This window comes from Povalibacter sp., from assembly GCF_036520495.1.
In the GTDB taxonomy this organism is placed as follows: domain Bacteria; phylum Pseudomonadota; class Gammaproteobacteria; order Steroidobacterales; family Steroidobacteraceae; genus Steroidobacter.
Genome location: NZ_DATDJO010000008.1, coordinates 1 through 51189 on the forward strand (window position 1 = coordinate 1; position 51189 = coordinate 51189).

The 51189-nt window shown below is 63.5% G+C and carries 48 protein-coding genes and 1 pseudogene; 44 read left to right on the top strand and 5 right to left on the bottom strand.

Features of this window, described 5'->3' with window-relative positions:
- From VIZ63_RS02580 to VIZ63_RS25335, 28 genes are all read left to right on the top strand, one after another.
- On the top strand, positions 1-394 hold a 394-nt coding region (locus VIZ63_RS02580; protein WP_331607929.1), incomplete at its 5' end, for a helix-turn-helix domain-containing protein.
- Positions 395-476: 82 nt separating this feature from the next.
- A complete protein-coding gene (gene fliE, locus VIZ63_RS02585; RefSeq protein ID WP_331607930.1) occupies positions 477-833 on the top strand; it encodes a flagellar hook-basal body complex protein FliE in 357 nt (118 codons plus the stop codon).
- Positions 834-1064: 231 nt separating this feature from the next.
- Complete coding sequence (gene fliF, locus VIZ63_RS02590) at positions 1065-2693, top strand: flagellar basal-body MS-ring/collar protein FliF (RefSeq protein WP_331607931.1); 1629 nt, start codon at positions 1065-1067, stop codon at positions 2691-2693.
- 30 nt (positions 2694-2723) lie between these two features.
- On the top strand, positions 2724-3740 hold the full coding sequence (gene fliG, locus VIZ63_RS02595) for a flagellar motor switch protein FliG (protein WP_331607932.1): 1017 nt from the start codon (positions 2724-2726) through the stop codon (positions 3738-3740).
- Positions 3741-3771: 31 nt separating this feature from the next.
- Entirely contained in the window at positions 3772-4428 is a 657-nt protein-coding gene (locus VIZ63_RS02600; RefSeq protein ID WP_331607933.1) for a flagellar assembly protein FliH, read from the top strand.
- An 87-nt stretch (positions 4429-4515) separates the two neighbouring features.
- Positions 4516-5874: a flagellar protein export ATPase FliI gene (fliI, locus tag VIZ63_RS02605; protein WP_331607934.1), complete on the top strand. Its 1359-nt coding sequence runs from the start codon at positions 4516-4518 to the stop codon at positions 5872-5874.
- A gap of 170 nt (positions 5875-6044) precedes the next feature.
- A complete protein-coding gene (gene fliJ / locus VIZ63_RS02610; protein ID WP_331607935.1) occupies positions 6045-6482 on the top strand; it encodes a flagellar export protein FliJ in 438 nt (145 codons plus the stop codon).
- A complete protein-coding gene (locus tag VIZ63_RS02615; RefSeq protein WP_331607936.1) occupies positions 6479-7369 on the top strand; it encodes a flagellar hook-length control protein FliK in 891 nt (296 codons plus the stop codon). The genes fliJ and VIZ63_RS02615 overlap by 4 nt, the downstream gene beginning before the upstream one ends.
- A gap of 662 nt (positions 7370-8031) precedes the next feature.
- A complete protein-coding gene (locus VIZ63_RS02620) occupies positions 8032-8526 on the top strand; it encodes a flagellar basal body-associated FliL family protein (protein ID WP_331607937.1) in 495 nt (164 codons plus the stop codon).
- Positions 8527-8637: 111 nt separating this feature from the next.
- Positions 8638-9645 (top strand): flagellar motor switch protein FliM, encoded by a 1008-nt coding sequence (fliM, locus tag VIZ63_RS02625; RefSeq protein WP_331607938.1) that lies wholly within the window; start codon positions 8638-8640, stop codon positions 9643-9645.
- Positions 9646-9675: 30 nt separating this feature from the next.
- Complete coding sequence (fliN, locus tag VIZ63_RS02630; protein ID WP_331607939.1) at positions 9676-10017, top strand: flagellar motor switch protein FliN; 342 nt, start codon at positions 9676-9678, stop codon at positions 10015-10017.
- Positions 10017-10529 carry a flagellar biosynthetic protein FliO gene (gene fliO, locus VIZ63_RS02635; RefSeq protein ID WP_331607940.1) on the top strand — a complete coding sequence of 171 codons (513 nt, stop codon included), beginning with the start codon at positions 10017-10019 and terminating at the stop codon, positions 10527-10529. The genes fliN and fliO overlap by 1 nt, the downstream gene beginning before the upstream one ends.
- Positions 10526-11275 (top strand): flagellar type III secretion system pore protein FliP, encoded by a 750-nt coding sequence (fliP, locus tag VIZ63_RS02640; protein ID WP_331607941.1) that lies wholly within the window; start codon positions 10526-10528, stop codon positions 11273-11275. The genes fliO and fliP overlap by 4 nt, the downstream gene beginning before the upstream one ends.
- Before the next feature lie 132 nt (positions 11276-11407).
- On the top strand, positions 11408-11677 hold the full coding sequence (gene fliQ / locus VIZ63_RS02645) for a flagellar biosynthesis protein FliQ (protein WP_331607942.1): 270 nt from the start codon (positions 11408-11410) through the stop codon (positions 11675-11677).
- Positions 11678-11795: 118 nt separating this feature from the next.
- Complete coding sequence (gene fliR, locus VIZ63_RS02650) at positions 11796-12566, top strand: flagellar biosynthetic protein FliR (protein ID WP_331607943.1); 771 nt, start codon at positions 11796-11798, stop codon at positions 12564-12566.
- 116 nt (positions 12567-12682) lie between these two features.
- Positions 12683-13798 (top strand): flagellar biosynthesis protein FlhB, encoded by a 1116-nt coding sequence (flhB, locus tag VIZ63_RS02655; protein WP_331607944.1) that lies wholly within the window; start codon positions 12683-12685, stop codon positions 13796-13798.
- A 357-nt stretch (positions 13799-14155) separates the two neighbouring features.
- Positions 14156-16237, top strand: coding sequence for a flagellar biosynthesis protein FlhA (gene flhA, locus VIZ63_RS02660; protein ID WP_331607945.1), 2082 nt, complete (start codon positions 14156-14158; stop codon positions 16235-16237).
- Positions 16238-16400: 163 nt separating this feature from the next.
- On the top strand, positions 16401-17693 hold the full coding sequence (gene flhF / locus VIZ63_RS02665; RefSeq protein WP_331607946.1) for a flagellar biosynthesis protein FlhF: 1293 nt from the start codon (positions 16401-16403) through the stop codon (positions 17691-17693).
- A 50-nt stretch (positions 17694-17743) separates the two neighbouring features.
- A complete protein-coding gene (locus VIZ63_RS02670) occupies positions 17744-18616 on the top strand; it encodes a MinD/ParA family protein (protein ID WP_349261107.1) in 873 nt (290 codons plus the stop codon).
- The gene (locus VIZ63_RS02675; protein WP_331607947.1) at positions 18613-19347 is read left to right on the top strand and encodes an RNA polymerase sigma factor FliA; all 735 of its coding nucleotides are present in this window, start codon (positions 18613-18615) and stop codon (positions 19345-19347) included. Before VIZ63_RS02670 ends, VIZ63_RS02675 begins: the two co-directional genes overlap by 4 nt.
- Before the next feature lie 142 nt (positions 19348-19489).
- The gene (gene cheY, locus VIZ63_RS02680; protein WP_331607948.1) at positions 19490-19876 is read left to right on the top strand and encodes a chemotaxis response regulator CheY; all 387 of its coding nucleotides are present in this window, start codon (positions 19490-19492) and stop codon (positions 19874-19876) included.
- A 118-nt stretch (positions 19877-19994) separates the two neighbouring features.
- Positions 19995-20732, top strand: coding sequence for a protein phosphatase CheZ (locus VIZ63_RS02685; protein WP_331607949.1), 738 nt, complete (start codon positions 19995-19997; stop codon positions 20730-20732).
- A 113-nt stretch (positions 20733-20845) separates the two neighbouring features.
- Positions 20846-21586 (top strand): flagellar motor protein, encoded by a 741-nt coding sequence (locus tag VIZ63_RS02690; RefSeq protein ID WP_331607950.1) that lies wholly within the window; start codon positions 20846-20848, stop codon positions 21584-21586.
- A gap of 34 nt (positions 21587-21620) precedes the next feature.
- On the top strand, positions 21621-22589 hold the full coding sequence (gene motD / locus VIZ63_RS02695; RefSeq protein ID WP_331607951.1) for a flagellar motor protein MotD: 969 nt from the start codon (positions 21621-21623) through the stop codon (positions 22587-22589).
- Between the two features lie 161 nt (positions 22590-22750).
- Positions 22751-22957, top strand: a complete 207-nt coding sequence (locus VIZ63_RS02700) for a LysM peptidoglycan-binding domain-containing protein (protein ID WP_331607952.1) — start codon at positions 22751-22753, stop codon at positions 22955-22957.
- A gap of 12 nt (positions 22958-22969) precedes the next feature.
- On the top strand, positions 22970-23569 hold the full coding sequence (locus VIZ63_RS02705; protein WP_331607953.1) for a hypothetical protein: 600 nt from the start codon (positions 22970-22972) through the stop codon (positions 23567-23569).
- A 354-nt stretch (positions 23570-23923) separates the two neighbouring features.
- A complete protein-coding gene (locus VIZ63_RS02710) occupies positions 23924-24463 on the top strand; it encodes a DUF2802 domain-containing protein (protein WP_331607954.1) in 540 nt (179 codons plus the stop codon).
- A gap of 2047 nt (positions 24464-26510) precedes the next feature.
- Positions 26511-27626: a DUF11 domain-containing protein gene (locus tag VIZ63_RS25335; RefSeq protein ID WP_349261108.1), complete on the top strand. Its 1116-nt coding sequence runs from the start codon at positions 26511-26513 to the stop codon at positions 27624-27626.
- On the opposite strand, the pseudogene VIZ63_RS25340 reads toward VIZ63_RS25335, so the two are convergent.
- Both VIZ63_RS25340 and VIZ63_RS02720 read right to left on the bottom strand, forming a co-directional pair.
- Positions 27553-27729 (bottom strand): annotated as a pseudogene (locus VIZ63_RS25340) (EscU/YscU/HrcU family type III secretion system export apparatus switch protein); the annotation flags it as partial. The gene VIZ63_RS25335 and the pseudogene VIZ63_RS25340 sit on opposite strands and share 74 nt — an antisense overlap.
- Positions 27726-28919, bottom strand: a complete 1194-nt coding sequence (locus VIZ63_RS02720; protein WP_331607956.1) for a flagellar hook-length control protein FliK — start codon at positions 28917-28919, stop codon at positions 27726-27728. The pseudogene VIZ63_RS25340 and the gene VIZ63_RS02720, both read right to left, overlap by 4 nt.
- A gap of 290 nt (positions 28920-29209) precedes the next feature.
- Between VIZ63_RS02720 and VIZ63_RS02725 the strand changes: the two genes are divergently transcribed.
- The 16 genes from VIZ63_RS02725 (at position 29210) to VIZ63_RS02800 (ending at position 48555) form a co-directional block, all read left to right on the top strand.
- Positions 29210-29659 (top strand): STAS domain-containing protein, encoded by a 450-nt coding sequence (locus VIZ63_RS02725; RefSeq protein WP_331607957.1) that lies wholly within the window; start codon positions 29210-29212, stop codon positions 29657-29659.
- Between the two features lie 7 nt (positions 29660-29666).
- A complete protein-coding gene (locus tag VIZ63_RS02730; RefSeq protein WP_331607958.1) occupies positions 29667-31715 on the top strand; it encodes a chemotaxis protein CheA in 2049 nt (682 codons plus the stop codon).
- Positions 31716-31764: 49 nt separating this feature from the next.
- Positions 31765-33492: a methyl-accepting chemotaxis protein gene (locus VIZ63_RS02735; RefSeq protein WP_331607959.1), complete on the top strand. Its 1728-nt coding sequence runs from the start codon at positions 31765-31767 to the stop codon at positions 33490-33492.
- A 105-nt stretch (positions 33493-33597) separates the two neighbouring features.
- Positions 33598-34110, top strand: a complete 513-nt coding sequence (locus tag VIZ63_RS02740) for a chemotaxis protein CheW (RefSeq protein ID WP_331607960.1) — start codon at positions 33598-33600, stop codon at positions 34108-34110.
- Between the two features lie 132 nt (positions 34111-34242).
- Positions 34243-35142 (top strand): protein-glutamate O-methyltransferase CheR, encoded by a 900-nt coding sequence (locus VIZ63_RS02745; protein ID WP_331607961.1) that lies wholly within the window; start codon positions 34243-34245, stop codon positions 35140-35142.
- A 7-nt stretch (positions 35143-35149) separates the two neighbouring features.
- The gene (locus VIZ63_RS02750) at positions 35150-35782 is read left to right on the top strand and encodes a hypothetical protein (RefSeq protein WP_331607962.1); all 633 of its coding nucleotides are present in this window, start codon (positions 35150-35152) and stop codon (positions 35780-35782) included.
- A gap of 144 nt (positions 35783-35926) precedes the next feature.
- Positions 35927-37057, top strand: a complete 1131-nt coding sequence (locus VIZ63_RS02755; protein ID WP_331607963.1) for a chemotaxis response regulator protein-glutamate methylesterase — start codon at positions 35927-35929, stop codon at positions 37055-37057.
- Between the two features lie 220 nt (positions 37058-37277).
- Positions 37278-38171 (top strand): HDOD domain-containing protein, encoded by an 894-nt coding sequence (locus VIZ63_RS02760; protein WP_331607964.1) that lies wholly within the window; start codon positions 37278-37280, stop codon positions 38169-38171.
- 234 nt (positions 38172-38405) lie between these two features.
- A complete protein-coding gene (leuS, locus tag VIZ63_RS02765) occupies positions 38406-41000 on the top strand; it encodes a leucine--tRNA ligase (RefSeq protein ID WP_331607966.1) in 2595 nt (864 codons plus the stop codon).
- 230 nt (positions 41001-41230) lie between these two features.
- Positions 41231-42001 carry a class II aldolase/adducin family protein gene (locus tag VIZ63_RS02770; protein ID WP_331607967.1) on the top strand — a complete coding sequence of 257 codons (771 nt, stop codon included), beginning with the start codon at positions 41231-41233 and terminating at the stop codon, positions 41999-42001.
- Positions 42002-42169: 168 nt separating this feature from the next.
- A complete protein-coding gene (gene lptE, locus VIZ63_RS02775; RefSeq protein ID WP_331607968.1) occupies positions 42170-42655 on the top strand; it encodes an LPS assembly lipoprotein LptE in 486 nt (161 codons plus the stop codon).
- A 55-nt stretch (positions 42656-42710) separates the two neighbouring features.
- Positions 42711-43208 carry a hypothetical protein gene (locus tag VIZ63_RS02780; RefSeq protein ID WP_331607969.1) on the top strand — a complete coding sequence of 166 codons (498 nt, stop codon included), beginning with the start codon at positions 42711-42713 and terminating at the stop codon, positions 43206-43208.
- Between the two features lie 189 nt (positions 43209-43397).
- Positions 43398-45686 carry a PAS domain S-box protein gene (locus VIZ63_RS02785; protein WP_331607970.1) on the top strand — a complete coding sequence of 763 codons (2289 nt, stop codon included), beginning with the start codon at positions 43398-43400 and terminating at the stop codon, positions 45684-45686.
- Between the two features lie 6 nt (positions 45687-45692).
- Entirely contained in the window at positions 45693-46355 is a 663-nt protein-coding gene (locus VIZ63_RS02790) for a response regulator transcription factor (RefSeq protein ID WP_331607971.1), read from the top strand.
- Between the two features lie 366 nt (positions 46356-46721).
- On the top strand, positions 46722-47093 hold the full coding sequence (locus VIZ63_RS02795; protein WP_331607973.1) for a response regulator: 372 nt from the start codon (positions 46722-46724) through the stop codon (positions 47091-47093).
- Positions 47077-48555: a sensor histidine kinase gene (locus tag VIZ63_RS02800; RefSeq protein WP_331607974.1), complete on the top strand. Its 1479-nt coding sequence runs from the start codon at positions 47077-47079 to the stop codon at positions 48553-48555. Before VIZ63_RS02795 ends, VIZ63_RS02800 begins: the two co-directional genes overlap by 17 nt.
- A 121-nt stretch (positions 48556-48676) precedes the next feature.
- Here the strand turns inward: VIZ63_RS02800 and pip are convergent, their stop codons facing one another.
- The 3 genes from pip to pth2 form a co-directional block, all read right to left on the bottom strand.
- Positions 48677-49741 carry a prolyl aminopeptidase gene (gene pip / locus VIZ63_RS02805; RefSeq protein WP_331607975.1) on the bottom strand — a complete coding sequence of 355 codons (1065 nt, stop codon included), beginning with the start codon at positions 49739-49741 and terminating at the stop codon, positions 48677-48679.
- A 66-nt stretch (positions 49742-49807) separates the two neighbouring features.
- On the bottom strand, positions 49808-50185 hold the full coding sequence (locus VIZ63_RS02810) for a DUF1761 domain-containing protein (RefSeq protein ID WP_331607976.1): 378 nt from the start codon (positions 50183-50185) through the stop codon (positions 49808-49810).
- Between the two features lie 41 nt (positions 50186-50226).
- Positions 50227-50565: an aminoacyl-tRNA hydrolase gene (gene pth2 / locus VIZ63_RS02815; protein ID WP_331607977.1), complete on the bottom strand. Its 339-nt coding sequence runs from the start codon at positions 50563-50565 to the stop codon at positions 50227-50229.
- Between the last annotated feature and the right edge of the window lie 624 nt (positions 50566-51189).

Genomic DNA, 51189 nt, shown 5'->3' on the forward strand with positions numbered 1-51189 from the left:
GACCTACACCTGGCCAGGCAACGTCCGCGAACTGGACAACGTCATGCAGCGCGCGCTGATTCTCTGCACCGGCGCCGTGATCGAAGCGGAGCATGTGCAACTGGAGGCCACTGGCGACTGGTCACTGGTCGCTGGCCAGAATCCGGAACCCGCGCCGAACGGCGCGGAGTCCCGGTTCGCTCTGGCCAGAGCCCAGCACCCGGAACCCAGTGTCCTGGCCGACTCGCTGTCGGCCAGAGAACGCGACCTGATCCTCGACGCACTGCATCTCGACAACGGCAATCGCCAGGCCGTCGCCAGCCGCCTTGGCATCAGCGCGCGCACCTTGCGTTACAAGCTCGCCAAATTGCGTGATGCAGGAGTCGACGTCGCGGCCCTGGGCGCCAGGTCCTAGGCGCCAGCGAGACAATCATGGCCACCGAGACATTCCCAATTTCCGACCTAGAGCCTAGCGCCTGAGACCCAGAGGCTTACCGATGTCTTCCCTCCAGATCGACGCCGTGCTCTCGCAGATCCGCTCCATGCAATCGCAGGTGCGTGGTCTCAGCAGTCAGGCACAGGAAGCGCCGCAGGCGATCTCCGCTTACCGGCCGGATGCAGCTGCAGCGCCGGGTTCATTCGCCAACGTCCTGAAGCAGGGGCTCGATCAGGTCAACGCGGCACAGCAGAAGGCGTCGTCGCTCGCGACACAGTTCGAGCAGGGCGTGCCCGGCATCGAACTGCCACAGGTGATGCTCGAGATGCAGAAATCCAGCGTGTCGTTTCGCGCGCTGACGGAAGTGCGGAACAAGTTCGTGAGCGCGTATCAGGAAATCATGAATATGCCGATCTGAGTGCGCGCTTGCGCGCGCGGCCAACTGGGCGACTGGCGAACTGGCCGACTGGCCAGAGCAGGAATGAAGAGTCTGGCCAGTTGGGCAGCTTGCCAATGAAGAATCCGAAATTGCGAACAACATGACCATCAAAGTACGCACACCAACCGATCCCGCGCGCCCGGCGCAGCAGGCTCGTATCTGGCCAGCAGACCAGTTGGCCAGTTGGCCAGTTGGCCGGGCGGCAGCCCCATGAGCACCGAAGCGCTCTCATTGCCTCGTCCGACGCTGATTCCGCCGCAGCTCAAGCCGCTGCTGCTGTTGATCGGCATTGCGGCTGCGGTGGCCGCTGGCGTGGGGGTCGTGCTGTGGTCGAAAGACCCGACGTACAGCCTGCTGTACGGCAACCTCAGTCAGCAGGACTCCGCGGAGATCGCGCAGGCGCTGCAGAGCGGTGGCGTTCCCTACAAGCTCGACAACAACGGCCAGATCACCGTGCCCGCAGAGAAGGTGCACGATGCGCGGCTGAAGCTCGCGGCGCAGGGCCTGCCGGAAGGCGATGGTGGTTTCGCCGTCATGTCCAAGGATCCGGGGTTTGGCGTCAGCCAGTTCATGGAAGGTGCTCGCTACCAGCACGCACTGGAAACCGAGCTTGCCCGCACGATCACCAATCTGCAGCCGGTGGCAGCGGCTCGCGTGCACCTGGCGTTGCCGCGTCAGTCGGCGTTCGTGCGCGATCGCCGTCCGCCGTCCGCTTCCGTGATGCTGCAACTGAAGCCAGGTCGCAGGCTCGAACAGGAGCAGGTGACCGCCATCGTCAATCTGGTTGCCTCGAGCATTCCCGAACTGGAATCGCGGCAGGTCACCGTGGTCGATCAGCAGGGCCGTCTGCTGTCGTCGCCAGAAAAGGCCAACGGTGAGTTCGCCGTTCGCGACAAGCAGCTGGAGATCGCGCGCGACATGGAAGAGCGCTACACGCACCGCATCGAAGAACTGCTGGCGCCGCTGATCGGCGCAGGAAGAGTTCGCGCCCAGGTCGTGGCCGATGTGGAGATGAGCACGACGGAAGAAGCGCGCGAACAGTATCGACCCGACAGCCAGATCGTCCGCAGCGAACAGACGGCCGAAGAAACCAGCCGCACGGGTTCGGGCCCGCAGGGTGTGCCGGGAGCGCTGACCAATCAGCCGCCGACGCCGGGTGTGGCGTTGCCGCCGGGTGCGACTGCCAATGGCACGCAGATTGCTGCCGCGCCGACCGCGGAGGGACAGCCTTCGATCGTTGCGCCACCGGACAACACCTCGAAGCAGGCAACGCGTAACTACGAAATCGATCGCACCGTTGCCTACACGAAGCTGCCGGCCGGCCGGCTCAAGCGCATCACCGTGGCCGTGCTCATCGACAACCAGCGCGGTACCGATACCGAAGGCAAGGCGACGGAGACGGCATTGACGACCGAGCAGGTGGAGAACATCACGCGTCTCGTCAAGGACGCCGTGGGATTCAGCGAAGCACGCGGCGACAGCGTCAACGTGCTCAACGCCTCGTTCAAGGGCGAGGTCGTGCCAGAGGAACTGCAGCCGGAGACGATTCCGCTGTGGGAGCGTCCGCTGATTCGCGATATCGCGAAGCTCATCGCTGCGCTGATCGTGGTGCTGGCGCTGGTGTTCGTGGTGCTGCGTCCATTGGTGCGCGGCCTGTTGCCCGCGCCGGCGCGTCCGCCGTATGTGCCGCCGGCGCTGCCCGATGCGTCCGGGGCCGACGGGGTCGTGGCACCCAAGCTCGATTACGAAGGCCAGATTGCCCAGGCGCGCGGTATGGTCTCGCAGGATCCGGGCCGGGTGGCGCAGGTGGTGAAGACGTGGGTGAACACGGGTGAGTAGCAGCGTGGCGTGCCGGCAAGAGGGGTCGAGATGAGTGCTCAGGACAAGTCGTCGCAGCGCAGTGGCACGGAGCGTGCGGCCATCCTGTTGCTGTCGCTAGGCGAACAGGAAGCCGCTCAGGTGATGAAGCACATGGGCGCCAAGGACGTGCAGCGCATCGGCTCTGCGATGACGCAGCTGCAGAACATCTCGCGACGCGAAGTCTCGGAGGTGCTGAAGGACTTCACGACGATCGTGGAAAGCCAGACGTCGCTCGGCGTCGGCGTCGATGAATATCTGCGCAAGGTGCTGATCGGCGCGCTCGGCGAGGACAAGGCCGCGAGCGTCATCGATCGCATCCTGTTCGGCCGCTCGAGCAAGGGGCTCGAAGCGCTCAAGTGGATGGATGCGCGGGCCATTTCCGAACTCATTCGCCAGGAACATCCGCAGATCATCTCGATCGTCCTGGCCTACCTGGATCCCGATCAATCGGCGGAAGTGCTGTCGCAGTTTCCGGAATGGCTGCGCGCCGACGTCGTCATGCGCATCGCGACCCTGGACGGGATCCAGCCCAGCGCGTTGCATGAACTGGACGATGTCATCGAGAAGCAGTTCTCCGGCAAGAACGGCGTGCTCAAGACGTCGGTCATCGGCGGCGTCAAGACGGCTGCGGACATCATGAACTTCATGGACAGCAGCCAGGAAGGCGCGATCCTCGATCACATCCGCAAGATCGACGAACCGCTGGGCGGCAAGATCCAGGATCTGATGTTCGTGTTCGACGATCTGGAAGAGATCGACGATCGCGGCATGCAGGAAGTGTTGCGCGCCGTCCCCAGCGAGCGTCTGTTGCTCGCGTTGAAGGGCGCCGAGGATTCACTCAAGGACAAGATCTTCAAGAACATGTCGCAGCGGGCTGCGGAAATGCTCAGGGACGACCTGGAATCGCGCGGCCCCGTGCGCCTGTCGGAAGTGGAAGCTGCGCAGAAGGAAATCATCGCGCTGGTGCGCAAGATGGCGGAAGCCGGTACCGTGCAGTTTGGCGGCAAGGGCGAGCAGTTCGTATGAGAAAGGACATGGGACACGAGGTCGTGCCTGCATGAACGCTCGTACATCGCCTCCCGCTGCAGCGGTCACCCTCTGGGATCTGCCCATGGTCTCCGGCAATACGATTCAGAGCCGCCGGGCGGGACCGACCGTGGGCGAACTCGAGGCCATCGAGAGGCGCGCGTACGACGAGGCGTTTGCCGCAGGCCGCGAAGAGGGTCGCGAAGCCGGTCTGAAGCTGGCGCAGGCCGTGCAGGACAAGTTGCGCGCGCAGCTCGACGATATGGCGGCAGTCTTCGACAAGCTGGCTCGTCCGCTGGACGACCTCGATGCCGAGGTCGCAGATCAGCTCGGTCGCCTGGCCATGTCGATCGCCAGGCAGGTGATCCGTCGCGAACTGCGCGCCGATCCCACACAGATCATTGCAGTGATGCGCGAGACGGTCGCGCAACTGCCCGCAGCGGCGCGCCAGGTCCGCATTCATCTGCATCCAGACGACGCCGCAGTCGTGCGCGAGCACCTCGCAGCGCCCGGCGGCGATCGCGCCTGGAGCATCGCCGAAGACCCGATGCTGACTCGCGGCGGTTGCACGGTCGTGACCGACACATCACGGATCGACGCACGCATCGAATCGCGCATCGCCAGCATCGCCAGCGCGATGCTTGGCGAGCAGCGTGCGGAATCCAGAGAAGAGGAGGGAAGGGAGTAACCGCAAAGAACGCATAGAACGCAAAGCAAACCGATCGGAGTCTTTCTTTGCGATCTTTGCGTTCTATGCGGTTACTCCGTCTTAGTCATGAGTAATCCCGCAGTCACCAACCGCGCGCCGAACTGGCTGAAGCACCTCGACCAGCTGCAACGCAAGGTCGAACGCGTGCCGCCGCCGCCCGTGGAGGGTGTGCTGACGCGCATGATCGGGCTGATGCTCGAGGCGTCGGGCTGTCAGGCCGCGGTGGGCGATCGTTGCGATGTGATGGCAACCGATGGCACGTCGATCGAAGCCGAGGTCGTGGGCTTTGCGGGCGAACGGCTGTACCTCATGCCGACGGGCGATATTCACGGGCTCAAACCAAATGCGCGCGTGATTCCGCGCGTGGGGGCCGACTCGGTGGCGGTCGGTCCGGAACTGTTGGGCCGGATCATCGATGGAGCAGGGCAACCGCTCGACGGGCTCGGTCCGATCGAATGCGAAGGCCGGGTGCGCCTGACCGGTACGCAGATCAATCCGCTCGCACGCCAGCCGATCAGCGAGCCGCTCGATGTCGGCGTGCGCGCCATCAACTCGGTGCTCACCGTCGGGCGTGGCCAGCGCATTGGCTTGTTCGCGGGTAGCGGCGTCGGCAAGAGTGTGCTGCTCGGCATGATGGCGCGCTTCACCAGCGCCGACATCATCGTGGTCGGACTGATCGGTGAGCGTGGCCGCGAAGTGAAGGAATTCGTCGAACGCATTCTCGGACGCAAGGATCGCGATCGGGCCGTCGTGGTCGCGACGCCCGCGGACAATCCGCCGCTGATGCGTTTGCACGGCGCATGGCGCGCGACCGCCATCGCGGAGTACTTCCGCGATCAGGGCAAGAGCGTGCTGCTGATCATGGATTCGCTGACGCGCGTGGCGCAGGCACAGCGCGAGATCGGCCTGGCCATTGGCGAAGCGCCGGCCACGAAGGGCTATCCGCCTTCGGTGTTCGCGCGCATCCCGCAGATCGTCGAGCGCGCCGGCAACGGCGCGGAAGGCAGCGGCTCGATCACGGCGTTCTACACAGTGCTCACGGAAGGCGACGATCAGCAGGACCCCATCGCCGACTCCGCACGCGCGATTCTCGACGGACACATCGTGCTGTCACGGCGTATTGCCGAAGCAGGGCAGTATCCGGCCATCGATATCGAAGCCTCCATCAGTCGCGCCATGCATGAAATCGTGTCGCCGGAACACACCGCGATGGCGCGCCGCCTGCGCCAGTCGCTCTCGTCGTACCAGCAGAACCGCGACCTCATCGCCATCGGTGCCTACCAGAAGGGTTCGGATCCGCGCATCGACGCGGCCATCGCCCAATGGCCCGCGATCCAGCAGTTCCTGCAGCAGGACATGAAAGAGAAAGTGGCGTACGCAGACAGCATCGCGGCGCTGGCCCAAGTGGCGGGAGAGGGGGCATGAGCAGGCGAACTGGGCTGCTGGCTAGCTGGACTGCTGGCCAGAGTCGGAGAGGGCTAACCGGCGAACTGGCTTACTGGCCAGAGGGTGCGCCGTTGCGCCGGCCAGGTTGCCTCGAATCCCATTCTGGCCAGCAGTCCAGCTAGCCAGCAGCCCAGTAGCCCTCTCCAAGAATGAGCCGCGCCACTCGCCTCCAGCCCGTACGGAACCTCGCCGATGATGCCGAGCGCAAGGCGGCGCTGCGCGTTGCGGCAGCGGAGCGCGTTCAACATGAAGCCGAGGGCAAGCTGGCGGATCTGGAGCGTTATGCCGACGACTACCAGCGTCAATACACAGACCGTGTCGCCAACGGCATCGGCGTGACGGAGCTGCGGGATTACCAGGCTTTTCTCGCGCGCCTCGCCGAGGCCGTGCGTCAGCAGCGCGCCATCGTCAGTCGCACGCAGCATGATTGCGCGGCGGAGCGTCTGCGCTGGCAGGAAGCAGCGAAGCGCAGCAAGGCGCTGGATCACGTGGCCGATCAGTGGCGCAACGAAGAGCGCTGCGCGGCCGACCGACAGGAACAACGCGAGATCGACGAAAGGGCCCTGCGAGGGCGAGTGGAGCGATGATCGGAATGACTGCACCCATGCTTCCCGCAGCGCCACCCGCTGTGACACAGCCCCCGGCCGCTGCCCAGACCACGGAAGTGCCGGCGGGAGACTTTCTCCTCATGCTCGGGCAATTGCTCGGCGCGCCGGTGGCGCAGGCATCGGGCAAGCCGGCGACAGCAACCGCGAGCGCCGACACGGATCTCGACACCGAAGAGGCAGCGCAGGATGCGGTGGCAATCACAGGCGTGCCCGTGCCCGTGACGATCCTGCCCACGGCGCCGCCGCTCAAGGCGGAGGGAGAGAACATCGCCGCCGCAGCGACGACGACATCCCGATCGGGGATGGCCGCCGATGCGGCCCTGGCCAAGTCACTGCTCGAAGCAGGCGGCAAGGCAGAGATGGAGGAGGGCGATGCTCCGCAGGGCCAGGCGTCTTTCACGACCGACATGTCGCAGCAGCTGCGCATCTCGGCGGCGCCGGATGCTGGCCCGACACGCTCGCTGCATCATCCGGTCGGCACCTCTGCATGGGCCGACGAACTGAGCACGCGCATGGTGCTGATGAGCGAACGCGGCCAGTACTCCGCCTCGCTGCGCCTGAACCCGGAACACCTGGGCCCGCTCGAAGTGCGCATCTCCGTTCGCGACGATCAGGCCTCGGTCTGGTTCGGCTCGGCCCATGCCGATACCCGTGCGGCGATCGAACAGGCGCTGCCACGCCTGCGCGAACTCTTCGCGTCGCAAGGCCTCTCGCTTACCGATACTGGCGTGCATCACGATGCGCCGCGTGAACAACCGAAGTCTTCGGCCCAGAGCAACGGTTCGTTGTCAGGGGTCGCTGCGGAATCCGAAGCGACGACTGCGACGCTGGCAGTGAAGCTGGGGTTGGTCGACGCGTATGCGTAGCGAGCGAAGCGCGAAGCGCGGCGCGCGGCGCGCGCGGCCAACTGGCTGACTGGCTGACTGGCTGACTGGCTGACTGGCCAACTGGCCGGAGCGGGATGGGCAGTGATTTGTGGGTCAGGCTACTCCGCGGGATTCCCGCCGGTCACAGCCGGACATCTTCGCCTCCGAGCAACGAACCGCGATCACTTCCAGTCGGCCTCCTTTGTCTGGCCAACCGACCAGTTGGCCAGTAAGCCAGTTGGCCCAGTAAGCCAGTAGGCCAGTGAGCCAGTCGGCCAGTGAGCCAGTCAGCCAGTGAGCCAGTAGGCCAGTGAGCCAGTCGGCCAGTGAGCCAGTAGGCCAGTGAGCCAGTTGGCCAGTAAGCCAGTTGGCCAGTGAGCCAGTTGGCCAGTGAGCCAGTCGGCCAGTGAGCCAGTCGGCCTCCTTGTTGTCTGGCCAGCCGACCAGTTGGCCAGTGAGCCAGTTGGCCTGCACAGGTGGCCGGCCTCTCCCAACCGTGCTCTGCATCACACTCACTGCGCCAACTTTCCGACGTGTGTGCCGCAGTTCACAGTTGCCTGGAACGCTTAAAACCCTTGTTTTAAAGGCATTCTGTGAGCTATGGCGGCTCGTGGCACGCACCTTGCTAATTCAGGTGCAGTCATTCGTTGAGGACTCCGTCGATGGCCGAAGCTGACGTCCAACCTGCACCGCGTTCGGGTCCGAGCAAGATCGTTGTGATCCTGTCGGTGCTGCTTGCTGCCGTGGCGACGGGCAGCGCCGTGTACTTCCTCACCGCGGAGAAGCGCGGCGCTGCTCCGGCAGAGGTCCAGGGCGAGAATCCTCCCTCGAAAATGCCGGCGGCCTACGTGAAGCTCGATCCGCCGTTCGTCGCCAACTTCGAGGCGCGCGGCGCGATGCGTTTCCTGCAGGTGTCCGTGGAAGTCATGACCCGTGACGTGGCTACCGCCGACGCGATCAAGCAGCACGATCCGATCATCCGCAACGATCTGTTGATGCTGTTCGGCAACCAGAGCTACGAGTCGATCAGCAAGCCCGAAGGCAAGGAGCAACTGCGGGCACAGGCGCTCGAAGCCGTGCGCAAGATCATCACCGAGCAGGGTGGCGCCGGCGCGAAAGTGGAGCAGATCTACTTCACCAGTTTCGTCATGCAGTGAGACGAATGCCGGGGAAGGCTGTAGGCCGCAGGCCGTAGCCAGAACCGAATCGATCTTCCTTTTTACCCACAGCCTACAGCCCACAGCCACCGCCTTTATTCCGAGTCCTCCATGTCCGGCCAAGACGTACTCAGTCAAGATGAAATCGATGCGCTGCTGCACGGCGTAGACAGCGGTGCAGTGCCGACCGAGCAGCATGCGGCGCCCGGCGAGGCGCGCCCTTTCGATTTCACCAATCAGGTGCGGATCGTGCGCGGCAGAATGCCGACGCTCGAGATGATCAACGAACGGTTCGCGCGACTGTTTCGCACCAGTCTGTTCAACATGCTGCGCCGCGCGCCTGAAGTCGCGGTCGCACCGATCAAGATGCTGAAGTTCAGCGAATACGTGCATTCGCTGCACGTCCCCACGAGCCTCAACCTGATCCGGGTGCTGCCGTTGCGCGGCACCGGCCTGATCGTGCTCGATCCCAAGTTCGTGTTCACCGTGGTGGACAACTTCTTCGGCGGCAATGGCCGCTTCGCGAAGATCGAGGGCCGCGAATTCACTGCGACGGAAACGCGCCTGATCCACATGCTGCTCAAGGACGTGTTCGCCGGCATGAAGGAAGCCTGGTCGCACGTCGCCAAGCTGGACATCGAGTATATGAACTCGGAGATCAATCCCCACTTCGCCAACATCGTGAGTCCGACGGAAATCGTCGTGGTGACGAGCTTCCATGTGGAACTGGATGGCGGCGGCGGGGACGTCCACATCACCATGCCGTACGCCATGATCGAGCCGATGCGTGAGCTGCTGGACTCTGGCGTGGCGAGCGACCGCGTCGAGCACGATGAACGCTGGGCGCTGGCGCTGAAGGAAGAAATCGAAGACGCCGAGGTCGAGCTCAAGACGCTGCTCGGCCGTGGCCGCCTGACCATGAGGCAGCTCATGGAGCTGCAGGTCGGCGACATCATTCCCTGTGATTTTGCGGGCCGTGCCACGGTGCTGGCGGAAGACGTGCCGATTTTTCGCGGCACGTTCGGCCTGTCGCATGGCCAGCAGGCCGTGCAGATCGCGGAACGCGTCAGCCGCAACAAGCCCAGGATTCTCGACACGCTGCTCGGCAGCAAAGCCTGACCCCCTCAAGCAATTACGGAACCTCAGCTCATGAACGCCAAGTCAACCGATGCCGCAGCGCGCGCCGAGTTCGGCGACCTGCAGGACCAGGGCAGCAGCGACGCATCGCACGAAGTGAATCTGGAAGTCATTCTCGACGTCCCGGTGACGCTGTCGATGGAAGTCGGTCGCACCCGCATCCCGATCCGCAACCTGCTCCAGCTCAACCAGGGTTCGGTCGTCGAACTCGATCGCGCTGCCGGCGAACCGCTCGATGTGTTCGTCAATGGCACGCTGGTCGCGCACGGCGAAGTCGTGGTGGTGAACGAAAAGTTCGGCATCCGGCTGACGGACGTGATCTCGCCGGCCGAGCGGATCAAGAAATTGAAGTGATGCAGCCAGTAACGAAAGTGACGACGGTGACGAAGGCCCGCAGGACACTCGGCGCGTTCTGCGCCTGCGTCACTTCCGTGACCTTCGTAACTTTCGTCACTTCGATCTCGGCCGCCGCCGAGAAGCCTTTCGCCGCGCCCCAGACTGTCGAGCACGTGTCGCCCGCCAGCGCCGGTTCGTTGTTGCAGGTCACCTTCTCGCTGCTGCTGGTGCTGGGCGCCGTGTTTGCAGCGGCATGGGTCGTGCGCCGCCTCAAAGGCTTCGGTCGCTTCGGTTCCAGCGTCATCCATGTAGTGGCCGATGCGGCGGTGGGCCCGAAGGAGCGCGCCGTGCTGATCCAGGTCGGCGAGCAGCAGCTGTTGCTCGGTGTCACACAGGGACAGGTCAATCTTCTGCATGTGCTGCCGCAACCGGTCAGTACCGCACAGCCTCCCGCAGTGGCCGGCGCAGCGCAGGAGATCAACCGGCCCGATTTCGCGGCGATTCTTCGTCGCAGCCTTGGACTCAAATGATTCGCCCGGTCTTCATGCGCTGCCTGCCGGGCCTGCTCGCACTGCTGCCAGTCGTTGCATTTGCAGCGCCGGGTCTCGATGCCGTGACGGTCACCACCAATCCGGGTGGCGGCCAGTCCTATTCGCTGACCCTGCAGATCCTGATCCTGATGACGGCGCTCACCATGCTGCCGGCCATCGTGCTCATGATGACGTCGTTCACGCGCATCGTCATCGTGCTCGGCCTGCTGCGCCAGGCGCTCGGCGCGGGCCAGTCACCGCCCAACCAGGTCATCATGGGACTGTCGCTGTTTCTGTCCTTCTTCGTGATGGGACCGGTCATCGACCGCATCAACGCGGAAGCCGTGCAGCCGTACATGGCGGGCACCATCGACGCGACCGTCGCAGTCGAACGCGCCAGCGTGCCGCTCAAGCGCTTCATGCTCGACCAGACCCGCGAGAGCGACATCGCGACGTTCGTGCGGATCTCCGGCGGTCAGGGTTTCGAAACGCCGGAAGACGTGCCGATGCGCATCCTGATCCCCGCATTCGCCACCAGCGAACTCAAAACCGCCTTCCAGATCGGCTTTCTGATCTTCATTCCCTTCGTGATCATCGACCTCGTGGTCGCCAGCGTCCTCATGTCGATGGGCATGATGATGCTCTCGCCCGTGCTCATCTCCCTGCCGTTCAAGCTGATGCTGTTCGTGCTGGTGGACGGCTGGTCGCTGGTGATGGGGACGTTGGCGGCGAGCTTTTATACGTGAGCGTGCTCACGTGGCCGACTGGCCAACCGGCAAGAGCGATGAGGATATGTGCGTGTACATGAGTTCTATTCCTGCTTCTGGCCAGTCAGCCAGTTGGCCAGTTAGCCAGTTAGCCTCTCTGGAGTCACTGTCGTGACTCCAGAGACAGTCATGACCATCGCCCAGCGCGCCCTGGAAATCACCATCCTGCTCGCGGCTCCCATGCTGCTTGCTGCGCTGGTCCTCGGCCTGCTGGTTGGCGTGTTCCAGGCGGCGACGCAGATCAATGAAATGACGTTGTCGTTCATTCCCAAGCTGCTTGGCATGGCCGCGACGCTGGTCGTCGCCGGACCGTGGATGCTCAAGCTGATCGTGAGCTACACGCGGGAGTTGTTCGAATCGATTCCGGGATTGATCGGATGAGCAGCTGGTTTAAGGCCAACCGGCGAACTGGCCAACTGGCTGACTGGCCAGAGCAGAAGAGCGTGCAGTCCATTTGGCCGGTTTGCCAGTTAGCCAGTAAGCCAGTCAGCCCCTGCGCATGCTCTCTCTGACTTCCGGTCAACTCGAGTCCTGGCTGGTCCAGTACTTCTTTCCGTTCATCCGGATCGGGGCGTGCTTCATGGTGGCGCCGATATTTGCGGCGCGGTTCGTACCTGCGCGTGTGCGTCTGATACTCGCGGGTGCGGTGGCGATCCTCGTGGGACCGCTGGTCGCGGTGCCGGACATCACGCCGTTCTCGATCGAAGGTGTCATCGCGACGATCCAGCAGGTCATCATCGGCCTGGCGGTGGCTTTTGTGCTGCAGCTGATTTTCGATGCGCTGGCGATGGGCGGGCAGTTGCTGTCGAACACCATGGGCCTGGGCTTCGCCTTCAACGTCGATCCGCTGCGCGGTGTGGGAACGCCGGTGCTCGGACAGCTGTACATGATTCTCGTCACGCTGACGTTTCTCGCGTTGAACGGCCACCTGCGCCTGATCGAGCTGCTGGCGCAGAGCTTCACGACGTTGCCGACGGGCACACGCGGCCTGGGTCCGGAACAGATCTGGAATGTCGTCGCCTGGGGATCACAACTGTTCAGCGGCGCCGTGATGGTGGCGCTGCCCGGCATGACGGCGCTGCTGGTCGTCAATCTCGCGTTCGGCGTCATGAGCCGCGCCGCGCCGTCCCTGAACCTGTTCGCGGTCGGCTTCCCGATCTCGCTCATCTTCGGCCTGATCATCATCTACATCGGATTGCCAGCGGTGCAGGGAACGTTCGTGGATTCCTTGCAGCTGGCGTTCGAGCTGATCGAGGGGTTGCTGCAGTGAGGCCGGCCAACTGGCCAACGGGGCAACTGGCCAACTGGCCGGAAAAGAGCGCGTGTTTCCGTCGCCGGCCAGTTGGCCCGTTGGCCAGTCCGCCAGTGGGCCCGCGGTAGCGTTCCATGGCCGAAAACGAAGACGGTCAGGAAAAAACCGAAAGCGCGACTCCCAAGCGCCTGGAGGAGGCGCGCCGCAAAGGGCAAATTCCTCGTTCTCGTGACCTGAGTGCGGCAGCCGTGCTCATGACTGGTGGGGTCGCGCTGTCGTCGCTCGGTGGCGATGTCGGTGGCGATCTGCATGCGCTCATGCGTCGCGGGCTGACGCTGTCGCGCGAGCAGTCGATGGATGCGGACCAGATGCTGCCGGCGCTGCAGAACGCGGCGCTCGACGGATTGCTGGCGTGTCTGCCGATCTTCGGCTTGCTGGTGCTGATCGCATTGCTGGCGCCGCTGGTCCTGGGTGGCTGGAATTTCAGCACCGAGTCGCTGCTGCCGCAGTTCAACCGGCTCAATCCCATGTCCGGTATCAAGCGCATGTTTTCCTCGCGCAGCATCGTGGAGTTGCTGAAAGCCCTCGCCAAGTTCGGCGTGGTGGCCGTCATTGCGACGCTGGTGCTGTGGCGGGATGCCGCGGAGCTGCTGAGCCTGGGCCGTGAACCGACGAGTCAGGCGATCATGCATGCCATCACCCTGAGCGGCAGCGCGTTGATCCTGATTTCCTGCGGCATGCTGCTGATTGCCGCCATCGATGTGCCGTACCAGATATGGCAGCACGCCAAGCAGCTCAAGATGACGAAGGAAGAAGTGCGTCGCGAAATGAAGGAAAGCGAGGGCTCGCCAGAGGTCAAGGGCCGCATCCGCCAGCTGCAGCAGCAGATGGCGCGCCAGCGCATGATGCAGGACGTGCCGCACGCCGACGTGATCGTGACCAACCCGACCCACTTCGCCGTGGCCCTCAGATACGACGACAAGCGCATGCGCGCGCCGATCGTCGTCGCCAAGGGTGTCGACCTCGTCGCCGCTCGCATCCGCGAAATCGCCGGCGAACATTCCGTGCCGATCTTCGAAGCCCCGCCGCTGGCCCGCGTTCTGTACAAGAACGTCGACATCGGCGGCGAAGTGCCGGCGTCTGTGTACGTCGCCGTCGCCCAGGTCCTCAGCTACATCTTCCAGCTCAAGGTCGCCCGCCGCACCGGCATGCAGCCTCCGGCGCCGCCAGTCGTCGACGTGGCGGAATAAGAGAGAGTCGGACCTCCACGGGGAACACGGGGTATCACGGGGTCGGATCAGAGAATCCAGTGCAGAGGCCAGTCTCCGCGCCTCTATCCCTCGTCTGCGATGTCAGGAGACGAGTGCGAGCACATCCCTGTTGAGGACGACCTCCCCCCCACTAACCATTTCCGTTCCTGACCCCGTGATACCCCGTGCCCCCCGTGGAGTTCTCATTATTCCTCCCGTCTTCCTTCCGTCTCCTTCCCGGCGCCTTTCCAAACTGTGAAGAAGTCCCGTTCTGCCGACGACCCCATGGCTTGGGAGTTGCAGATACACCGGTGGCGTCAGAGCAATGACGCGACAGAAAAGTGACACCGCTTCTACATGGCCGCCAACGCTCCAGCATTGAACATCGGCGCAATCCTGCGCTCCGGCATCGGTGTGCCGGTCGGGGTGCTTGCCGTTCTGGCGATGGTGATCCTGCCGTTGCCGCCGCTGGCGCTCGACGTGCTGTTCACGTTCAACATTGCGCTGTCGCTGGTGATCGTGATGGCCGTCTTCTATGTGGCGCGGCCGCTCGAGTTCGGCGTCTTCCCGACCATCCTGCTGCTGGCGACGTTGCTGCGTCTCGCGCTCAACGTTGCATCGACCCGCGTCGTGCTGCTGCACGGTCACACCGGTTCGCATGCCGCCGGCAAGGTCATCGAATCCTTCGGCGAGTTCGTGATCGGCGGCAACTACGCCGTCGGCGTGATCGTGTTCGCCATCCTCACCATCATCAACTTCGTGGTGGTGACGAAAGGCGCCGGCCGTATCTCTGAAGTCAGCGCACGATTCACCCTCGACGCGATGCCCGGCAAGCAGATGGCCATCGACGCCGATCTGAACGCCGGTCTGATCAATCAGGACGAAGCACGCATCCGTCGCGGCGAAGTACGCGCCGAAGCCGACTTCTACGGTTCCATGGACGGTGCCAGCAAGTTCGTGCGCGGCGATGCCACCGCCGGCATCCTGGTGCTGGTCATCAACATTCTCGGCGGTGTCGCCATTGGCATGATGGCGCACGACATGGCCTTCACGGACGCGGCGCGCATCTACACGCTGCTTACCATCGGCGACGGCCTGGTGGCGCAGATTCCTGCGCTGCTGTTGTCGACGGCGGTGGCCATCATCGTCACGCGCATGTCCGGTTCACAGGACATGGGCGGCGAGCTGGCGAAGCAGTTGTTCGGTCATCCGCGCGCACTGGCAGTCGCCGCCGCGGTGCTCGGTGTCATGGGTCTGATCCCCGGCATGCCGAACGTGCCGTTCCTCCTGATGGCGGCGCTGTGCGGTGGCAGTGCCTGGGTGATGTACAAGCGCTCGCTACGTGTGCCGGAACCGGCGGTGGAGATGGCGCCGCCGCCAGCGCCAGCACTCGAGTCGCGTGAACTCACCTGGGACGACGTGCAACCCGTGGACATCATCGGCCTGGAAGTCGGCTATCGCCTCGTGCCTCTGGTAGACAAGGCGCAGGGCGGCGATCTGCTGGCGCGTATCAAAGGTGTGCGCCGCAAGCTGACGCAGGATCTCGGCTTCCTGGTCCAGGCCGTGCACATTCGCGACAACCTGGATCTCGCACCGAATGCATATCGCATCAATCTCGCCGGCGTGCCGGTGGGCGAGGGCGTCATCTATCCGGAGCGCGAGCTGGCGATCAATCCGGGCAAGGTATTCGGCGCACTCAGCGGCATCGAAACGCGCGATCCCGCCTTCGGCATGGATGCGGTGTGGATCGAACCGGGCATGCGCGATCACGCGCAGACCCTGGGCTACACGGTCGTCGATGCAAGCACGGTCATTGCGACGCACCTGAGTCACGTCATTCAGACGCATGCGCATGAGCTGCTCGGCCACGAAGAAGTGCAGCAACTGCTCAACACCCTCGCGAAGACTGCGCCGAAGCTGGTCGAAGATCTCACACCGCGTCTGTTGCCGCTGGGCTCGGTCGTGCGCGTACTGCAGGGCCTGCTCGGCGAGCGCGTGCCGATCCGCAACATGCGCACGATCGTCGAAACACTCGCAGAGCATGCGGGACGCACGCAGGACCCGCTGCAACTGCAGGCGCAGGTGCGCGTCGCGCTCGGCCGGCAGATCGTGCAGGACATCGCCGGCATGGCGACCGAACTGCCGGTCATCACTCTCGAACCCGACCTGGAACAACTGCTGAGCAACTCGCTTGCAGGCAGCAACTCCGCCTCGCCGGGCCTCGAGCCCGGACTCGCCGAGCGCATGCAACGCCGCCTCGCCGAAGCGGCGCAGCGCCAGGAAATGACCGGCGAACCGGCCGTGCTGCTGGTGCCGCCGCAGTTGCGCCAGACGCTGGCGCGCTTCATCCGTTCGATTGCGCCGAGCATGCACGTGCTGGCGTGGAATGAAATTCCGGACAACCGCAAGGTGCGGTTGGTGACCGCGGTGGGACGATGAGATGGGCTGACTGGCCAGCGGGCCAGCCGGCCAACAGGCCAGAGCGGAATGCTTTGTGGAGCGATGAGATCGTGACGAACGACAAACAAGCGGTGTGTTTCTCGATCAGGCCAGTGAGCCGGTCAGCCAGTCGGCCAGTTGGCCGGCGCGCCGGAGCGTGCCCATGAAAATGAAATCGTACCGCGCCCCCGACATGCGTCAGGCGCTTGCTCTCATTCGCGATGCGCAGGGACCGGATGCGGTCATCCTGTCGAGCAAGCGGATTGCCGGCGGCGTCGAGGTCGTGGCAGCAGTCGATTACGACACTGATGTCCCGGCTGTGGAGACGCCGCACGACATGGCGGTCGCGATGGCGGATTACGACGCCGGCGACGAAAGCTATCACTCGCGTGCGGCACAACTGGCAGCGGCCATGTCGGTCCGTGCGCAGAGTGGGCGTGCGGCGCCGCAGACTCGCAGCGAACCGCTCGCAAAGCCGCAGTCGCAACGCCGCAGTCACATCGAGATGGACGATCTCGTGGATGCGCCGGCCGCCGCAGTCGGCGATGAGCTGCGCACGCTGCGCCAGATGCTCGAAACGCAGTTCGCAACGCTCGCGTGGAACGATCTGTCGCGCCGCGCACCCGTGCAGATTTCGCTGCTCAAGCAACTGACTGAACTGGGGATCGCCGCGGATCTGGCGGGCGAACTGGTCGCGCAGATGCCGGGAAAGATGGAGAGCGATGAAGCGCAGCGCCTGGCGCTCGCGCAACTGTCGCGTCGCATCACCACGATGGACGAGCGCTGGCTCGATCACGGCGGCATCGTCGCGATGGTCGGTCCGACAGGCGTCGGCAAGACGACGCTGATCGCGAAGCTCGCTGCACGCTGGGTCATGCGTCACGGGCCGCGCTCGCTGGCGCTGATCTCTGCGGATTCGGTACGGATCGGCGCGCAGGAACAGATTCATACGCTGGGCAGGCTGCTCGGCACGCCGGCCTACGGCATCGAGAGCGTGCGCGAGTTGCCGGAGCTGCTCGATCACCTCAGCGACCGGCGATTGGTCCTGATCGATACGGCGGGCCTCAGTCAGCGCGATGAACGTCTGCGCAGCGAACTGATGGCGCTGGCGTCAGCGCATCCGCGTCTGGAAACCACGCTGGTGCTTTCGGCAGCTGCGCAGGCCGGCACGATCGAGCAGGCCGTCGAGCGCTTTGCCGCGGCGGCGCCGCAGTGCTGTGTCCTCACCAAGCTCGATGAAGCGACCAGCCTGGGCGGCACGCTTTCCATGCTGATCCGCTCACGGCTGCCCGTGGCCTACGTCAGTGAGGGGCAGCGTGTGCCTGAAGATCTGTCGGCTGCTCGTGCGCATCAGCTCGTGGCGCGTGCGGTGCAGTTATCGCGTACGGCGAGCGCGACGGCAGACGAGGATCTGCTGCAGAGACGATTCGGCGCAGTGGCGCATGTAATGGCATGAGATTGACGAGGCGATCGCGGGATTGCCGGTTTTACCAACAAGGTTCATACATGGAATCAATGCAAACAGCCGGTCTGCGAAGATCGGCACATCCCGGTCCGGTGCAGGTCATCGCCGTGACCGGCGGCAAGGGCGGAGTCGGCAAGACCAGCGTGGCCGTCAATCTCGCCACGGCGCTGGCGACGACCGGGCGACGCGTGATGCTGCTCGATGGCGACCTGGGGCTGGCGAACGTCGACGTGTTTCTCGGCATGTCGCCGCGGCACACGATGGCGCATGTCATGTCGGGCGAGCGCTCGCTCGATGAAATCATCATCGAATCGCCGCATGGCGTGCAGGTGATTCCGGGTGCATCGGGTGTCGCCGACATGGCGAATCTGTCCGCGGCGGGCCATCTGAGCCTGATTCAGGCCTTCAGCACGCTGAACTCGCGGGTCGACACCCTGATCGTCGATACCTCGGCGGGCATCTCCCATAGCGTCGTGCAGTTCTCGCAGGCGGCGCAGCACGTGCTGATGGTCGTGTGCGACGAGCCGGCTTCGATGACCGACGCCTACGCGCTCATCAAGGTCCTGAGCCGCAATCACGATGTGACGCGGTTCCGGGTCCTGGCCAACATGGCGCGCTCACCGGGGGAGGGCGATTCGCTGTTCGAGAAACTGCAGCGGGTCACCTCGAAATTCCTGGATGTCACCCTGGAGTACGTCGGGGAAATCCCTGAAGACCCGTACCTGCGCCGCTCAATCCGTGAACAGCGTCCCGTGATTGGTGCATTCCCGGCCAGTCCGTCGACCCGGGCATTCAAGAAATTGGCACTGAAGGCCGATAAGTGGCCTGTACCAGACGGCCCGCGGGGCAATCTCGAGTTCTTCGTCGAACGTCTGGTGCGCCGGCCGCAGGCGCGGCTGGAGGTGGTCCGATGAGCGGCGTCGCGGCATACAGGGCTGGGAAGCCCAGTCGGCAAACCGACGTGATGGTGATGCGCCACGCTGAACTCGTGAAGCGCATCGCCTACCACCTGGCCGGGCGCCTGCCCGCTTCGGTGGAAGTATCGGACCTGATTCAGGCCGGCATGCTCGGCCTGCTGGAAGCGGCGGCCAACTACACGGCCGATCGCGGTGCGAGTTTCGAAACGTATGCGGGTATCCGTATCCGTGGCGCGATGCTCGATGCATTGCGCAAGCTCGACTGGGCGCCGCGCTCGGTGCATCGCAAAGCGCGCGCGGCAGCGGCGGCGATGCGCGAGATCGAGGCAGAGTTCGGTCGCGAGGCGCGCGACACCGAAGTCGCGGAAAAGATGGGTGTGTCTCTCAACGAGTATCACCGCATCGCGCAGGACGCGGCGAGCTGTCGGGTAGCGAGCCTGGACGAAACGACGGGCGACGATGATTCGCTGATCGGCCGGATCGAGGACGCGGGCGCCGACCCCTTCCTGGATGCGACCGAGGATGGATTCCGGACGGCGCTGATCGCGGCGATCCAGGAATTGCCGGAGCGCGAGCGTCTGGTGATGTCGTTGTACTACGACGACGAGCTGAATCTGAAAGAGATCGGCGCGGTCCTGAAAGTGACGGAATCGCGTGTGTGTCAGTTGCACGGCCAGGCGCTGGTGCGGCTCAAGGCACGACTCGCGCACTGGCGGGATCGGAAGTGAGGAAAGGCTGTGGGCCGTAGGCTGTAGCCAGATAAGAGACAGGTGAGAGGATTCAAGAGATGAGCGATACGCGATATTCCGGTTCCGGACCTACGGCCTACAGCCTACAGCCTACAGCCCTGGCTTGTCTGGAGAGGCAGCAATGAGCAAAGACATGAAGTTTCTGGTGGTCGACGATTTCTCGACCATGCGCCGCATCATCAAGAACCTGCTGATCGATCTTGGCTACGCCAACGTGACGGAAGCCGATGACGGTCAGACTGCGCTGCCCCTGCTGCAGGCTGGCAATTTCGATTTTCTCATCACGGACTGGAACATGCCCGGCATGCCGGGTCTGGATCTGCTCAAGGCCGTTCGCGCCGACGCGAAGCTCGCCAAGATGCCGGTGCTGATGCTCACCGCGGAAGCCAAGCGCGAGCAGATCATCGAAGCGGCGCAGGCCGGCGTGAATGGCTACGTGATCAAGCCCTTCACCGCCGTCACGCTGAAAGAAAAGATCGACAAGATTCTGGATGCGAGAGCGGCGTGAATCGGGGCTAACCGGCTCACGGGCCAACTGGCCTACTGGCAAGACGGCGGCACGTCCGACTCTGGCTGGTTTGCCGGTCAGCCAGTCAGCCAGTTGGCCCACAGATCAAAGGTTGAACATGACATCCCTATCCCTCCAGGAAGAATACGGCCCCGCCATCGCGTCGCTTGCCGGTGCGCTGGCCGCTGGCGATGACGCGCTGTTCTTCCGGGAGCTCGATCTGCTGGTCGAGGGCCGTGAACGCAGTCTGTTCGGCGACCTGCGCAAACTGACGTCGGACCTGCAGTCGGCGCTGGTGCGCTTCAGCATCGATTCGCGCCTGGTGGACCTGGCGGAGAAGGAAGTGCCGGATGCGCGCATGCGGCTCGATCACGTTCTCAAGCTCACCGACGAGGCGGCGCACCGCACGATGGACCTGGTGGAGCAGTCGGGTCCGCTTGCCGAGCGCACGGCGAAGGAAGCAGTGGAACTCGTGGTGCTGTGGCGCCAGTTCCGCGCACGCGCCATCGCGGTCGATGAATTTCGCGACATGGTCACTCGCATGGATACGTTCCTGGAAACGGCCAGCACCGACATGGGTCAGGTGCGCGGCAATCTCGCCGAAGTGTTGCTGACCCAGGGCTACCAGGATCTGTCGGGACAGATCATCCGTGGTGTCATGAAGCTGGTCGGCGAACTCGAAACGGCGCTGGTCGAACTGGTGCGACTGTCGAAGGGTGGTGCGAAGGCAACCCTGAATACTGAGAAGCCAGCGGTATCGCGTGGGTTCGGTCCGATGATCCCGGGCGTCGACCACGGTCCGGCTGTCAGCGGGCAGCAGGACGTCGATGCATTGTTGTCGGGCCTGGGAATGTAAGGAGACAGGCATGAGGCGTGAGGCGTGAGGTTTCAGAGCGGGGCGGACTCGCAGCGATGCGCAGGCCGCGGTGATCCGGAAACTTCAGGCCTCACGCTTCCAGCCGCCAAATAATGGATATTCTCAGCGTCATAGGTTTGATCCTCGCAGCGTGCGCGCTGTTGATCGGCGCCGTGCTCAAGGGCGCGGGACTGGCATCGCTGCTGTCGTCCGCGGCGTTCATGATCGTGGTCGTCGGCACCGTGGCGGCCATCTGCATCCAGACGCCGCTGGCCGTCATGAAAGATGCCGGCCGCATCCTGCCGTGGGTGTTTCGCCCGCCAGCCAATCGCCGCGGCGAACTGATCAAACGGATGGTCGACTGGAGCAATACCGCGCGCAAGCAGGGCCTGCTCGGTCTGGAACCGATCATCGAGCGCGAAAGCGATCCATTCGTGCGCAAGGGTCTGCAGCTGGTCGTCGACGGCAGCGAGCCCGAAGTCATCCGCAGCATTCTCGAAGTGGAGATCGGTGTGCGCGAGCAGAGCGATCTGCGCGCCGCCAAGGTGTTCGAAGGCATGGGCGTTTACGCACCGACGCTCGGCATCATCGGCGCCGTCCTCGGACTCATGGCGGTCCTGCAGAACCTGGCCGATCCCAGCAAGCTGGGGCAGGGCATCGCTGCCGCATTCACCGCGACCATCTATGGCATCGGCCTCGCCAACCTGTTCTTCCTGCCCGTCGCCAGCAAGCTGAAAGTAGCGATCGCCCGCCAGACCGAGTCCCGCGAGATGGTGATCGAAGGCATGATCTCCATTGCGCAGGGCGAGAATCCGCGTTCGATCGAGTCGAAGCTGCAGGGATATCTGCACTAATTGATAATTATCAATTGTCAATTATCAATTGAAGATGAGCCGCCGTCACAAACACGAAGAACACACCAACCATGAAGCGTGGTCGATCCCGTATGCGGATCTGATGACGCTGCTGCTGGCGTTCTTCGTGGTGATGTACGCGATCTCCTCGGTGAACGAAGGCAAGTATCGCGTGCTGTCCGATTCGCTGTTCGCCGCGTTTCGTGGTTCACCGCGCACGTTGCAGCCGGTGCAGGTGGGTGAGAAGGCCGTCGGTTCCGGCGCGGACATCCAGATGACGATCGTGCAGCAGGCGATGCTCGAAGGGCAGCCCCGTTCCATGCTCGAGCCGAGTCCGCTCGATATGGCGGATCCCAGCAAGGGGTCGCGGCACCTGTCGAAAACCACGTATGACTCCGAGATTCAGCCGGGCGAAGCAGCGATCGCGCAGCTGGAAACAGTGGCGCGCGAGGTCGAGCAGGCGATGTCGACGCTGGTCGAACAGAATCTGATCGCGGTGCGTCGCCACGGACTGTGGATCGAGGTGGAGATTCGCACGGACATTCTGTTTCCCAGCGGCATCGCCACATTGCAGCCAGCGGCGGTGAAGGTCATGAAGCAACTCGCGGAAACGCTCAAGCCGTTCCCGAATCCGATCCGGGTCGAAGGGCACACGGACGATCGTCCCATCAACACTCGCGCGTTTCCGTCGAACTGGGAGCTGTCGTCGGCGCGTGCTGCGAGCGTGGTCCATCTGTTCACCGAAACAGGACTCACACCGGCGCGGCTGGCAGTGATCGGGCTGGGTGAATTCCGGCCGGCACAGGACAACTCGACCGCGGACGGCCGCAACGCGAACCGTCGCGTCGTGCTGGTCATCCTCAGCGGTGACACACCGCCCGAGGGCGACTACGCGGAAGATCGTGGCAAACCGTACGTCGCACCTGCGGTGACGCAGGTGGATGAGTCGTCGCCGCCCAGCGAAGCGGTGGCGGACAGTGCAGGGCTTCAGTCCATCTCCTGATCCAGCGATGCGTTAGCAACGCTCGTTGTAGGTCTTGTGCGCACAGGGTGCTGCAACGCAGTGTCTTGTGCGTGCGCCATTACCCATTTCCACGATAGCCACGCTGCATCGCGCCGCTAAGATTCAGTTGCGAAGTCATTCACAACCGCCTGGAGGCGATCGTGGCGCCAGAAGAACCCGTTCCTCCCGTCCCAAAGGAAAATCCCTACGCACAGAAGTACGTCGTGAAGAAAGGCGACACGCTCTGGAAGATTGCGGATGAGTTCTACGGCGACGGCAAGCTCTATACGAAGATTTTCGAAGCGAACCAGGACGTGCTGAAGGATCCCGACAAGATCAAGCCGGGCCAGGAACTGCGTATTCCTTAAGGAGAATCACAAATGAATAAAGCCATTACTCTCAAGTGGGTCGCGATGCTCATCGCCTCTGTGATGCTCGTCGCCTGTGCCGGGCAGAAGGAGCCGGCGACCAGGGCGGTTGCCGATCTGGAAGCGTCCATCGCATCGATTCGTGACGATGCCGCCAAGTACGCGTCTGCCGAGCTGCAGCAGGCCGAGGCAGCGGTGGTCGGATTGAAAGAGCAGCTGACGAGGGAGGATTACAAGGGCGTGATTGCTGCCGCACCCGCCGTGTCTGCGCGGGTAGCAAGCCTGCAGCAGGTGGTCAGTGCAAAGCGCGAGGAAGTGAAAGCGGCGATGGTCGCAGCCAGCGATGAATGGCGCACGCTCAGCGCCGAAGTGCCGCAGATGGTAGAGGCCGTCCAGAGTCGCGTGGACATCCTCACCCAGTCGAAGAAACTGCCGAAGAACGTCACCAAGGATGCTCTCCAGGCAGCACAGACCGGACTCGAGGCAGCGAAGGCCGCATGGGGCGACGCAACCGCTGCGTTCTCCGCCGGCGATCCCGTGAAAGCCGTCGAACATGCCAGGTCAGCGAAGGAAAGCGGCACGGCGGCGTTGAGTTCGCTGGGTATGGGGTAAGCAAGAGGCCAACTGGCTTTCTGGCCAACTGGTCTGCTGGCCCGAAACGGAGCCGCGGCCCAGTTGACCCTATGTTCCGTCCCCGCTCTGGCCAGCGGACCGGTGAGCCAGTTGGCCGGTGAGCCAGTTGGCCAGTTAGCCTCTCGAGTCCCGCTCCGGCCAGCCGACCGGTGAGCCAGTTGGCCAGTTAGCCTCTTCGAGTGCCGACTCGTTCTCACTCTGGCCAGCTGACCAGTCGGCCAGCGGATCCGTTGGCCTCTTCTGGCATCTTTCCTGCTACTCCAGAGGCATCGATCCCACCGTCAGCGATTTGACGGATGAATGTGATCACTGTCAGTCACTGGAGTTGTTGCGATGTTCGAGATCCTGCCGAATCCCTCGCTCGAGACGTTGATGATCGCTGGCCGGGCAGTGCTGCTCGTTGGCGCCTTCTGGGTGTTTGCCCTGGCATTCATTCGCTGGCGTCGCGCCGATGAGCGGGCCACGGCGGCCCTGCATGCCAAGCTCGATCGTGCGTTCGTGGAATTGCGCAGCCTGCATGAAACCGTGAGCGTGATGAGTGCGCGCATCGATGGCATGAGCGAGCGCAGCGAAATGGAATCGCATCGTGCGCCAGCCGGCTCACAGCGCGGCTACGACGTCGCCACGCGCCTGGCGCGCAATGGCGCCTCGGCCGAAGAGCTGATGACGAACTGCGGCATCACGCGACACGAAGCGGAGTTGCTCACGCGCCTGCACGGCGCACGGCAGGAAGCGCCGCCAGCACCAGTGCGTACCCAGCCGCGCCACGCTCAGGAACCAGCGCAACAGCAGGTGACTATGCAGCCGCAACAGCCGCAGCCCCCGACGAACACGGGTCGCAAGCGCGGCTCACTCCTCAGCGTTGTCGGATAGAGAGCGCGCCGTCGAAGCGACGCATCCTGCCTCCACCGCGCCCGGAGAACGCCCATCGAATTCTGACTATGCCCTACAAGCCTCGAACGGCTACGATGTAGCCGGGAATAACAACAGAGCAGCAGGCGCGTTGACATAACAAGCAGCGCAACCTGCGGCAAAGGGAGGCATTGGGATGATTGCCATCAATTGGCGGCGGACTTGCCGCGTATCGGTACTTGCCCGTTCCAGGCGCGCACTGTTGGCCGGATTCTTCGCGGCGATACCTCTCTTCACTGGCGGCGCTCATGCGGGCGTGAACGTCTTCTCGCCACTCGGGCCCGAGGGTGGATACATTCAGGCCGTCAGCTATCACCCAACGGATCCGGACATCGCGTATCTGGGTACGAGCTCTGGATTCTATCGATCCACGGACGGCGGATCTTCATGGAACCTCGTGTCAAAGGACGTTCCCGGCGTCCGCGATATCGCAGTGAACCCGGCGAATCCCACCAAGGTATTGGTCGGCGGTTCGGGGATTTTTGTCAGTGAGGATTCGGGCGCGACCCTGCTGCAGCTCAGCACATTGGGTACTGCATTCGGTGTCAGCCAGGTTGAGTACAGCGCCGACGGCAACACGATTTATGTCGTTGCCACGACGCGTCTCATGAGAAGCACGGATGATGGGCATACCTGGACGCAGGGTGGACTCATCACGACTGCGGGCGCCTATGTGTATGTGCTACGTGCGGATCCTCTGACGCCGGGTACGTTGTATGCCGGAACCAGCGAAGGCGGCTTCCGCAGTATTGACGATGGCGCCACCTGGGCACCCCTGAACACACCCGGCACCAACAACCAAGTGATCGACATCGCGGTATCGCGCTCTACGCCGCAACGCATATGGGCAGCGCACTACTATGGCTTGTGGTACAGCGATGACCAAGGACAGAGCTGGACTGTGACAACGTTGAGTCCCCTGATCAACTTCGTTTATGTCGATCGAGACGACGATTCCATTGTCTACGCCGCTACGTGGCAGACCGGGCTTGTTCGAAGCAGCGACGGTGGTGCGACCTGGATACCGATCCACGCCAATGCACTGGTCGGCGTCCCGCAGGCCATCGCGCAAAGACCGGGAGGCAACACGCATCTGTTGCTCGCTGGTAGTGAAGGCGTTGCCGGAACGACTGATGCCGGAGTGAACTGGACTTACCGAAATGCCGGAGTGCAGGCATCGTCGGTCTATGAACTGGCTGCTTCGCCCGTGAGCGGTCGCACTTACGTCAGTGCAATTCTGGGAGGTCTGCACGTCGTTGAGACCGATGGCACGGTGGCGCCGGTCAACAATGAGCCGCTGCGACAGTTCAGCAACTCCGGCCTCAACGTGGAAACACGCGGACTGTTTGTTCATCCGGCACAACCTGATCGCCTGTTGGTCGGCGTAGCCAGTGGTATCGCGCGATCGGAGGATGGCGGCGAGACGTGGCAGCTATTGTCGAACGCTGGGTTCTTCAACAATCCAGTCATGGGCATCGTCGCAGGTTCCGCTGATGGCCAGGTGCTGGTTGCGGCCGGGACTTACCGGCTCCTCCGCAGCACCAATGGCGGCGACACCTGGACGACGCTGACAGAACCCGCCTTCGTGCAGGCTACAGAGGGATTGGTCGCTGCCCCTTCGAATCGATCGGTGCTTTATCTTGGGGTTAATCAGGCTGGCGGGACGAGCCAGATTCTCAAGTCAATAGACGCCGGCCTGACGTGGAACCCCACGGTGCCACTGCCGTCGGGTCATCCCATCGAGATCGTCGTCGATCCTCGCGATGATCGAGTGGTCTATGTCGCGACGACCGTGTCTCTGTTGAGATCCATCGATGGCGGCAACTCCTGGTCGGAGATGATGTGGGCGCCAGTCAATACTGCGGTGTCTGCCTTCGCACTCGATCCAGTAGATCCGGACATTCTGTACGCAGCAAGCTTCGAGCGAATGTCGCGCTCGGTCGATGCAGGGCAGACTTGGGAATTGCTGCCTGCACCACGCGAATTTCCCTTCTGGGGCGTGCGCGCAATGTCCGTGGACGCATTGCGCCCCCATCGGTTACTTGTCGCTGCCGACGGTGACGGCTTGCAGCAGATCGACCTCGTGCCTGACCTCAGCATCGCAGCGCAGGGGCCAACCAGCGTCATCGGCCATGGTCGGCCGGTTACGATTACGTACACAGTTCGCAATCGCGGACCATTCGACGCCACTGATGTCCGCACGACCATTGGTCTTGGCAGCGGGGCTACGAACGTTGTTGCAACAGCATCGAATGGCACGTGCTCCAGAAGCGGGAGTGCCGTGGTGTGCAGCGAACGCGCGCTGCGCGTTGGCGCAACCGCCACGATTACGGTGACGTTCGCGGAGTCCGCCACGGGATCATTCCGTATTCCCGCTGTCCTCGAAGCGGCGCAACCGGACCTGGTCGCGGCGGACAACACCGCGAGCGTCGAGGTCACCGTCGCTGAGGTGGCTGATTTATCCATCGCTGCAACGGGCCCGTCCAACGTCAACGAGGGTGGAACCAGCGCGTATGTGCTTACGATCACGAATGTCGGCCCCAATGGTGCGAGCGCGGTGCGTATGACCTTCCAGCCCCCTGCAGGGTTGAGCATTGCGTCGGTAACTCCGTCCACGGGTAGTTGCGAGAGCAGCGGTTCTGGACCCGTGACGTGCACGATCGGGGCGTTGGCTGCATCGGCGCGCGCCACTGTTTCAATCGCGAGCGGTGTGCTCGCCGTCGGCACGTTTCAGAGCACCTTTGAAATATCCAGTGATGGTGTGGATCTGACGATGGGGAACAACTCCGGGACCATTACCACGACGGTGACGAAACCTGCACCGCCGACAGGAAGTGGCAGCGGGAGCGGAGGAGGTGGAGGAGGAGGTGGCAGTACTTCCTGGTGGATGGCCATTGCGCTCCTTGGTCTGAGCATGGCGCGAGGGAGAGGGAAATTCGGGATGCGAATCGGGCCGCCGGCTACTTCGCTTTGCCCGTCACCGCCCACGCAAACGCGAGGACGTGAGCCACCGCGACGTAGAGTTCGCGAGGCACTTCGGTACCCAGATCGAGTCGAGCGAGCGACGCAGCCAACGCTGCGTCTTCCTGCAGTGGGACCTTGTGTTCGCGGGCGGTTTCCATGATGCGGTCGGCGACCGCGCCGCCGCCTTTGGCCACGACGCGAGGTGCGCCGTTGCCGTTGTAGTGGAGTGCAACCGCCAGGGATGAAGGTGGGCGGTCGTTCATGCGCGCAAGTCCAGCAGTCGCGTTGGACGTGCGCCGTGGTCGCCGGCAGGCAGGCCGTGCAGACAGACGACGCGATCGACCTCCAGACCAGCTTCCCGCAGCATCGATTCCAGTTCTGGCGCGCGTGAGATCAATGTATCGACCACACCGGCGGAGTCGGCGCGCAGTTGCACGCCGATGCGCTGGCCGTGCAGCGTCACGCGGGCATGCAGGGCGCCTGCGTGGCCGAGATCCATGGCGGCTTCGATGGCCCAGGATTCGCCGGCGCCACCGTCGCGTTGCCGTGAGCGATCGTGTTCGATACGCAATCGCAGGATGTTGGCGCGGTCGCCGTGACGCACGGGAATTTCCACGAGCATCGATTGCAGCGCCGGGTCCTGCGTGCTGGCGCCGGCCTGCAGCGCTGTCATTCGTGCAAGCGCGCCGTCGGTCTGGCGCGCCAGTTCGTTCATCTGCTGCGCCGGCAAGTCCACGACGGCCAGGGTCGCAGGTGCAGCGGGCAATGATGTCAGCGGTCCGCTGGCCAACGGCAGCGGCGAATGCACGGTCGATTCGGCCGTGGCAGCAGCGGGTCGCGCGCCGAGATCACGCAGCACGCGCGAGAAATTGAGCAGCAGCGCCTTGACGTCCTGAGCGACGGAGGCGGCCATCGTGCGTCGATCGCCGTTGGCGAGTGTGGATTCGAGAAAGGCGCCGGAGCGCACCACTGCCGTCTTCAGTCCATCGGGGTCACTCAACGCTGCGGCGTCCGGCAGCGCCTGCCATAGACGATTGGCTGCTTGTGTCACCGTCGGCGGCAGCGCCTCGGCGCCTTTGCCGTTCGCAACCCAGCCCAGATTCGACAGCAACGGGGCTGCGCTGGATTGCCGCGGCAGGAAGCGACGCAGTGCGTCGGCCGCGACGTCGTCGCCGCCGGAAGCTTGCTGAGTCGACAGTGTTTCCAGTGCCAGTACCGGACTGCTGCGTAACACACGCACGGTGAGCTGCTCGCCATCTGCAGGTCCAGCAGCGTTGCCGGATGCGATGCGGGCTGCATAGCGCGCGTCGCCGATCTTCAGCCACAGCTCGCCGGAGCGCGCGTCACGCAACGCGACGGCCTGCAGGATCGCGCCGACACGCCAATCCGACAGCAGGCTGGGGCTTTGGCCCGCATACCCGGTGCTGCGAATGGTGTTGAGGTCGATGCGCATGAAAGCAGAACGCCACTGTGACGTATGTCACCCATTTAACGGCTCGCTGAGGAAAAGCTTGAGAAAAACGCGGACGGCGCGATCGAGGATTGAGCATTCGGGCATCTTCGTTCGGGTTTTGCCTGATCGGCGCATTCGCGCCAGCACGATCCGCACGCACGGCGGGCCGCAGGGCGCGACCTGCCTCACAAATCCGCAGCGTCCGGCTGCTGCGCCTAAAGCCTCTCAAGAAAATGCCGATACGACAGGCAGTTTCGTCAAATCAGTCACCAGGTCCGCGAGAGGCAACAATGGCGCGTACGCCAGCTAAAGCATCCAGACGCAAGCGCGCTGCGACCGACGTTGCCAGTGCGGACGTCGATGCAGCGGCACCAGAGAGTTCGACCGCGGATACCGCTGTCGCAGATTCAGCGAGTGCGATCGTGCCCGGCGCGTCACAGAACGTGGCCGACGTCGCGGTCGGTCCCGCCATCGCCCTGGAGGCCAACTGCACGATCAAGGAAGTGGCGGCGCTGCGCGAACGGCTGTGCGCCGTCGTCGCTACGAGCGGGCCGGTCATGATCGATGCCAGCGCCGTCGAGCGCGTCGATACCGCGACGCTGCAGCTTCTCCATGCATTCGTGCGCGATCGCCTTGGCGGCGACCGCGAAGTTACCTGGCGAGGTGTTCCGGCAGCTCTGACCGATGCGGCGCGACTTCTCGGCGTCCGCGATCTTCTCTGCCTGCCCGCCGCTTCCTGAGGTCATCATGGCGCTCGATCTTGCCCAGTTTCATGATGCATTCTTCGATGAGAGCTTCGAGGCGCTCGACACCATGGAGGCGTCGCTGCTGAAGCTCACCGTGGGCGCGCCCGAGCCGGAACTCATCGGGACGATCTTCCGTGTCGCGCACTCCATCAAGGGCGGCAGCGCGACCTTTGGTTTCTCGGACGTCGCTTCGTTCACGCATACCTGCGAGACGCTGCTCGATGAGCTGCGCGGCAATCGTATGAATGTGACGCGACACATCACCGACCTGCTGCTGCGTTCCGTCGACGTCATGCGCGACATGCTGCGCGCGGTGCAGCACAAGACTCCGGTCGATGCACAGCGCGTTGCCGATCTGCAGTTCGATCTCGAACTTTCGATCCTGCAGAAGGAGACTGCGCCTGCGGCGCCGGCTCCCGCGCCTGCCGCCGTGCCGGTGCCGGCAGCGAAGGCGGCCGCACATTGCTGGCATATCCACTTTCGGCCCTATTCGCAGCTGCTCCTGCATGGCAATGATCCGTTACGCATGCTCCGCGAGCTCGCAGACGTTGGCGATCTCACGGTCAGCGTCGATGCCAGCAATGTTCCGTCGCTACAGAAGCTCGATCCCGAATCCTGCTTCCTCACCTGGGACCTGCACCTGACGTCGGATGTCACGCGCGAAGTGATCGAGCAGATCTTCGACTGGGCGGAAGGCGATTGCGAACTGCACATCGAGTCTGTGGCGGCTGCCGAGGCAGTGGCCGTCCCAGCACAGCCTGTCGCTGCCGTTGCTGCACCTGCGCCTGCCAGGAAGGAAAGCGCGCGCGCACATCTGTCGTCGGTGCCGACACCGGAAGTCGTCGAGGCGCCCAAGCATGGATTGGGTGACGGCAGCTCCATCCGCGTCAGCACGGAGAAAATCGACGAGTTGATGAACACGGTCGGCGAACTGGTGATCACGCAGTCGATGCTGACGCAGCTCGGTACCAGGACCGAAGGTGCGGTGGCAGAACAGTTGCGGGCAGGTCTCGCGCAGCTCGAGCGCAACGTGCGTGAGCTGCAGGAAAGCGTCATGCGCGTGCGCATGTTGCCGATCAGCTTCGTGTTCAGCCGCTTCCCGCGCATGGTCCGCGATCTCAGCGGCCGGCTCGGCAAGAATGTGGATCTGAAAGTCACGGGCGATCAGACCGAACTCGACAAGACGGTGCTGGAGAAGATCGGCGATCCGCTGGTCCACCTGGTCCGCAACAGCGTCGACCACGGTATCGAAATGCCGGATGTGCGCACTGCGGCCGGCAAGTCCGCCACGGGCACGGTGTTCCTCGAGGCCTATCACAAGGGCGGCAACATCACGGTCGAAGTCGGCGACGACGGCGGCGGTCTGAACAAGGTACGCATCCTGGAGAAGGCCCGGTCGCGCGGTCTCATCGGCGCGAACGACACGCTGAGCGACGAGCAGATCTACGAAATGATTTTCATGGCGGGCTTCTCGACGGCCGAACAGACGACGGACATTTCCGGTCGTGGCGTGGGCATGGACGTGGTGCGCCGGAACATCAAGGAACTGGGCGGAACGATCGAAGTTCGCTCGGAGCACGGCAAGGGCTCGCGCTTCATCATCACACTGCCGCTGACGCTCGCTATCGTCGATGGCCAGTCGGTCGCAGTCGGTACCGAAAGCTACATCGTGCCGCTGATCACCATCATCGAGTCGCTGCAGCTGAAGGCCGGCATGGTCAATCGCGTCGCCGGCCAGGGCGAGGTTTTCTGGTTCCGTGATCGCTACCTGCCCATCGTGCGCGTGCACGATGTGTTCGGTGTGAAGCCGCGCACGACGCAGCTGCATGAAGGCCTGATCATGGTCGTGGAAGGCGAGGGCCGACGCGTCGGTCTGTTCGTCGACGATCTGCTCGGACAGCAGCAGGTCGTGATCAAGTCGCTGGAAACCAATTTCCGCCGGGTCGATGGCGTATCAGGCGCCACGATCCTCGGCGACGGTTCGGTCGCGCTCATCCTGGACGTGGCTGGACTGATCCGAGTTGCCGCTCAATCTGCCGCGGCAGCATGAGCAGGACGAATCTGCCGAATCCGCAAGACCAAGACAGAGAGTAAGAACAATGATCAATGCGAACTTGAGCGTGAAAGTGAAGCTCTACGCCATCCTGGCGTTGAGCTCGGCAATCCTGGTTGCTGTCGGGGCGATCGGCCTCAGCGGCACGTATGCGAGCAACGGCGACCTGGACGCGATTTTCTCGAATCGCTTCATGCCGACGGGGTGGGTCGGCACGATCGAGTCACAGGACCGCGAGCTGCTGACGAAAGCCGAAGACGTGGTCATCCGCCAGGACGTCGGCGCCGTGAGGGATACGCTGGAGTTCGTGAAGACCCGCGAAGCCGAAGTGCAGCAACTGCTCGTCAAGCTCAATGCCACCGAACTGACCGACAAGGAACGGCAGATCGCCAATACCTTCAGCCGCCACGGGGCTGACGTATCGAGCAGCGTGGAGCAGGCATTGCTGGCTGCGCAGAGCGGTACGTTCGACAAGGCGGAAAGCCTGCTCATCGAGAAAGCACGGCCGTCCTTCGACAAGATGACCGAGGCCAGCGAACAGCTGCTGACGACGCAGATCGAAGTGGCGCAGACCATGCGCACCGAGGCGGAAGTCGCCTACAAGCGCAATCGCGTCGTGATCATCGGCGCCATCGTGCTCGGCATCGGCATTTCCGCGCTGTTCGGCTTCCTGCTCGTGCGTTCGATCGTCGGTGCGTTGAACACCGCCGTCGGCGTCGCGGACCGCATCTCCAACGGCGAGTTGGGCAATCGCATCAATGTGCAGAGCCAGGACGAACTGGGCAGCCTGCTCGAGTCCCTGAAGCGGATGGACGCGAAGCTGGTCGACATCGTCGGCGGCGTGCGCGGAACTGCCGACGCCGTTGGCTCGGCGGCCCGCCAGTTGTCGCATGGCAATGACGACCTGTCGCAGCGCACGCAGCAGCAGGCGGCGGCGCTTGAAGAGACGGCGTCGAGCATGGAAGAGATGACTGCGACGGTGAAACAGAACGCGGACAACGCCCGCCAGGCCAATCAGCTCGCGGTCGGCGCGCGCGAACAGGCCGAGCGCGGCGGTGCGGTGGTGCATCGTGCGATCGGCGCCATGGGCGAGATCAACTCGTCGAGCCGCAAGATCGCCGACATCATCAGCGTCATCGACGAGATCGCGTTCCAGACGAACCTGCTGGCGCTCAATGCGGCTGTCGAAGCCGCACGTGCCGGCGAACAGGGCCGCGGCTTCGCGGTCGTTGCGACCGAGGTGCGCAATCTGGCGCAGCGCAGCGCCAGCGCCGCGAAGGAGATCAAGGATCTCATCAAGGATTCGGTGGAGAAGGTCAAGGTCGGGTCGGAACTCGTCGACGAATCCGGCAAGACGCTCTCGGAGATCATGGAGAGCGTCAAGAAAGTCACGGACATCGTCGCCGAGATCGCGGCTGCCAGCGAAGAGCAGTCGGCCGGCATCGAACAGGTCAATAACGCGGTGACGCAGATGGACAGCGTGACCCAGCAGAACGCGGCGCTGGTCGAAGAGGCGTCGGCTGCAAGCAAGTCCATGGAGCAGCAGTCGATGGAACTGGTCACGCAGATCGGCTACTTCCGCAGCGATGCGTCGGTCATCTATCAAACGCCGCAGGCGACGACCAAGCCCCGTCTCAGGGCAGAAGCGCCGGTCGCGGTCCGCCAGCAGGCGAAAGCGCCGGTGCGCCCGATCGCGAAGAAGCGGGTGGCGTCCGCCGGTTCGGCCCCGCTGGCCCGGGCGTCGGGTGACGACAGCTCGTGGCAGGAGTTCTGATCGGTTCAGGGCCGACGAAAACAGGTAATGACTGACTCGAGATGTGCAGGTGTCGCGCCGATAACTGAGCTGACACCCACAATGTCAATCGAAGGGAATGAGGCTATGACTATGCAGGCAGGCGATACGACACGCGCGGCCAACGATGCGGGCTCGCACCAGGTGCTCACCTTTACGCTGGGCGACGAGACCTACGGCGTGGACATTCTGCGGGTTCAGGAAATCCGCGGCTATTCCACTGTAACGCGCATTCCGCAGGCACCGGCGCACGTGCTTGGTGTGCTGAACCTGCGCGGATCGATCGTGCCCATCGTCGACATGCGCATGCGCTTCAACCTCGCGCAGGCGGAGTACACGCCACTGACGGTGATCATCGTGCTGTCGGTGGAGTCGCCGCTCGGACGCCGCGATTTCGGCGTAGTGGTGGACGGCGTGTCCGACGTGATCGACGTTGCGGCGGCCGACATCAAGCCGGCGCCCGAACTCGGCGAGCAGGTGAGCACGGAGTTCATCGAAGGTCTCGCGGCCGTGTCGGGTCGCATGGTGATGCTGCTCGATATCGACACGCTGATCGGTGGCGACGTCACCGGCCTCGCGCCGGCGGTGGCTGCTGCCTGATGCACGGACTCTGAGGCGTTCCAGTCAGGTCGGTGATCCGAGGGATGCTGCAGGCGCGGCTGACTGCCGTGCCTGTGGAGCGCAAACGAACATGATTTCGACCACCCGTCTGCGGATCTGCAAAAAATCTCAATGCCTACCGTAGCTGCCAATCCCGACCACGAGACGCGGACATCCGAGGGCGTGGCGCTCGGACCCGTGCTTGCCGATGCCGAGTTCGACTTCATCCGCCATGTGGTGAACGAGAACGCCGGTATCGTTCTGGGTCCCAACAAGCGCCAGCTCGTGCAGGGGCGTCTGGCGCGGCGACTGCGCGAACTGGGCCTGCCGAGCTACGAGGCTTACTGCGCGCACGTGCGCGAATCGGGACCCGAAGAACTGGTCGATCTCATCAACGCGCTGACGACCAACGTCACGGCGTTCTTCCGTGAGAACCATCATTTCGAAGCCCTCGCGTCGTACATGATTCCCGAGGCGCTCAAGCGCAACCTGGATTCGCGACGCCTGCGGATCTGGTCGGCCGGCTGTTCCTCGGGCGAAGAGCCGTACTGTCTCGCGATGGTGCTCACGGAAGTGATGCCGCCGGGCATTCGCTGGGATACGAAGATCCTGGCGACTGACATCGACAGCGAAGTGATTGCGTTCGCCCAGCGCGGTATCTATCCGCTGGACCGACTGGAGGCGGTGCCGCAGGAGCGGCTGCGTCGCTGCTTTCGCAAGGGGGTCGGTGCGAATGCCGGACAGGCGCTGGTGCAGCCGGACATCGCGCGGCTCATCACCTTCCGCACGCTGAACCTCATGCAGAACTGGCCGGTGAGCGGGCCATTCGATGTGATCTTCTGTCGCAACGTGATGATCTATTTCGATCAGCCGACCCGCGAACGCATGGTCTCGCGTTTCGCGGCGCTGCTCGCGCCAGATGGGTATCTTTGCCTCGGTCATTCGGAATCGATTCACGCGGGGACGGCCCCGTTCCGTCTCGTCGGCAAGACCATCTATCGCAAGCAGGGCAAGGGTGCCCTCGAGGGCTGAGCGTCATATGGCTGTGGTGTCGACAGATCTGCCGCGATCTCTGCCGGGTTTCGAAACCATCCGGCGCTATCGCAATGCGGCCGGCCAGGTCATCGCCAAGCTGTTGCCTGGCGATTTCTATGTGACAGAAACCGACGAAGTGCTCGATACCGTGCTCGGTTCCTGCGTCTCGGCCTGCATCCGCAACACGCGGCAAGGCATCGGCGGCATGAATCATTTCATGCTGCCGCGTCCGAGCGGCGACGGCGATGACACCTGGGGCAGCGTCGCCGGACGCGCTACGCGCTATGGCACTGCGTCGATGGAACAACTCATCAACCGCGTCCTGCGGACCGGCGGTTCGCGCGCCGATCTGGAAGTGAAGATTTTCGGTGGTGGCCGCGTGCTGTCGAGCCTCACCGATGTCGGCAACCACAACGTGCTGTTCGTTCGCGAATTCCTGCGTGCGGAAGGTCTGCGCGTGACATCGGAAGATGTCGGCGAATCCTGTCCGCGCCACGTGCAGTACTTTCCGCTGACGGGCCGGGTCCGCGTGCGGCACCTCAACTCGCGTCAGACCAGCGACGTCGTGTCGCACGAGCAGAAGTACCTGTCGGGCCTGGAGAAGGCGCCGGTGGCAGGCGAGATCGATCTGTTCTGAACCCAGGTGACGAAAGTGACGGAAGTGACGGAAGTGACGAGTATCAGAGCGCAGCATGCACACGGCCGCGACCTCGCGAGATGCGTCCTGCCATTGCGGCCTTCACTTTCGTCACCCTGGTGACCCGCGTTACTACCCATTCCCATGCCAATCAGACTACTCATCGTTGACGACTCGGCGCTGGTGCGGAAGCTGCTCACCGAGATGCTCGGCCGCGATCGCGACATCGAAGTGGTCGGCACGGCCACGGATCCCTACGCCGCGCGCGAGAAGATCAAGCAGCTCAATCCGGACGTGATCACCCTGGACGTCGAGATGCCGCGCATGGACGGCGTGACGTTCCTGGAAAATCTGATGCGCCTGCGACCCATGCCGGTGGTGATGGTGTCGTCGCTGACACAGCATGGCGCGGACATCACGCTGCGCGCCCTGGAACTCGGGGCGGTCGACTTCATCGCCAAGCCGAAGGTCGACGTCGCCGGCAGCCTCGCGGACTATGCCGAGGAACTCATCGCGAAAGTGAAGATGGCCGCAGGCGCACGTGTCAGTCCGCGCAGCCATGCACGGCCCAGCGCAGCGCCCGCAGCATCGGCGTCGTCAGCGTTGAAGGTCGATGAGCGGCGCACGGCGGACGCGGTGCTGCCGGCGGTGACCGGCCGGCGTTTGCTGCGGACGACGGACCGCATCGTCGCCATCGGTGCATCGACGGGCGGAACCGAGGCGATCCGCGAGTTGCTGGAAGCAATGCCTGCGGATGCCCCGGCCGTCGTCATCTCGCAGCACATTCCTGCCGCGTTCAGCCGGGCGTTCGCCGAACGCATCCACCGGACGAGCGCCATGTCGGTCTGCGAGGCGCAGGACGGCCAGTACATCCTTCCCGGCCACGCCTACATCGCTCCGGGCGATCAGCACCTGATCGTCGAGCGCGACGGCGCGCGTTACCGGTGCCGGCTCAGCGGCGGTCCGCACGTCAACCGTCATCGTCCAAGCGTCGACGTCATGTTCCGGTCGGTGGCGCAGAACGTCGGCCCGAATGCGACCGGCGTGATTCTCACCGGCATGGGCGACGACGGTGCCCGCGGCCTCAAGGAAATGCTGGAGGCGGGCGCCGGTACGATTGCACAGGACGAAGCCACCAGCGTCGTCTGGGGAATGCCTGGCGCCGCCGTGAAACTCGGCGCCGCGGAGCACGTCATGCCGCTGCAGAAAATTCCGGGGCAGATCCTCCTTCTGTCGTCGGATGTCGGCCGCAGCAAGGCGGCGGGCGCGGGGTAGGAATCAGAGAGAAGCGGGTACACAAAGGGGCACAAAGGAGCACAAGTCCACGACGAGAAGACTTCTGTTGTTTGTGCGCTTTTGTGCTCCGCTATGGGCTCCTTTGTGTACCTGGTCTTGTCTTTCCCGCTGAAACCACGAGGCCGTTAACAGACTGGGGCGGCGGATGTTCATACAGTGGCTACCTCAAGGCCCCTGTTGCACTGCCGATATCACGTCCATGACCCACCAGCACCCAGCCAGTTCCGACGAAGCCACCGTTCCGTCAGGTCATTCGGGCGCGTTCCAGTTCGTCGCCGAACTCGCCGAAGAAGTGTCCCGTGGCCGCGTCGAATTGCCGTCGTTTCCCGACGTTGCCGTGCGTGTGCGCAAGGTACTGGCGGACGAACAGGTGTCGAACGAGCAGATCGCGCGTGTGGTCGGCTCGGACGCGGGCCTTGCGGCGCGCGTGTTCACGCTGGCGAACTCCGTGGCGTTGAATCGCGGCGGAAGAAACGTCTCCGAACTCAAGACCGCTGTGAATCGCATCGGGCACAACAACGTGCGCACCGCTGCCGTGTCGTTCGCGATCGCCCAGCTGCGCCGCGCTGCCGAACTGCGCCACATCGCCAAGGAACTCGAAGGTCTGTGGCAGGAGGCCACCATGGTGGCCGCGCTGGCGTACGCGATCGGCTCGCGCGCCAACAAGATCAATGCAGACGAGTGCATGCTCGCCGGCCTGCTGCACAACGTGGGGAAGATCTACATCCTGGCCCGCGCCAATCGCCACGGAAACCTGTTCAAGGATGCCGGAACGCTGGCCCAGGTCATTCGCGACTGGCACTCGAACGTCGGCAAGGCCATTGTCGAGAACTGGGGTTTTCCCGAACACATCTCCGAAGCCGTGGCCGAGCACGAGAACATCGACCGCAACGCGGGCCATCCCGATGTCACCGATGTTCTGACCGTGGCTGTCATGATGGCCGGCTTCGCCGGTCACGAAGCGGATCTGGAGCTCAACATGCAGGGCGTGAAAGCGTTCTGGCGCCTCGAGCTCGACAATGACAAGTGCGTTCACATCATGAACGGCTGCACGGAAGAGATTGCGGCGCTGCGCATGGCGCTCGGCGACTGACGAGAGCGTTCCTTGCCGCCGTCGACCCGCAGGAGTCGATGCCCGATGGGCTACTCCAGGGTGGGGTTGGCCAGGAAAGACCCCCGCTGCCTCGACGGGTTGTCCCGCACCCCGGGCCCGTGTGTATTCCCTGATGTCTTCCAGGTGGTCCCAGCGTCCCGCGCCTGACATTCGCGCGGCGCCTCGGCTATCCTTCGCCGCTCAAATCCTTCGGATCCGGCAGAATTTTTCCCCATGCAAGAACGTTACGATCCTGCGGCTGTCGAGTCGCAGGCCAGAGACCATTGGCAGTCCACCGACGCCTATTCGGTTCGCGAAGACAGCTCGCGCCCCAAGTACTACTGCCTGTGCATGTTTCCGTACCCGAGCGGTCGGCTACACATGGGTCATGTCCGCAACTACACGATCGGCGATGTGCTGTCGCGCTTCATGCGCAAGCAGGGCTACAACGTCCTGCAGCCAATGGGCTGGGATGCGTTCGGCCTGCCCGCCGAAAACGCGGCGATGGCGAACGGCGTGCCGCCGGCGAAGTGGACGTACGACAACATCGCGTACATGAAGGGTCAGCTGCAGTCGCTGGGCTTCGCGCTGGACTGGAAGCGTGAGCTGGCGACCTGCCAGCCCGAGTATTACCGCTGGAACCAGTGGCTGTTCCTGCGCATGCTCGAGAAGGGCATCGCGTACAAGAAGACGGGCGTCGTGAACTGGGATCCGATCGATCAGACCGTGCTCGCCAACGAGCAGGTCATCGACGGTCGCGGCTGGCGCACCGGCGCACCGGTCGAGAAGCGCGAGATCCCGATGTACTACCTGCGCATCACTGACTATTCGCAGGATCTGCTCGACTCGCTCGATACACTCACCGACTGGCCCGAGCGCGTGCGCACCATGCAGGCCAACTGGATCGGCCGCAGCGAAGGCGTGCGCCTGGGCTTCCCGTACGAACTGGACGGCGAGTCGCACACGCTCAATGTATTCACGACCCGTGCCGACACGCTGATGGGCGTGACGTTCTGCGCCGTCGCGGCGGAACATCCGCTCGCCACCTACGCCGCAAAGAACGATGCGGCGCTCGCCGCGTTCGTCGAGGAGTGCAAGAAAGGCACGGCCATGGAGGCTGAACTCGCCGTCATGGAAAAGAAGGGCATGCCGACCGGCCTGTTCGTGACGCATCCGTTGTCGGGCGAGAAAGTGCCGGTATGGGTCGGCAACTACGTGCTCATGACCTACGGCGAGGGCGCCGTAATGGGCGTGCCGGGGCACGACGAACGTGACTTCGAGTTCGCGAAGAAATACGGCCTGCCGATCCGGCAGGTGATTGCCGATGGCGCCAATGTGTACTCCACCGAGCAGTGGTCGGAGTGGTACGGCACCAAGTCCGGGATCTGTATCAACTCCGGCAAGTACGACGGCCTGAACTATCAGCAGTCCATCGAGGCAATTGCCGCGGATCTGTCGGCACTCGACCTCGGGCACAAGCAAGTGCAATGGCGTCTGCGCGATTGGGGTATTTCACGCCAGCGCTACTGGGGCTGCCCGATTCCGCTGATCCACTGTCCGAAGTGCGGCGATGTGCCGGTGCCTGACAAGGACCTGCCGGTCGTGCTGCCCGAAGGGCTGGTGCCGGATGGCAGCGGCAATCCGCTGGCCAGGCTGCCCGCGTTCTATGAATGCAAATGCCCGACGTGCGGTGCCGATGCGCGCCGCGAAACCGACACGATGGACACCTTCGTCGATTCGTCGTGGTACTTCGCGCGCTTTGCTTCGCCGGACAACGCGCAGGCGATGGTGGACGAGCGCGCGGACTACTGGATGCCGGTCGATCAGTACATCGGCGGCATCGAGCACGCGATCCTGCACCTGCTGTACTCGCGTTTCTGGACGCGCGTGATGAACGACGTCGGCCTGACCAAGGTGCGCGAACCGTTCAAGCGCCTGCTCACGCAGGGGATGGTGTTGAACGACATCTACTCGCGCAAAGGCGATGGCCGCGTCCAGTATTTCAATCCTGCGGATGTGGACGTGCAGGTGGACGCGAAAGGCACGCGACTCGGCGCAACGCTGCGCAGCGACGGCAAACCCGTCGACTGGGAAGGCATGCGCACGATGTCCAAGTCCAAGAACAATGGCGTCGATCCGCAGCAACTCGTCGCGGAGTACGGCGCCGACAGCATCCGCCTGTTCATGATGTTCAAGGCGCCGCCCGAAGACACGCTGGAATGGTCGGATGATGGTGTCGAAGGCGCTGCGCGTTTCATGCGCAAGCTGTGGCGAACCGTGTATGAGCATGTCGCTCAAGGGCTGCCTGCGCCGTTGGCAGGCGCAACGCTCACGGCCGAGCAGCGCACCATGCGCCATGCCGCACACACAATGCTGGCCAAGGTCACCGACGATATCGGCCGTCGCAAGGTATTCAACACGGCGATCGCGGCCGTCATGGAACTGATGAACACGCTGGCGAAATTCGACGACAAGTCGCCGCAGGGTCGCGCGATTGCACACGAGACGCTCCAACTCGTCGTGCAGGTGCTGTCGCCGATCGTGCCCCATGCAACGCATGCCCTGTGGCAGGCGCTGGGACATGACGATTCGCTGATGGATCGCGCCTGGCCGCAGCCCGATCCGCAGGCGCTGGTGCAGGACGAGATTCAGCTGGTCGTGCAGGTCAACGGCAAGCTTCGCAGCCACATTGCTGTGGCCGCAGCAGCCGACGAGGCGTCGATCCGCGAAATTGCCCTCGCCGACGCCAACGTGCAGCGCTGGATGGAAGGCAAGCCGCCCAAGAAAGTGATCGTGGTGAAGGGCAAGCTGGTGAACGTGGTGGTGTGAAGCAGTAGCACCACCCTGTGGGTCCGGCTTCAGCCGGACATCCGTCAGCCCCTGCCAAAGCAGGACCCGCAGCCCTGGATTCCGCAGGTTGGCCAGGTTGGCAGGTTGGCCAGGTTGGCTAGGTTGGCCAGATTGGCCAGATTGGATGAGTCGTCCGGCTTGCCCGTCGCAAAGCGGCGGGCGTAGCCTCTGCGCAGGATCTCTCTTCAGCGTGCAGGTGACTTATGCAAATGCGTGTCGTCGATCACGACCAGTCGGATCTGCGTAGCCAGGTGTCCGCCGAGGAATGGGCGGTGCGTGTCGATCTGGCGGCGTGTTATCGACTGGCGGCCCACTTCGGGTGGGACGATCTGGTCTTCACGCACATATCCGCGCGCGTACCCGACACTCATGATTTCCTGATCAATCCCTACGGCTTGATGTTCGATGAAATCACCGCGTCGAGCCTGGTGCGCGTCGATCTCGAAGGCAACAAATCGCTGACGAGTCCATACGACATCAATCCGGCCGGTTTCACGATTCACAGCGCCATTCACGCGGCGCGCGACGACGCCTACTGCGTGCTGCATCTTCATACGATGGCCGGTATCGCAGTGTCGTGCCAGAAGGCAGGACTGCTGCCGATCTCACAGCAGGCGAGCATCGTCGTGCAGTCGCTGGCGTATCACGACTACGAAGGCATCGCCCTCAATCCCGACGAGAAGTCGCGTCTGCAACAGCACCTCGGCAACGCCCGCAACCTCATGCTGCGTAACCATGGCCTATTGACCGTGGGCCGCAGCGTCCCGGATGCATTCCTCGCGATGTACACGTTCCAGCGCGCCTGCGAGATCCAGGTGCTCGCGCAGGGCAGCGGTGCGGAGTTGCTGCATATCCCGCAACCGGTGCTCGATACCGTGCCCGAATACAGCAAGGCGGTGCTGCGCGGTGCAGGCAGTTCCCTGACATGGCCGGCCCTGCTGCGCAAGATGGACAAGATCGATCCGGGCTATCGGACCTGAAGATTATTTCCACGGGGGCCACGGGGAACACGGGGACGAGAGAGAAACAGCTCTGAAGAGCGTTGGTCTGTCTTTCCAGCCCCGCGCTCCCCGTGTCCCCTGTGGAGATCTTCGTTCTCCGCCGTCCGCTATACTCCCCGCGAATCGCATTCGTGAGGTCCGTCGTCGATGTCCCTAATTCTGCGTGTTTCCGCTCTCGCTGCCGCGCTTCTGCTGGGTGCCTGCGGCTGGCGCATGCAGGGCACGGCGCGCCTGCCCGAAGTGATGTCGGCCACGTTCATCGACACCACCGACACCTACACCGAGTTCAACCGCGCACTGCGCGAGAGCCTGGAAACCTCCGGCGTGCGTCTGGTGTCGAATCGCAATGACGCCAGCGCCATCCTGCGCATTCGCAAGGACACCAGCGGCCAGCGGGTGCTGTCTGTGTCGGCGCGCAATACGCCGGAAGAATATGAAGTCTTCTATGCCGTCGAGTATTCCGTGGAAAGCCAGACGGGCGAACTGATCGCCCCGCAGAAACTCGAACTGACGCGCGACTACAGCTACGACACGGCGGCGGTGCTGGCCAAGCAGCGCGAACAGTCGATGCTGCGCGAGTCCCTGGCCCGCGATCTGGCGGGCCTGGTCGTTCGCCGCGTGGCGTCCCTGTGAAGTAGCAGTGACGCGCCTGCGCACGATCACTGCCTGATTCAACGACGTACTGCGAATGATCCTTCTCCGCGACCGCGACAGCAGCGAGATCTCGCACATCCTGCAGCGCTATGGGCTGGACCTTGTCCAGCTCGCGTCTGGAGAGGAGATTCCGGGCTCCTACTGGGGTGACAGCGAGGCCGGCCTCATCGGTCATCGTCTCTATGTGCGGCCGGATACGCCGCTGCATTCGCTGCTGCACGAGGCTTGTCACTTCGTCTGCATGGATGACGAGCGTCGTGCGGGCCTGGACAAGGACGCAGGCGGGGACTACGACGAGGAGAACGCTGTCTGCTATCTGCAGATCGTGCTGGCCGACCAGCTGCCGGGCTTTTCGTGCGCACAGATGCAGGCCGACATGGATGCCTGGGGTTATACGTTCCGGCTCGGATCCGCGCGTGCATGGTTCGAGCAGGACGCCACGGACGCCCATGACTGGCTGGTTGCGCAAGGCGTCATCAGCGCGGCAGGTGTGCCTACCTGGAGGGTGAGGCGCCAGGCACCAGGTGCTTAGGTAAGAAGCGATGCAGACTACCAATCACGCCGAGAGCCTAGAGCCTAGGGCCTAGGGCCTAGGGCCCAGCGCCACGCCTAGTGCCGCGCCCGCGGCTCTTGCGTACAGCCGCAATGGTGACGATCGCGCGAGACGAGTCTAATCGCGCGCACTGCGAACTAGTCCTCCATGACGAAGGGGGCGGGGTGCATGAGCATACGTCGGATACTCGGGCTCGAAGGTACGCCGCGGCCGCAAGACGCGGCGCCGCATTCCGATCTGAGTCAGGTCGGAGTGCGCAAGATCGTCGACACCACCCGCGAAGGCGTCTGGCTATTCGACCTGGAGGGGCGTACGACCTTCGTGAACCAGCGGATGGCGGACATGCTGGGTGCAAGCGTCGACGATCTCATTGGCGCACGGCTCATGGAGTTCCTCGACAACGATGAACGAGTCGAGGCCGAGCGCGATCTGCGCGCCTGGCTCGGGCAGAGCGGGGAAGGTCGCTACCATCACCTGCACCGTCGCGACGGCACTGATCTGTGGGCGAGGATTTCCTCGAGCGCCGTCGAGAACGAGAGTAACGCCATCGTCGGCCTGCTGGGCATGTTCACCGACGCCACGGATCGTCGCGACATGGAGCAGGCGCTGCAGCACGCGCAGGCGCAGTTCCGCATCGTCTTCGATTCGTCGCCGATCGGCATCGTGGTGGTCAATCCGGAAGGCTATGCGGTGCTGGCGAACACGATGATGCTCAACCTGCTCGGCTACCAGCGCGAGGAGATCAAGCAGGTTTCGTTCGAACACGTCACGCATCCGGATGACGTGGCGGAGGACCGCCGTCTGTACGCTGCGCTGATGCGCGGCGACATGGAATGCTTCCGCCGCGAAAAACGTTACGTCAGTCGCAACGGCCGGACCATCTGGGTTCACGTCAATGCATCGCTGGTGCGCGGCGCCCAGGGCGAGCCGCAGTATGCGATCAGCATGATCGAGGACGTAACGGAGAAACAGCAGGCCGAGCATGCGCTGCGTGACAGCAGCAACCAGTTGCGTCATGCGCTGGACGCCGCGCGCATGGTGATCTGGCGCCTGGATGTCGCCAGCGGCGGCATGCAATGGTCGGACAACGTCCATCGCGTCTTCGATCTGACACCATCGCGTACCCCCAGGACGCGTCATGAGCTGGAGGCGATGGTCGCTCCGCAGGACCGTGCACGCGTTACCCGCGAGATTGAGCGAGTGTTGCAGACGCCGGACGTCAAGTTCGTATCCGTGTTTCAGATGAACGCGCAGGAAGGAGAGCCGCGCTGGTTCGAGGCGCGCGGTGAAGTCGAGCGCGACGCGAATGGCAATCCGCTGTACATGCTGGGAGCCGTCATGGACGTGACGATCCGGGAGCGGGCCGAGCAGGCATTGCGTGACAGCGAAGCGCGCTTCCGGACACTGGCGGATGCGGCGTTCGAGGGCATCGCGATCACCGATCAGCGCCAGCTCGTCGACGTCAATGATCGCCTGCTGGCGATGCTGGGTCGCAGTCGCGAGGAGGTGATCGGGCTGGACGCGGAACAGGTATTCGCGAGCGAGACCGCGCCGCTGATGCAGCGGAAGATGGGCAGCAGCGACATTGGAGTGTACGAAGCCCTCATCGATCGTCCGGACGGCAGTCGGACACACGTGGAAATTCAGGCGCGCTCCTTTCAGACCAATCGGGGCAGGACATTGCGGGTTGCGGCCGTCCGCGACGTCACGGCACGGCGCCGCGCGGCGGAGTTGTTGCGTCAGTCACAGGAACGCGAACTGCGCGCACGCGAGGAGTTCTCGCGTCATCTGCTGAATGCGCAGGAACTCGAACGGCAACGGCTGGCGAACGAATTGCACGACAGTCTCGGGCAGAACCTGTCGCTGATCCGCAATCGCATGCACCTCGCCCTGGAGGTGCCGGGGATTTCTCCGCAAGTAGCCGATCATCTGCGCGCCGTCGCGGAGATCGCTTCCGACTGCGTTGCGGAGGTGCGCAACCTGGCGCAGAACCTGCGGCCGGTGCAGATCGAACAGCTCGGGCTTACCGAAGCGCTGAACAGCCTGGTCGAACGCGTGCGCGAATCCACTACCACGACCATCCAGAGCCGTATCGAGCACGTGGACGACGTGTTGCAGGGCGAGGGCGCAACCCATCTCTACCGCATCTGCCAGGAAGCCCTGAACAACATGTTGCGGCATTCGCAGGCGCGCAAGGCCACACTGTCGCTGGAACGCGATGTGGGTATGCTGCATCTGGACGTGAGAGACGACGGTATCGGATTCGATACGGCGAACGCCGTCGGAAGTGGCGGGCTCGGTCTCAGCAGCATGCGCGAACGGGCGCAGATACTGGGCGGTACGCTCGATGTTCGCAGCACGCCGGGTCGAGGCACACATCTGCATGTCCACCTGCCGTTCACCGAACCGGCAGACCGGGACAGCGGGAGACAGGATGATGGCGCAGGGCAGGAGTAGCCGGGGATGAAGCCGATTCGTGTCGTGATCGTCGATGACCACCCGTTGTTTCGGGCCGGTCTGCGGCAGGTCATTCAGTCCGATGCCAGGTTCGAGCTGTTGGCGGAGGCGGAGACGGGTGCTCAGGCGAAGCAGCTGATCCGTGACCTCGCACCCGATCTCGCGGTGCTCGACGTCAATCTGCCGGACGGTACCGGACTCGATATTGCCGAAGCGTTGCGTACCGAAGGCAGCGTGACGCGCTTCGTGGTGCTGACCATGCTCAAGGACGAACCGGCCTTCAACAAGGCCATGAACCTCGGCATCGACGGCTACGTTCTCAAGGAGAATGCAGGCACCGAGATCATCAGCTGCCTGGTCGCTGTGGCCGCGGGCAATGCCTATGTGAGTCCGTCGTTGACGGGTTTCCTGCTGCGCCGTCGCGGCAAGGCCGAAGCACTCGCATCACACAAACCGGGATTGATGGATCTCACCACCGCCGAGAAGCGCATCCTGAAGCGCATCGCCGAAAAGAAGACCTCCCGTGAAATCGCCGCGGAACTGCACGTGAGCCCACGAACGGTCGAAACCCATCGCACCAACATCTGTACGAAATTGGCGCTCAAGGGTGCCAACTCGCTGCTGCAGTTCGCGCTGGAGAATCGGGAGTCGTTGAGTTCGTTGGCGTGAGGAAGTTGGCTGACTGGTGAATTGGCTAACGGTCGACCGGCTATCTGGCTAACCGGCCGACTGGCTAACCGGCCGACTGGCCAGACAAAGGAGGCCGACTGGCCGGGAAAAAGAAGAGAGAACGGAGCAGCTGTCTGGCCGGTTAGCCAGTTAGCCAGTTGACCAGTCAGCCAGTTGACCAGTCAGCCAGTTAGCCCGTTAGCCCGTTAGCCAGTTGGCCCGTTGTCCCGCCCACCATCCCCCTCCCTACGTAGGCTTACGCAGCCCCTACGCCCCGACACCGAGTTCATATTGCGTGCCGCTCGTGATTTATCCGCGGCAGCCTATCGAGGAAAGTACGCGCGGGCCACCAGAGTATCCCGCCTCATGAAAGTGCTGATCATTGACGATCACGCCCCAACGCGTGCCCTGATCGCGACCTGGGTCCGCAGCGTCGCGAGCGAGATCCGTGAGATTGCCAATGGACGCGACGGTATCGACGCGTGTGCGACGTTTCGGCCTGATGTCGTGACGCTGGATCTGCGCATGCGCCTGATCGACGGCTTCGAAACATTGCGCCACCTGCGTGCGCAATATCCCCAGCAGACCGTCATCATCGTGACTCAGGCCGACTTTCCGGACCTGCGGCGCAAGGCCGCCGAAATGGGTGCCGCCTTCTTCGTTTCCAAGGACGAGCTGCGCATGCTGCGCTGGTTCCTGGAGCGCGAATCAGAGCGCCGCAGTGCGATCACCGAATGATCCGGCAATGGACGCTGTGGAACGAAAGCTGCGCCGGAAACGGCGTTCCGGCCGGCTGTCGCGAACGACGCCGGACTGCATTGCCGCATCGGCAACGCAGGGAGTAGCCGAAGTGCGCATGACGACCGCGGCGGGTCTGGAGACCACGCGTCGCGATCTGCTGGTGCGCACGGCGGGTTGGATCCTGATCGTCTTCACGATCCTGTTGCCGTTGGTCGTGATGCGCGACCTGGACACCCGTCCCTGGACGATTTTCGTTCATTTGTGCATTTATGCCGCGCTGCTGGTGACGTGGCTGCGACACCGGCAGCTCGGTGCGACTGCCATTGCGTGGGTGCTGCTCGGGTCGCTCTTCATGCTGGGCACCGTCGGTCTGCTGCGCACCGGCATCGTCGGGATCAACGGGATGGCCTACGGCCTGCTGGCGATCATCACCCCGCTCATTTTCGGTTACCGGGCAGGTGTGGTGGCCGCCGTGCTCTGCGGCCTCGCCTATGTGGTCGTCGGCACGCTGACTGTCACAAGTGTGCTCGACTACGCGGTCGTCGCCGGTGACTATTTACAGAGCCTCACCAACTGGATTCATACGGGCTCGGCGTTCATCGGCTTCATCACCATCGCGACGGTGATCTCGGGCACGATCTGTCGCAAGCTTCACGACCTGCTGCGCAGTGAGGCGGCCCGCGGCCAGATGCTGGCGGCGTCGAATGCGCAGCTGGCCGAAGCGAATGCACGCCTGCATGAGATGAACGCGGACCTGGAACGACGCATCGACGAACGTATCAGCAGTCTCGAGCAGACGAACCGCGAACTCGAGAGTTTCTCCTACACCATCTCGCACGATCTGCGATCGCCGCTGCAGGTGATCGAAGGCTTCAGTTCGCTGGCGTTGCAGGAAGGGTCGACCACGAAGGCCAGCGAGTACCTGCACAAGATCCAGGGCGGGGCCCGACGCATGCACGACATGATCGGACACCTGTTGAAGTTCTCCCAGCTGGGTACGCGAGTCATCCAGCGCGAGCAGGTGAACCTGAGCGAACTGGCGCAGCGCATGCTGCTCGATCTGCAGGTGACCGAGCCGGGCCGCGTCGTGGAGTTGTGCATCGAGCCGGATATGGTGGACAGCGCCGATCCGCAGCTCATCGGCAACGTGCTGCACAACCTGCTGCTCAACGCCTGGAAGTTCTCGTCGCGCAACCCCGCCGCGCGTATCGAGTTCTCTCGCTACCCTCGTCAGGGACGTCTCGTCTACCAGGTGCGGGACAACGGCGTCGGCTTCGACGCGATCGCGGCGCATCGGCTGTTCCAGCCCTTCGTGCGCTTCCACGACAAGCGTGAGTTTCACGGCAGCGGCGTGGGCCTCGCGATTGCGAAACGGATCATCGACCGACACCAGGGGCAGCTCTGGGTCGAAAGCCGGCCGGGCGAAGGCGCCGCCTTCTTCTTTACGCTGACTTCTTAGAGCAAGACGGGTGGAGCACAAAGCAGGGCGCAAAAGACCACAAAGAGAGTTCGACGACATCAATTCCTTTGTGCTCTGCTGTGCCCTCCTTGCTCTCCTTTGTGTACTTCACGCTCCCGCCTTATCTGAACCTGTCAGTCGCGGTGACCAGCGCATGCGTGTTGCCCGCTTCGAAGGCTGAATGGCCGGAGTCCGGACTGATGTGGAACTCTGCTTCTGGCCAGGCGCGGTGCAGCGCCCAGGCGGTCTGCATGGGGCAGACGACATCGTAACGACCCTGCACGATCACGGCGGGGATGTGCCGGATGCGTGAGACGTTGCGCAGCAGCTGATCCTCGGTTTCGAGGAAGCCGCGATTGACGAAGTAGTGACACTCGATGCGGGCCACCGCAATCGCGAAGTCCTCTTCGCCCCATTTGTTGACGTTGTCTTCGTTGACGTGCAGGTAGCTGGTGGCTGCTTCCCAGATCGACCACGCCCTTGCTGCATCGACGCGCACTTTGCGATCGTCGCTGATCAGGCGCTTGTAGAACGCCTGGATCAGGTCGCCGCGTTCGGCGGGCGGGATCGCCTTGACGTAGTTCTCCCAGTGATCCGGAAACAGCGCGCTCGCGCCTTCCTGATAGAACCAGCGCAGCTCGAACTGCGACAGCATGAAGATGCCGCGCAGGATCAGTTCCGAGACCCGCTGCGGATGAGTCTGCGCATAGGCGAGGGCGAGTGTGGATCCCCACGACCCGCCGAAGACCAGCCACTGGTCGATGCCCAGTTTCGTGCGCAGTGCTTCCATGTCGGCGACCAGGTGCCAGGTCGTGTTGTCGACCAGGCTCGCGCGCGGCTTGCTGCGTCCGCAACCACGTTGATCGAACAGCACGATGCGGTACGCGTCGGGATCGAAAAAGCTGCGTGCGCGACTGTCACAGCCCGCGCCCGGTCCGCCATGGACGAACAGGGCGGGTTTGCCTTGCGGGTTACCGCATTCCTCGTAGTAGATCTCGTGCTCGTCGGAGACGCGCAGGGTGCCGGTGTTGTACGGCTGGATCGCGGGATACAGTCCCCTCAATCCCGACGCCGGACGCGCGGGTCGTTTGCGCTTGGTCAGTACGGCGTTGCGCGCGTGGCTGCGCTGCTTGCTGGCGGGTGCCTTGCGGACACTGCGACGACTGGCTTTACGTTTGGATGGCATGTGTGACTTCCGCAACCCGATGCGGGCATTGTTCACGGCCCCGCCGCCGACATGCAAGTGCGGGAATCAATGCCACAGGCCAAGCACGAGTCCGAACAGCAGGAACTGCAGCGTGTGGTAGCCGCCATCGATGAGCCACAGCAGAAAACTGCGATTGGCGAACTGGTAGTTGATGCCAAAGCTGGCGGCAACGAAACATGCGCCGGCCGGCAGGCCGTGACTCAATGCATACGAGAGCGGCGGGTTCGGTCCCAGCCAGTAAGCGAAGGCCGTGGCAGCGACCAGCGAAAACAGAAAGCTCAGCCCGAACACTCTGAGCGGATGTCCCTGGCCCTTCGGGCGCGAATCGCAGGCTTCACGATTCCATGCCTTGCCGAACAAGGCGGGTGAATACCACGGCCCGCCGAGCAGGAAGGACGCGAGGGTGCCACCAGAATTGCCCACCCATGGAGCGCTTCCATAGTGCTCCCCTTGATGTCGACGTGTTATCGAACCAGTTTCAACGCGCCCGTCAGTTTGTCGATGGCAGCCGCCGATGCCGGACCGATGCCGATGCAGGTCACCGTTCCCGGATCGACGACAGTGTGACCCGCATCCATGATCAGGGCCACTGGCAACGACGCTTCGATGGCGAGCCGTTCAAGATCCGCAAGCGTCGATTCGGACTCTCCTTGCAGCACCACCTTACCCATCCCGTCGCTCAACCATTTCCTGCGCGCGTCGGCCGGCGCTTCGAGAAACGCAGCGATGGAGGCATGCGCCACCTGCGCGGCAAGTTTGCCGCGCGGCAATTTTAGGGCTTCGTTGACGATGACTTGTTTCATGGAGGCGCCGGGTCCGGAGTCTTACAGAGAGTACACAAGCCGGGACCGGTTCTGGAAATGCACCTGCTTGCGAGTTCATCGTGCAATGTCGAGTCCCGCGCCATGCGAGCGCTGCACGGCGCGTACACAGCGTCGATCGACATTCTCCAGAAGAAAACCACTGCGGCAGCGCGCTCTTCGCGACTGGAGAGGCTAGGGCGAGGCTTGCCGGACCCTGTTTGTGCTGGGAAAGGCAACGCAGGTGGGCACTCCCAAGTCAGGATGGCATGAGGCCGACGCGGTGCGCGAGAGCGAATCCACACGCGACGTTGGCAATGAACAGATGTTGCGGCGACCTCTTCGACGCTGAGATGAGACAACGGAGGGTCTCGCCGAGACACTCGCCCTGTCCGCTCCAGTCGCCGGCCGACAGGCGCGCGTGGCGATCGTGTTGATGCGGGTTATCCCAGCCGCGATTTATCAGGACAGTTAAGACAGCGCTATTGGGGCCTGTCTGAAATTCTGTGTTCGAGGCATATCATGACCGAGAGGAGTCGATATGCCGAGAAAGAAAAAGCACGAGACGCAGAACGATGCACAGCGCGCCGCTGAGCCCAAGATCCCGAAGGAGCTGCTTGACCAGCT

Bases quoted from the DNA above. Each gene is read 5' to 3' on its own strand.
- fliE (WP_331607930.1), top strand. From the start codon at position 477: ATGTCTTCCCTCCAGATCGACGCCGTGCTCTCGCAGATCCGCTCCATG.
- fliF (WP_331607931.1), top strand. From the start codon at position 1,065: ATGAGCACCGAAGCGCTCTCATTGCCTCGTCCGACGCTGATTCCGCCG.
- fliG (WP_331607932.1), top strand. From the start codon at position 2,724: ATGAGTGCTCAGGACAAGTCGTCGCAGCGCAGTGGCACGGAGCGTGCG.
- VIZ63_RS02600 (WP_331607933.1), top strand. From the start codon at position 3,772: ATGAACGCTCGTACATCGCCTCCCGCTGCAGCGGTCACCCTCTGGGAT.
- fliI (WP_331607934.1), top strand. From the start codon at position 4,516: ATGAGTAATCCCGCAGTCACCAACCGCGCGCCGAACTGGCTGAAGCAC.
- fliJ (WP_331607935.1), top strand. From the start codon at position 6,045: ATGAGCCGCGCCACTCGCCTCCAGCCCGTACGGAACCTCGCCGATGAT.
- VIZ63_RS02615 (WP_331607936.1), top strand. From the start codon at position 6,479: ATGATCGGAATGACTGCACCCATGCTTCCCGCAGCGCCACCCGCTGTG.
- VIZ63_RS02620 (WP_331607937.1), top strand. From the start codon at position 8,032: ATGGCCGAAGCTGACGTCCAACCTGCACCGCGTTCGGGTCCGAGCAAG.
- fliM (WP_331607938.1), top strand. From the start codon at position 8,638: ATGTCCGGCCAAGACGTACTCAGTCAAGATGAAATCGATGCGCTGCTG.
- fliN (WP_331607939.1), top strand. From the start codon at position 9,676: ATGAACGCCAAGTCAACCGATGCCGCAGCGCGCGCCGAGTTCGGCGAC.
- fliO (WP_331607940.1), top strand. From the start codon at position 10,017: ATGCAGCCAGTAACGAAAGTGACGACGGTGACGAAGGCCCGCAGGACA.
- fliP (WP_331607941.1), top strand. From the start codon at position 10,526: ATGATTCGCCCGGTCTTCATGCGCTGCCTGCCGGGCCTGCTCGCACTG.
- fliR (WP_331607943.1), top strand. From the start codon at position 11,796: ATGCTCTCTCTGACTTCCGGTCAACTCGAGTCCTGGCTGGTCCAGTAC.
- flhB (WP_331607944.1), top strand. From the start codon at position 12,683: ATGGCCGAAAACGAAGACGGTCAGGAAAAAACCGAAAGCGCGACTCCC.
- flhA (WP_331607945.1), top strand. From the start codon at position 14,156: ATGGCCGCCAACGCTCCAGCATTGAACATCGGCGCAATCCTGCGCTCC.
- flhF (WP_331607946.1), top strand. From the start codon at position 16,401: ATGAAAATGAAATCGTACCGCGCCCCCGACATGCGTCAGGCGCTTGCT.
- VIZ63_RS02670 (WP_349261107.1), top strand. From the start codon at position 17,744: ATGGAATCAATGCAAACAGCCGGTCTGCGAAGATCGGCACATCCCGGT.
- VIZ63_RS02675 (WP_331607947.1), top strand. From the start codon at position 18,613: ATGAGCGGCGTCGCGGCATACAGGGCTGGGAAGCCCAGTCGGCAAACC.
- cheY (WP_331607948.1), top strand. From the start codon at position 19,490: ATGAGCAAAGACATGAAGTTTCTGGTGGTCGACGATTTCTCGACCATG.
- VIZ63_RS02685 (WP_331607949.1), top strand. From the start codon at position 19,995: ATGACATCCCTATCCCTCCAGGAAGAATACGGCCCCGCCATCGCGTCG.
- VIZ63_RS02690 (WP_331607950.1), top strand. From the start codon at position 20,846: ATGGATATTCTCAGCGTCATAGGTTTGATCCTCGCAGCGTGCGCGCTG.
- motD (WP_331607951.1), top strand. From the start codon at position 21,621: ATGAGCCGCCGTCACAAACACGAAGAACACACCAACCATGAAGCGTGG.
- VIZ63_RS02705 (WP_331607953.1), top strand. From the start codon at position 22,970: ATGAATAAAGCCATTACTCTCAAGTGGGTCGCGATGCTCATCGCCTCT.
- VIZ63_RS02710 (WP_331607954.1), top strand. From the start codon at position 23,924: ATGTTCGAGATCCTGCCGAATCCCTCGCTCGAGACGTTGATGATCGCT.
- VIZ63_RS25335 (WP_349261108.1), top strand. From the start codon at position 26,511: ATGTCCGTGGACGCATTGCGCCCCCATCGGTTACTTGTCGCTGCCGAC.
- VIZ63_RS02720 (WP_331607956.1), bottom strand. From the start codon at position 28,919: ATGCGCATCGACCTCAACACCATTCGCAGCACCGGGTATGCGGGCCAA.
- VIZ63_RS02725 (WP_331607957.1), top strand. From the start codon at position 29,210: ATGGCGCGTACGCCAGCTAAAGCATCCAGACGCAAGCGCGCTGCGACC.
- VIZ63_RS02730 (WP_331607958.1), top strand. From the start codon at position 29,667: ATGGCGCTCGATCTTGCCCAGTTTCATGATGCATTCTTCGATGAGAGC.
- VIZ63_RS02735 (WP_331607959.1), top strand. From the start codon at position 31,765: ATGATCAATGCGAACTTGAGCGTGAAAGTGAAGCTCTACGCCATCCTG.
- VIZ63_RS02740 (WP_331607960.1), top strand. From the start codon at position 33,598: ATGACTATGCAGGCAGGCGATACGACACGCGCGGCCAACGATGCGGGC.
- VIZ63_RS02745 (WP_331607961.1), top strand. From the start codon at position 34,243: ATGCCTACCGTAGCTGCCAATCCCGACCACGAGACGCGGACATCCGAG.
- VIZ63_RS02750 (WP_331607962.1), top strand. From the start codon at position 35,150: ATGGCTGTGGTGTCGACAGATCTGCCGCGATCTCTGCCGGGTTTCGAA.
- VIZ63_RS02755 (WP_331607963.1), top strand. From the start codon at position 35,927: ATGCCAATCAGACTACTCATCGTTGACGACTCGGCGCTGGTGCGGAAG.
- VIZ63_RS02760 (WP_331607964.1), top strand. From the start codon at position 37,278: ATGACCCACCAGCACCCAGCCAGTTCCGACGAAGCCACCGTTCCGTCA.
- leuS (WP_331607966.1), top strand. From the start codon at position 38,406: ATGCAAGAACGTTACGATCCTGCGGCTGTCGAGTCGCAGGCCAGAGAC.
- VIZ63_RS02770 (WP_331607967.1), top strand. From the start codon at position 41,231: ATGCGTGTCGTCGATCACGACCAGTCGGATCTGCGTAGCCAGGTGTCC.
- lptE (WP_331607968.1), top strand. From the start codon at position 42,170: ATGTCCCTAATTCTGCGTGTTTCCGCTCTCGCTGCCGCGCTTCTGCTG.
- VIZ63_RS02780 (WP_331607969.1), top strand. From the start codon at position 42,711: ATGATCCTTCTCCGCGACCGCGACAGCAGCGAGATCTCGCACATCCTG.
- VIZ63_RS02785 (WP_331607970.1), top strand. From the start codon at position 43,398: ATGAGCATACGTCGGATACTCGGGCTCGAAGGTACGCCGCGGCCGCAA.
- VIZ63_RS02790 (WP_331607971.1), top strand. From the start codon at position 45,693: ATGAAGCCGATTCGTGTCGTGATCGTCGATGACCACCCGTTGTTTCGG.
- VIZ63_RS02795 (WP_331607973.1), top strand. From the start codon at position 46,722: ATGAAAGTGCTGATCATTGACGATCACGCCCCAACGCGTGCCCTGATC.
- pip (WP_331607975.1), bottom strand. From the start codon at position 49,741: ATGCCATCCAAACGTAAAGCCAGTCGTCGCAGTGTCCGCAAGGCACCC.
- pth2 (WP_331607977.1), bottom strand. From the start codon at position 50,565: ATGAAACAAGTCATCGTCAACGAAGCCCTAAAATTGCCGCGCGGCAAA.